This is a genomic window from Leyella stercorea (assembly GCF_021531355.1).
Classification (GTDB): domain Bacteria; phylum Bacteroidota; class Bacteroidia; order Bacteroidales; family Bacteroidaceae; genus Prevotella.
On the sequence record NZ_JADYTS010000019.1, the window covers coordinates 1 to 42,617 of the forward strand.

The following is a 42,617-nucleotide window of genomic DNA, read 5'->3' on the forward strand; positions in this document are numbered from 1 at the left end:
ACAAAGCTGTTTTTCTAATGGCGGTCATTAGAAAAAGCTTCTTGTCATTTTCTAATGACCGATTTGGGTTTATATTACCATTTGCATATTTCATACATATATACAATGCGTAAAGGATGAAAAGCTTGCATGCCTTATCGTAAAATAATGTTAATACATATTGGAATGATTAGCCATTTCTCAATAAGTATCCCGAGAAAAGTGTTTTTTTGCAAAAACATATTTTCAGAAATCATTTTTACAAAATGAAAATCGGCACATACACAAGCCTTTTGCTTGGTATGTGCCGAAACCATTTTTCACAAGAATAATACGGACTATGTCTTAGCAAAAAAAGCCGCGATAGACTTCACAGTCCGTCGCGGCTAAACTTAAACAACCAATAAAAGAAATAGATTGCTGTTAAGTTTTATTTTTATGATTTTTATCGGATGAACAGGAGTTCGCGATACTTAGGCAGAGTCCAGAGCTCGTCGGCAACGATAAGCTCGAGCTTGTCTATCTGATAACGTATCTCCTCCATCTTCGGAGCTACGGTGTCGTGATAGGCAATAGCCTTCTCGTGTTCGTCTTCAATCTTGTTGGCTACCTTGCGGGCATTGACCAGTTCCTCCACACCAGTCTCAATGATCTGTGTGCGTTCAGCCATCTCTTCGATAATCTTCTTGTTGCGTGAGGTCAGCTTGTCTGCCTTCTCGGCAGGGAAGATGTCGTACATGCTCTGTACGTTCTTGGCCAGACGGCTCTGATAGTGAGTGCATACGGGGATGATATGGTTCATAGAGAGGTCGCCGAATACACGTGCCTCAATCTGAATCTTCTTTGTATAAGTCTCCCACTTCACCTCGTTGCGTGCCTCAAGCTCCTTACGGCTCATCACGTTCTGGCCCTCAAACATCTTGATAGTAGCCTCGTCGAGATAGCGCTCGAAGATTTTCGGGCAAGAAGTCTCGCAGTCAAGACCGCGACGCTTAGCCTCCTCAACCCACTCGTCAGAGTAGCCGTTGCCATCGAAATGGATAGGCTTGCAGAACTTAACGTCCTCGCGGATAACGTCGAGTATTGCGCATATCTTGTCCTCGCCCTTCTCGATGAGAGCGTCAACACGCTGCTTGAAATCCTGCAGAGCCTCAGCCACAGCAGTATTCAGTACGATCATAGCCGAAGCACAGTTGGCTTCAGAACCTACAGCACGGAACTCGAAGCGGTTGCCGGTGAATGCGAACGGCGATGTACGGTTGCGGTCGGTATTGTCGACGAGCAGTTCAGGAATCTCAGGGATGTCGAGCTGCAGTCCCTGCTTGCCGGCGATGTCGAAGAGTTCGTCCTTTTCTGAGGTCTCGATGCGCGAGAGAATCTCAGTAAGCTGACGACCCAGGAACGACGAAATGATGGCAGGAGGAGCCTCGTTGGCACCAAGACGATGTGCATTGGTAGCGCTCATGATGCTCGCCTTGAGCAGTCCGTTGTGCTTGTATACCGCCATAAGGGTCTCAACGATGAACACGATGAAGCGGAGGTTGTCCATCGGGGTCTTGCCAGGACCGTGCAGCAGTACGCCGGTATCGGTAGCGAGACTCCAGTTCTCGTGTTTGCCCGAACCGTTGATGCCTGCGAACGGCTTCTCGTGCAACAGTACGCGGAAGCCATGATGACGAGCCACCTTCTTCATGAGCGACATGAGCAGCATGTTGTGGTCGATGGCAATGTTGGTCTCCTCGAAGATAGGAGCCAGCTCAAACTGGTTGGGTGCAACCTCGTTGTGGCGTGTCTTGCAGGGGATGCCCAGTTCGAGAGCCTGAATCTCCAAGTCCTTCATGAAAGCCTGCACGCGCTCGGGGATAGCACCGAAGTAGTGGTCGTCCATCTGCTGGTTCTTTGCAGAGTCGTGACCCATAAGTGTGCGTCCGGTAAGCATGAGGTCGGGACGTGCCGAGTACAGTCCTTCGTCAACGAGGAAGTACTCCTGCTCCCAACCGAGGTTAGAAATGACCTTCTTCACTTCCGGATAGAAGTAGTGGCAAACATCAGTGGCTGCTACATTCACAGCATGCAGCGAGCGCAGAAGCGGAGCCTTGTAGTCAAGAGCCTCGCCTGTATATGAGATGAAGATGGTAGGAATACACAGCGTATCGTCGATGATGAACACCGGCGAAGTTGGATCCCAAGCCGAATAGCCACGTGCCTCGAACGTGTTACGGATACCGCCGTTAGGGAACGAGCTGGCGTCAGGCTCCTGCTGTACGAGCAGTTTGCCCGAGAACTCCTCAATCATGCCGCCCTTACCGTCGTGTTCGATGAAGGCATCGTGCTTCTCGGCTGTGCCTTCGGTAAGCGGCTGGAACCAGTGTGTGTAGTGTGTCACACCGTTCTCGTCAGCCCACTGCTTGATGCCCTTAGCCACTGCATCGGCTATGGAGCGGTCAAGACGAGCACCGTTGTCGATAACATCGATGAGTTTCTCATACACGTCGCGCGGAAGATACTTGTACATCTTGGCGCGGTTGAAAACGTTCTTACCGAAGAACTCCGATGGACGTTCAATCGGTGCAATCACGTCGACGGGTTTCTTGTTGAAAGCGTCGGCTACAACCTCGAATCTCAAATTTGCCATTGTTGTTTCTTTCTTTTATGTTGTTTGTTTTTAGTTTTTACTGAGCCTTACTGGGCCTTCTTAAGGCTTACTGAGCCTTGCTGGGCCTTACTGGCCCTTCTTAGGCCTTTTTAAGCCTTGCTGAGCCAGGCTTAGAGGCTTTGATGGGGTATTCTTATGCTTTGCTGAGCCATTCCTTGATGCGTCGCATTGCTTCGTGGCAGTCGTCGCGGTCGCCGAAGGCTGTTAGTCGGACATATCCCTCGCCGCTCGGTCCGAAGCCTACGCCCGGTGTGCACACCACGCCTACAGCATAGAGCATCTGCTCGAAGAACTTCCACGAGTCGATACCGTCGGGAGTCTTCACCCACAGATACGGAGCATTGCGTCCGCCGAACACCTTGAAGCCCATCTGCGTGAGCTGTTCGTGCATGTAGTGGGCGTTGTTCATATAGTAGTCGATGGTGGCCTTCACCTGCTTCTTGCCCTCGGGCGTGTAGATGGCGGCTGCGGCACGCTGCGAGATGTAGCTTGTACCATTGAACTTGGTCGACTGCCGGCGGTCCCACAGATGGTTTAGCTCGACACGCTGCTTGCCGTCGAGCGTCACGGCTGTAATGTCCTTGGGAATGATGGTATATCCGCAACGTACACCGGTGAATCCGGCTGTCTTCGAATAGCTGCGGAACTCGATGGCACACTTGCGTGCTCCCTTTATCTCGTATATCGAGTGCGGTATGTTGTCGTCCTGGATATACGCCTCGTAAGCGGCATCATAGAATATGATAGTGTCGTTGTCGAGAGCGTACTTCACCCATTTCTTCAGTTCGTCCTTAGGCAATACTGTGCCCGTAGGATTGTTGGGATAGCACAGGTATATCATGTCGACACGATGGTCGGGTATCTGCGGCACGAAATTGTTGTCGGCTGTGCACGGCATATAGTTGACGTTGCTCCAGCGTCCGTTCTCAAGCACTCCGGCACGACCGCACATTACGTTCGAATCGATATATACCGGATAGATAGGGTCAGTCACTCCGATGGAGTTGTCCCAGCGTACTATCTCGCCAATGTTGCCCGTATCGCTCTTGGCTCCGTCGTTGACGAACACTTCGCTTGGGTCGATATGTATGCCTCGCGGTGCATAATCGTTCTTCACAATAGCCTCGCGCAGGAAGTCGTATCCGCGCTCAGGCCCGTATCCGTGAAACGATGCCTTTGTAGCCATCTCGTCGACGGCCTTGTGCATAGCCTCTATTACAGCCGGACAAAGCGGTTGTGTCACGTCTCCTATGCCGAGACTTATCACCCTAACCTGCGGGTGCGACACCTTGAAGGCATTCACCTTCTTGGCAATATCTGCAAACAAGTAGTTGTTTGAGAGCTTCAGGAAATGTTCGTTTACCAGTGCCATACCTGTTGAATTTTGAATTTTGAGTTTTGAATTTTGAATTATTCTCGGCTTACGCCTGCGATTTGGAGTTTTTGAATTTTGAATTGTCCTTATGGAATTTTGAATTTTGAGTTTTGAGTTAGGAATTGGTCGGCTGCGCCGATTTGAAATTGTTCAATGTTGAATTCACAATTCAATAACTCAAAAATGCCGTAGGCATAAATTCAAAACTCAAAATTCAAAATTCAAAATTGCCGAAGGCTTACGGCAGTTTCACTTCTCCTTCAAATGCGAACGCTGCCGGTCCGGTCATATATACATGTCCGTCCTGCTCGTTCCATTCTATGTGCAGTGTGCCGCCATCCATTGCAATGTCGCTTGTACGGCCTTTACGGTCGGTCAGTGCGGCTGCTACGGCTGTGGCGCAAGCGCCAGTGCCGCATGCCATCGTTATCCCGCTGCCACGCTCCCATACACGGGTGCGGATGGTGCCGTCGTCCATGAGCTGAGCAAACTCTATGTTGCAACGCTCGGGGAAGGCTGCGTCACGCTCCATGATGGAGCCGTATCGGGCTATGTCGAGAGTCTGGATGTCGTCGACAAAGCACACGAAATGGGGATTGCCCATCGACACGAAGGTGCCACGGAAGGTGCGGAAGTCGGCAGTGAGAGTATCGCCTGCCTTCTCGTCATACTGCTTCTCGTTGTGAAACACGGGCTGCAGCATGTCTACCGTGACGCTTTCCACCTTATTTATATTATGGTCTTCGTCGGCAAGATGCAGCTTCAGTATCTTCACTCCCGACAGCGTCTGCAGTCGTATGGAGGTTTTACTGGTGAGCCCTTTCTCGTACAGATACTTGCCAATGCATCGCGACGCGTTGCCGCACATCATGGCTTCCGATCCGTCGGCATTGAAAATGCGCATCGAGAAATCGGCTTCTACTCCTTCATCGGGCTTGCCTATCAATACAAGTCCGTCGCTGCCTATGCCAGTATGGTATTTGCTCCATGCTATTGCAGCCTTTGACGGGTCGGGAATGTTATACTTCTGCGTGTCTACATATATATAGTCATTGCCAGCCCCGTGCATCTTTGTGAACTTAACCGACTTTACCATTTTGTCTATCTTTTTACCTTAAAGAATTACTCTTTGTCCTTTACGTTTGCAAAATTACAACAATTTGCGCAATAGACAACAATATAATTACCACATTTTCGGGTTAATTATCTTTAAGTTTCTATTTGTAAGCATTCGATAGCGTTTTTCTTTCAAACTGAAAGTATTTCGTTTGTTTTAGTTTACAATTATGCACCCTAAATAATATTAAACTATTAAAATGCTACTTTTATATTGTTTTTGTTTGCTTTTTGTCGTAATTTTGCAGCGTGACAGTTACATAATGCAACGATAAACATAGAATAACCAATAAAAAGAAAGTTATATGAGTCACCTATATATTATATGTACTGGTAGACAAGACCATCGGAATGCGTGTCTGCCGACGCGTTGAAGAGGAAGGTCTCGACATATACGAGCACGGAGAGAGTGCCTACAACTAAATGTGTGGGGAGTTAGAAAATCAAGTAAATGTGCTGACCTAAAATAATGACTATTCTTTTGATCCTGGATGCCCTCTGCCTCGCGTGGCAGAGGGGCATCTTTGAATTTTAAAACGAATAGACAAGGGTCGTACGACATCAGGAAAATACACCCCCAAACAAACAGCAAAAACCAATAAAAGAAGACAAAAATATGTGTGGAATTGTATCTATTTTCAACCTTCGGGAGCAGACTCCCGAGTTGCGCCAAAAGGCTCTGCGCATGAGCCGTAAGATTCGTCATCGCGGTCCGGACTGGAGCGGTATATACTGCGGAGGTTCTGCCATTCTGGCTCACGAACGCCTGTCGATAGTCGATCCCGAATCGGGCGGACAGCCATTGTTCTCGCCCGACCGCCAGCAAGTGCTTGCCGTCAACGGCGAGATATACAACCATCAGGACATACGCGAGCGCTATAAGGGCAAATATGAGTTTCAGACGGGCAGCGACTGCGAGGTAATCCTCGCCCTGTATCGCGACAAGGGCATCGACTTCCTTGAAGACCTGAGCGGCATATTCGCCTTCGCCCTGTACGACCAGGAGCGCGACGAGTTTCTGATTGCACGCGATCCCATCGGTGTAATTCCCCTATACATAGGCTACGACAGCGACGGCACCGTGTTCGTTGCATCCGAACTGAAAGCCCTTGAGGGCGAGTGCGAAAGCTACGAACCATTCCTGCCGGGCCACTACTACTCAAGTCGCGAGGGCAAGATGACCCGCTACTACAAGCGCGACTGGTTCAACTACGAAGCCGTGAAAGACAACAAGGCGAGCGTCAGCGCCATCCACGATGCACTGGAGGACGCTGTGCGCCGCCAACTTATGAGCGATGTGCCCTACGGAGTACTGCTGTCGGGCGGACTCGACTCGTCTGTCATCTCGGCAATAGCCGAAAAATACTCCGAGCGACGCATCGAATCGGACGGCAAGGAACGTGCCTGGTGGCCACGCCTGCACTCGTTTGCCGTAGGACTGAAGGGTGCGCCCGACTTGGCTAAGGCACGGCTTGTGGCTGACTACATAGGAACGGTCCACCACGAGATAAACTACACCATTCAGGAGGGACTCGACGCCATACGCGACGTGATATACTTCATCGAGACCTACGACGTAACCACCGTGCGAGCCTCAACACCTATGTATCTGCTGGCACGTGTAATAAAGTCGATGGGCATAAAGATGGTGCTCTCTGGCGAGGGTGCCGACGAGATATTCGGAGGCTACCTGTACTTTCATAAAGCTCCCGACGCACGCGCTTTCCACGAAGAGACGGTGCGCAAGCTGTCCAAACTGCATCTGTACGACTGTCTGCGTGCCAACAAGAGTCTGTCGGCATGGGGAGTTGAGGGACGTGTGCCCTTCCTCGACAAGGAATTCCTTGACGTGGCTATGCGCACCAATCCCGAGGCAAAGATGTGCCCGGGCAAGACCATTGAGAAGAAGATTGTACGTGAGGCATTCGCAGACATGCTGCCCGAAGAGGTGGCATGGCGACAGAAGGAGCAGTTCAGCGACGGTGTGGGCTACTCGTGGATTGACACGTTGAAGCAGATAACAGAGCAGCAGGTGTCGGACGAGCAGATGGCTCATGCTGCCGAGCTATTCCCCATCAATCCGCCACGCTGCAAGGAGGAGTACTACTACCGCTCGATCTTCGAAGAACACTTCCCATCGGAGTCGGCTGCTCGCAGCGTGCCCAGCGTCCCGAGCGTAGCATGTTCTACCGCCGAAGCGCTGGCTTGGGACAAAGCGTTCCAAGGCAAGAACGACCCCAGCGGACGTGCAGTAGCAGGTGTACACGAGAATGCGTACTAAATAAATTTCAACATCTCAACACCTCAACACCACACTCGGGGCTTCGTCCCGACACAATATTTGCATTTCTGACCGCTCAAAACTGCGAGTTGAACGCACAAGGAAATCTTTGGCTCGAAATTCGTGAGTTTTGAGCGTATAAGACTATGTTGCTCATACACAACGTGTTAGCCCTAATACAACGTAGAACACGCTATGAGCAAGTGCAAAAAAACGTCCTTTTGATTTCAAATGGACTACATTTACAATGCAATAAGGGCTTCCTTGCACTCCAACTGTAGTCCTTTTGCATTGCAAAAGTAGTCCATTTGGAAAGCAAGGAAGCCCTAAATGAATAGTGAGGTGGTGTTTGACGCTGAAAAAACCGATAAAACCAGCGTCTGAAATCTCTAGAATCGATTTTTAAATTGTAAAAATTTTTTACTAACTGTACGATATTTGCATCAGTAAGCTCAGTTCTAATTACAATTTCCCACTACAACAAATCTATCCACATCTGACCTACTTTAGCAGGACTGTACTCAAGCGACTTCGCCACCACCTGATGGCGGAGTCGCTGCTTTTTGTCCTCATCAAGAGCAGCAAACTCAAGCATCTTATCGGCAAAGGCACGCACATCGCCCTTTGTAACAAGCCAGCCAGCAGAACCATCTGTGCCGACTATACTACGCACTCCTTCGCACATATCCATCGTTATCGGTACAACACCATGCGATTGTGCCTCAATTAGACACAATGGAAATCCCTCGTACTCTGACACAAGACACAATGCGGAAGCACGACGATAGTATTCGTCAGGACTTTTATAGCCCTCAAAACTAACACGAGGCAACCCCATAGCCAACGACTTCAACCGCTTTGCATCAGATCCGTCGCCTAAAATGACAAGATTCCAGTCGGGCAACTTGTCATAAACCATGCGCCAAGCATCAATCAATCGGTCAATACGCTTATCTTGAAACGACAGACGACCTACATAGAGAAATTCCTTACGTTTGTCATAACACAAGTTGACAGCAGGCTGCTGCATATTGGGAATAACATGCATATGCTCTACTTGCTCGGGGGTCAACTTCAAGTCGCGCACAATCTGGTCACGATAGCCGTCGCACAGAACCATATACTCTTCAAAATGATTTATATCCTTTTTATAGCGCTTGATATAACGACGTTCGAGAATATGTGTCATTTCATATCGTACATACTTAGTCAAGTAATACTTAAGAGCCTTACACAAGCTTTTACGACTATTCTCACGGGCAAGTTGACGCTTGCTAACCATCTCCCAATACGGTATGTTATGATTGGCATATATCGTCTTACATCTCATACGTCGCAGCTCATCAATGACATCATACTGACGCTGCATCACAAACACCACCGAACTGATGCCATTGGCACGTACACAATCAAGAATAAAACTCCAATCGCTACCCTTACCATTTGCTTCTGAAACTGGAGATTCTACCATATGAAAACGTTTGTCTGTTGCCAGATTGGCAGGCAATATATCAGGATACAACCTTGTCGCAAATACATATACCTCATACCCCCCACGCTTGAACAACTCATTGGCTATATCACATGTCACACGCTCAGCTCCGCCAACTGGAAACTCACCATGCACAAACGCCACCTTCTTAACTTCTTCCATAATATCTAACTAATTATTTGCAATGTTAGTACTAAAACAAATGCAAATTTAGCCTTAAACATCGGAATTAGCAAAGATATAAAACAGAGAATGCTGTATAAGGACAAATAACCATAAATTCTACCTGCCATTCGTTTGGTTGAGAATACACAAGCTATTGCGTATGACCTTATTAGCTACTATTAAAGGCTGAATAAGGGGGAAGAAATTGTTAAAGTTATTACAAAAACTGTTAACATTGAAAGGGTGTTGCAATATTATGCAATATTTTTAGTAACTTTGCATCGCAATTACAAAAATGCAACATCTGCATTGCAAATTACAAACCGAAGGTCGAACACGATTGTTAGTTCGACGATCACCTTTTGAAGGAATGATATACTCATTCTAATCTTAAATGCATCCTTAAAACAATGAATTTAAAGAAGACAATTAAGACATTAGCAATATCATTGTTCCTGGCTGTGGCTCCAAACCATGCCAGCGCACAAGACCTCATTGCAAGACAGGCTCCCGTTGACCGCAAGATGGCTGCCGTGGACACCATCATGCTGCGCAACATCACAATCAAGGAGGAAGCCGAATCGCCAGCTTCTGAGCTGTACGCCAACTGGGACAACAAATACGCTCACCGCGCCACAGAGCTGCCCGAGCACTTCAACATCGACCTGCGCCACTTCTGCATGCCCACCACAAGCCGCGTCATAACAAGTAATTTTGGCTCGCGATGGGGACGCCAGCATAAAGGTCTTGACATCAAAGTGTATATCGGTGACACAATACGCTCTGCTTTCTCAGGCAAGGTTCGCATTGTACGCTACGAAGGCGGCGGATATGGCAAGTATATCGTGATACGACATAACAACGGATTGGAGACCATCTACGGTCACCTCTCAAAACAACTCGTCGAGGAGAACCAGACAGTAAGAGCTGGTGAGGTTATCGGTCTCGGCGGCAACACCGGACGAAGCACCGGTTCGCACCTCCACTTCGAGACTCGTCTGTGTGGCGTTGCTCTCAACCCGGCATTGATGTTCGACTTCCGCGAACAAGACGTGACGGGCGACTACTACGCATTCAACCGCTCTACATACGACAGCGAATCGGCTACAGCTACTCGTCTGCGTGGTAAGCAGGATGGCTCTACGCTTGCAAGCAAAGACTCTGACAACGACTACGCTACAAACGACCGCACCACATCAGGTCTGGATGACCAGATACAGTATCACAAGGTGGTTAAGGGTGAGACACTGGAGAGCATCTCACGCAAGCGTGGCGTTACTATCGCACAGATTTGCAAGCTCAACCACATAACAAAGAAGATGAAGTTGCGTCCAGGACAGATCCTGCGCTACTCATAATCAAACCGAAATATTACCAAATTTATTATATTAGATTGAGCGCGCCAGAAGAAACAGTGATGTTTCGTTCTGGCGCAGTTTTTTTTATAAACATCTTCAATAAACAAACGGATAACCCTCATACACTATGCTGCTGAAATTTTTCATGACATGCAACAAGATTGGAGCGTTCACCCTCGGTGGCGGATATGCCATGATTCCGATTATGGAACGCGAGTTTGTAGACAAAAACCAATGGATGGACCGCCAGGAGTTTATGGACATTATGGTGGTGGCACAGACCACACCTGGCATCTTCGCCGTTGACATGGCGAGCCATATAGGCTACAAGCTGCGCGGCGTCTTGGGTGGAATCGTGGGTGCCGTAGGCATCGCCCTACCCTCTATCATCGCCATTATGATTATAGCCATGTTCTTCCATAACATCAAGGACAACCCTTGGGTGGAGAAGTTCTTCCGCGGAGTTCGCCCGGCTGTGGTGGCTCTGATTGCTGCACCTTGCTTCAAAATGGCTAAGACGGCTGGCATAACATGGCGCACCGTATGGATTCCGATAGTGTGCTGTCTGCTCATAGCCTTAGCAAATGTCTCACCTATATACCTTATCATCATAGCAGGCGTGGCAGGGTGGCTTCTTGGACGTTGCACGAAGTGGAATTAGGAGTTTTGAATTTTGAATGTTGAATTATTCTCGGCTTACGCCTGCGATTTTGAATTTTAGATTTTTAAATTTTGAGTTACTGTATTCGGCAATTCTAAATTCAAAATTGAATAATTCCTAATCGGCAAAGCCGATAATTCAAAACTCAAAATTCAAAATTCAAAATTGCCGCAGGCAACAATTCAAAACTCAAAATTCAAAATTCAAAACTCAAAACTCACAACATGATTTTTCTGAAACTCTTTATAGTCTTCACCAAGATAGGAACATTCAATTTCGGTGGCGGTTATGCCATGCTGTCGCTTATACACAACGAGGTGGTGGTGAAGAACGCATGGCTTAGCAATGCCGAGTTTACCGACATCGTGGCTATAAGCCAGTCGACACCAGGTCCTATCGGCATCAATGCGGCTACATACGCAGGATATGTGGCAGTACTGAATCAAGGCTATCCGGAATGGTTGGCAGCAGTAGGCTCAGTAATAGCGTCGCTGAGCATAATATGGCTGCCGTTTGTAATAATGATACTTATTTCGCGCTATCTCATCAACCACAAGGACTCGAAGATTGTAAAGGACATCTTCAAAGGCTTGCGCCCTACAATCGTAGGACTGATAGCTGCGGCTGCCGTGCTGCTTATGAACCAGGAGAACTTCGGCTCGCCAACCGACAATGCCGTCAACTTTGCCATAAGCATAGCACTCTTTGCCGCTACATTCTATTTCACCAAGTTCCGCAAGAGCAACCCCATACTCGTAATGCTCGTATGCGGACTCTTGGGACTCGTGATATTCTGATTTACTCCTCAACAGTCTCTGCTCTGAACAGCGAGAAGTTGACGCTGCCATAGGCACGATGTTCAATAAAGCCCGGCACATCGGAGAAGTCGTTCTTCTTGCCATGCTCGAATACAAGCAGTCCACCGGGTTTCAACATTCCCTTTTCAAGAATCAAGCGCGGAATGGTGGGCAGTTCGGGCAAGGCATAAGGTGGGTCGGCAAATATCAGGTCGAACTGCTGCTTGCACGTCTTTATGAATCTGAACACGTCGCCACGTATCAGTATGTTGTCGTTGGTGTCGAGCTTCTTCATACACTCGCGGATGAACGAAGCGTGGTCGCGGTCCATCTCAACACTCACCACGGGAGCACAGCCGCGCGACAGCAGTTCGAGCGAAATGCTACCCGTACCTGCAAAAAGGTCGAGAGCATTGGCTCCTTCCATGTCGACATAACCGTTTATTACATTAAAGATATTCTCCTTTGCGAAATCGGTTGTGGGACGCGCCTTAAACGAACGTGGAATGTCGAAATGGCGTCCCTTGTATATACCAGTTATTATTCTCATAGTCTTGTTTATATTTTAATGAACATGCTTTATGTTCTTGATAAAGCGTCCCAATTCCTTCACCAGCTGTTCAAGTCCGGCTATGTTGCCCGACAGACATAAGATGTCAGTGCGTTTCATTGCGAGCGTCTGCCATACATTAAGTATGTAGTAGGCTGCATCGGGAGCAAGCGTCGCGTCGAACGAATTGCAGAAGCGCACCCTACCCTTACGGAATGCGCAGATGTCAATGCGCTTGTCGTGGAAATAGCAGAACAATTTCTCCTGAAATCCTCCCCACGACTGCTGGCTGAACTGCACAAGTACGGGGGCAAGCAACGGCATGTACTGCACTCCACGGAAAGTTTCGCTCAAAACGAAGCGCAAATCACGGTTGACGGCATACGCTGCCACCACGCCGAGTTGCGCAATGGGATATATCAGCACCTCGTCCTGGCGCATGTTCGAATTGGTGTGGGCATAAAGCATAGCCACTGTGCGCTCGTCGAATTCCTCCTGTGGAATGAGCAGCAGCTGCGTGTCAATCACCACTAACACTTCATCGTAGAGCGACTCTGCCTGAGGCACAGCCGTCTGCACCACGTCGGTGTTGATTTCGCCCGAGAGTGGAGTGAGATGTGTGGGGCGCTTGGCTTGCGGCAGTCGACACTCAGTCAATGCCTGGCGCAGATTGGCAGCCACAGCAATGCCCGCCTTCATGTTGTACTGCTCGTAGTCGGTCTGTCCCTCGATGACTGTATTAGGGGCAGTAAACGTTATCGTAGTACGTGTTATGCGTATTGTCAGTTTCATAAGAGTAATTCTCTGTTATCAGTATTTTATCACCAATGCTTTGCCTTTCCGAATATCTTATGCAGTCTGTTGACCACCGAGCGGCGTATGTGTCCGAAATTGCCGTATCGCAGATTGAGCCACAACTCCTCCAATGAGCGTCCTGCCTTAATCCACGGATGTCCGTAGGCGTAGGTGCGATACACCTTGTTCTTGAACGCCACATCCTCCACCACATAACGCGGATGGCGTATGTTGGCTGTGTCGATGTCGAAACGCTGCATGGTGAACAGTCGGCGCAAGCGGCGTGGCATGGTCTGAAGCGAACCGGTGTAATGGGTCGACCCGTCGGTAGCACCGAGATTGTTTATCATATTGCGCGTTGGCATAATGGCGAGACCTGAATTGAGAAGCATCGACGACCAGAATATGGTCTCGTAATATGCCTTGCCCGACGCACGATGGTCGTAGCAGGCGTGCAACGTGTCGAGACAATAGCGACGCTGGTGCATAACGTCATTAAGCTGGCGCATTGCGTCGGGGTCGTCGAGAAAGGCGTAGGTCTCGTCCCATGTGTCGATGACGCGTCGCCATGATGCCCATCCCCATATAGAGAACACCGAGGTGAACATATAATCATAAGGACTGTCTACCTTCTCCTCAGGATTGAATCCTGCCACCATCCACACACGGTTGTCGTACTCGTAACGGTCGAGCATCTGCTTGCAGAACGGGAAGAACGACTGCGACGGCACGTCATCGTCTTCAAGCACGATGCACTTGTCTACAATCGAGAACGCCCACTTCTGCGATATATATTCCGAAGGGTCGCATCCGTAGTTGCGCTCCTGATATTTGCGAAGAACCTCACACTGCCAGTCGATATTTTCAACCACACGTCGGCATCCTTCAATGCCGGGCATATCGCGCTCGCCACGTGGTCCGTCCTGATAGAGGAACAGTCGTGAGGGTCGCGCCTTGCGCACTTCGTCGAACACCTTCTTGAGATGGTCGGGACGATTGAAGAACAGTATAAGTACGGCGACGTCGGTCTTGTATGGTTGTAGCGTCATAAGCGTAATGTTGATTATGTTAATGATTAAACATGTATTGTCTATGATATGGCTGCCCAGTTGACGTTGGTGTCGCGCAGCTGGCGCAAGCGGTTCCACAGCATTGCATATTGTGATGACGTGCAAGTGGGGTCGGCATCAATGATGCGCTGCGCCTCCTGTCGTGCCAATGCAACGAGCTGACCGTCGCGTGCTATATCGGCTATCTTCAGGTCGAACGCAATGCCACTCTGCTGCGTTCCCTCAAGGTCGCCGGGTCCGCGCAGTTTGAGGTCGGCTTCGGCTATACGGAATCCGTCGTTGGTCTGACACATTATGTCGATGCGCTTGCGCGTAACTTCCGACAGCTTGTATGTAGTGACGAGTATGCAATAACTCTGGTCGGCGCCACGTCCTACACGTCCGCGCAACTGATGCAGCTGCGACAGTCCGAAGCGTTGCGAGTCGAGTATCACCATCACCGAAGCGTTAGGCACATTAACGCCCACCTCAATAACGGTGGTTGCAACGAGTATCTGTGTCTCGCCACTTACAAACTTCTGCATCTCGGCATCCTTCTCCTTCGACTTCATCCTGCCGTGAACCTTGCTTATGCTGAACTCGGGGAAGATGTCGCACAGAGCAGCATATCCCTCTTCCAGATTCTTGAGGTCGCTCTTCTCGCTCTCGGTGATGAGCGGATAAACGATATATACCTGTCGTCCGAGACGTATCTGCTGACGTATGCCGTTGTAGAGCGACGTCATCTGGTTGTCAAACTTGTGTATGGTCTGCACCGGCTTGCGTCCAGGCGGCAACTCGTCGATGATGCTCACGTCGAGGTCGCCGTATATTGTCATGGCGAGAGTGCGCGGAATAGGCGTGGCGGTCATGACAAGGATGTGCGGCGGGTTCTCGCTCTTTGCCCACAAGCGTGCCCGCTGGGCTACTCCGAAGCGGTGTTGTTCGTCGATGACGGCAACGCCAAGACGCTGAAAGCGCACAGGATCTTCGAGTATGGCGTGTGTTCCGACGAGTATGCGCACATCGCCCGATATGAGTCCGTCGAGAACATTGGCGCGCTGCTTGCCCTTCACCATTCCCGTGAGCAGTTCGGTGCGTATGTCCATACCGTCAAGAAACTCGCGTATGGTGGCAAGATGCTGCTCTGCCAATATCTCGGTAGGCGCCATGATGCACGCCTGATAGCCGTTGCCAAGAGCAATGAGCATTGTCATAAGCGCCACAAGTGTCTTGCCAGAACCTACATCGCCTTGCAGCAGACGGTTCATCTGGCGACCCGAACGCATATCGTCGCGTATCTCGTGCATCACACGTTTCTGTGCACCGGTGAGTTCGAACTTGAGATTGTTGGCATAGAAGTCGTTGAACTCCTGCCCTACTTTGTTCAATATGTAGCCACGATACTTGCGACGATGGTCGCTGGCGTAGCGCAGAATGTTGAGCTGAACGTAGAACAGCTCTTCAAACTTGAGTCGTTCGCGCGCCTTCTTCATGTCCATAGCGTTGCGCGGATAGTGAACGCAACGCATGGCCTCATCGCGCGACATAAGATGCAGACGCTCCACGATAAAGGGCGGCAATGTTTCGGGCAATGGCGTGGCTATCTTCTGAAGCATCGTCTTGACCAGACGCTCTATGTTGCGCGACGACATGCCCGTCTTCTTCATCCGCTCGGTGGTGATATAGTAGGGTTGCATGCCCATCTCAGAGAGCTGCAAATCTTTAGCAAGGTCGATGTCGGGATGTGCTATCTGATAGCGTCCGCCGAATACCGACGGTCGTCCGAAGACTATATACTCCACACCCACCTTATAATTCTTGTATACGTATTGCGCACCCGAGAACCATACGAGATCCATCACGCCGTGGTCGTCGGTGAAGTGTGCCACGACACGCTTCTTGCGCGGTCCCATCTCAAACTCCTCAAACGACAGGATGTGTCCCTTTATCTGCACGAAGGGCATGTCGCTCGTCAACTCGCTGATGGCATATATGCGACTGCGGTCGACATATTTGTAAGGATAATACTCCAACAAGCCACCCCAGGTGCTCACCTCGAGTTCCTTCTTCAACAGCTCCTTGCGCTGCGGCCCGACACCGGGCAGATACATTATGTCTTGTGAGAGTATGTCCATCGCTTGTGCGAATTTTGAATTTTGAGTTTTGAATTAGGAATTATTCTCGGCTTCGCCAGTTGAAGAGTTTTGAATTTTGAGTTTGGAGTTAGGAATTATTCTCGGCTTACGCCTGCGATTGTGAATTGATGAATTTTGAGTTGAGCAATTCAAAATTGAACAATTCCTAATCGGCGTAGCCGACCCATTCAAAACTCAAAATTCAAAATTCAAAACTCGACTTATTGTTTGCAGAGGAACTCTGCAAACAATAAGTCGTAAGGCGTTGTGAGCTTTATATTCTCACGATTGCCGTCAACCATTGTTATCTTCATGCCGGCAGCCTCAGCCACCGATGCGTCGTCGGTGAAGTTATCACTGTATTCGGTATCGAATGCGTGCTTTATCTGCTGTATGTCGAACGTCTGCGGGGTCTGCACCGTGCGGTAGTTGTTGCGCTGAACGTTATGTCCGCCTTCATCGTCGACAAAACGCAGAGTGTCGGTGACGGGCAATACGGGCAGCGCTGCTCCATGCATACGTGCCGCCTCAAAGCATCGGGCTATTGTCTCCACCGATACAAAGGGACGCACACCGTCGTGAATACCAACAACACCTTGAGCATCGTCGGGCACGGCAGCAAGTCCGTTCTTTGATGAATGGAAGCGTGTTTCGCCTCCGTCTACTACAGTGTGCTCTACAGCAAATGCGTACTTACTGCACAGCTGTCGCCAATAGTCCTGCTGCAAGTGCGGCAGAACTACGATGATGCCCAACTGCGGGTTGTACTGATTGAAACGTTCTATGGTGCGCATTAGCACCGGTCGGCCATCAACTGGCAGAAACTGCTTTGGCAAATCGCCTCCCATACGCAATCCCTTGCCACCAGCCACTATGATGATGTAATCCAATGTTTAATGTTTAATTATTAATGATCTAACCTTCGTACATCATTCCCTTCTTCAGCGCCTCTGCCACACGCTCGCCCTTGAGCAGCGTCACAAGAGTATAGCCATATTCGAACGATGCACCAGGACCTTTGCCCGTAATGATATTGCCGTCAACTGTACAAAGAGCTGCTGTGTATTCAGCACCTTCGAGCTGGTCTTCAAAGCCCGGATAGCATGTAGCACGGCGGTCACGCAACAGTCCGAGATGACCCAAGACCATAGGTCCGGCACAGATAGCACCTACCAAACGTCCAGCCTCAGCCTGACGCATTACGGCATGGCGCACACCTTCGTGCTCATCGATGTTCTTTGCACCAGGCATTCCACCCGGAATGAGCAGCAGGTCGGCATCGGCAAAGTCGGCATCGGCAAACAGCATGTCGGCCTTCACCGTCACACCGTGAGCCGACTCCACCTCAATAGAGTCGCCAATGCTTACAGTCTTCACTTCCACACCGCTTCGGCGCAGTATGTCTACGGGAGCCAACGCCTCAATATCCTCAAATCCGTTGGCAAGAAATTCGTATGCTTTTGCCATATTATGTATGTTTACTAAAGGTTTTTCAGCCGTCTTTGTTTTTGGGCGCAACACTCCGAACGGGTCGGCTGTCTTCTCGTCTTCCTCGTCGCGCTTCTTCAAAGAATAAAAACGTGCCATATATGTTTACTGTTTAATTAGCTCGGGTAATATAAATACCGAGTGTATCTTCTGTTTCTCCTTGGGCGGTATCTGCATGTAGTCGCGGTAGAGGTCGTGCAGATAGGCATCGGTATTGGCTGGTGCCGAGAATCGTTTGCCCTCAAACTCTATCGTTCCCAACGGGAATATGGAGTCGCGACGGTGCATTATGCCGTAGCCGTTGTTGATGAGTATGTTCGACATGTATGTACCTGTGCGCTTGAAAGCGAAGGCTGCCTTCCACATCAGTTTGCAGAACTGGTAACGTGCGCCGAAGTAGAACAGCTCGGCTACAGCGCGCCACGAATACTGATGCGAATGATGCAGTATAGAATAGCAACGCGACATGTCCTTGCCATACTTGCGGCAGAACGCACGCGACACATTGGGATAGTCGATCATGGGGAAGATGTCGACAAACAGACCCTTGCTGTAGTCGAGCGAGAAGTCTTCATTGCCCTCTACGTAGAACGAGTTGAGGTCGCGCACCTTCATTATAGGCTCACGCGTGTTCTCGGTGTCGGGTGTCTGTAGACGCAATGTTGATGGCAACTCCTTGGGCGCCACTTCAGCAAAGCGACGTGCATCGTCCTGCGGCATAGCAATGTCGATGTCGTCGTCCCACGGAATGAATCCGCCGTGGCGTACAGCACCCAGCAACGAACCTCCGTCGAGCCAGTAGCTTATGTTGTGCTTGCGGCAGATACGGTCGATTTCTTCGAGAATGCCGAGCTGTTTGAGCTGACACGTGCGCAACTGCTGCTGCTTGAATTGTTCGAGATAGTTCATCTATCGTTGTTTTTACCCTTTTACTTTTTTACTCTTTTTACCTTTTTACTCTTTTACTCTTCTCACGTCAATCACCTGTCCGGTGCAGTCAGAAGCGAGAGTCTGCAGAGTAGCCTCAGCTACACGTTCGGGCATGAGCAGCGTATCGTCAGGTTCAATGCCGAAGTTGTGCTGACGCATAGGAGTCTTGGTGCGTTCGGGGTTTATACAGTTAATCTTGATGCCGTCGCCGTCCCACTCCTGCGCCACAGCCTGCACAAAGTTGACAATGGCAGCCTTGGTAGACGAGTAGATGCTGTAGAAGGCACGACCACGTGTGTAAGAGCTTGATGTGAAGAATATCAGCTTGCCCTCGGTCTGCTTCAGATAAGGATAAGCCTCAAGCGCCACATTCACCGTACCCATATAGTTGGTCTGCACGGCGTTCTGTATGGTCTGATAGTCCATAGTGGCAAGCGGCTCCTTGTTGAGCACACCAGCTGTACATATCACATAGTCGATATGGCCAGTCTGCTCGTGGGCATCGGTCATGGCACGCACCACATCCTCGCGCACGCCAATGTCGATATGATTTTCCGAACGCGAGTAAGAGAACACCTTGGCACCGTTCTCGTGCAGCATGTCCACCACACACTTGCCGATGCCGTAGCTTCCACCGAATACTACAGCCACCTTGTCGCGGAACACGTCATTGACATGTGCTATCGAGTCGGGCTCGGTATTCTTCAGTTGGAACAGTTTGTCGAGCATGTATGTATCCTCACGATATGTAAGCTTCATGTTGCTCTCTTCGCCACGCACCACGAATACGGGTTCGTCGGTATAGCGGCGCACAACGCCACAGTCGTCGGTGGTCTTGAACGCAGGGTCTTTCAGCGCACGTTCATAGGCTTCGGCTATGAGCTGACGGTCGAAAGCCTGCGGAGTCTGTCCGCGACGCAGACGTGAGCGGTCGGGGATGGATGTTATGTTGTCGTTGTCGTCAACTTCAATAATGGTGTCGGCAGAGGGTATTGCCACATCAATGGCACGATGGTCGGCAAGAGCGTCAATCACATCGTTGATGATGCGCTGGCTCACGAGCGGACGTACGGCATCGTGGAAGATGAGGTTCACGTCCTCGTTGTCGTAAGCCTGTATAGCCGAGAGTGACGAGTCGTAGCGCTCCTTGCCACCCTTGAGTATCTTCTTCACCTTATGCCACTTGTTGCGTAGCACGATGTTCTCGAAGTCGGCTATGAGCATAGGGTTCGACACGATGGCTATCTCGTCGATGCGGGAGTTGCGTTCAAACACGTCGACGGTGTGTTCAACCACCATCTTGCCCGCCACCTTGAAGAATTGCTTTGGGGTGGAAATGCCGAGGCGCGATCCTACGCCTCCTGCCAGTATGACGGCTATATTTCTTTTCATGCTTTGTGAATTTAGGGTTTCAAATAAATAGCTTATTCTTTCAGAACAAATCGGCGCTATTGTAGCTATCTGCGTGTCATACACAGACAATTATTGCATCTGCAAACTTACATAAATTTTCTGAGAAACGATTAATAATCGCTGCTTTATTGCGCATAAAACAAGTAATAATGGGAAATACACACAAAAAAAATACGGCATCACTCATCAACGAGCAACACCGTAAAGCCTATGTTTAACTAAAAATCCTTTTTTCTAAAGATGAATGAAGATTCTCACGAGTCCTCATTGTTTTCCTGTTAAACAATCGATAAAAATTTACCTTAAACCTAATAACTAAAAACCTAAATCTATTACTACTAACCTAAACAATCTATTAACCTTTTGACAATGCAAAGGTACTAACATTTTGTGACGTGACAAGCATTTACACTATGAATATGAATATTATCATAGTTTTATTGATTTACATCAACGTAACGTGTTCGAACACAGCTATATATTAACATATATCAACATATTTCATCTGAAAATCTGTAAGCAAATACGCCCGTTAAGTTACGATATAAAATCACTTAACGGGCGCAAAAATGCAAATATACGACAAGTACGGGTATCGTTTTAACACTTCTATCACTTCTTGAGCACGGCTCTTACCACAAACCATAAGTGCATACCTATGGTGAGGAGGAGTCCGTAGTGGCGGCGCATCACGTTGAAGCGCTCAATGAGCGAGGCACGATGGTTCTTGTTGGTCATGCCTCCGTCGAGATAGTTGACCACCACCTGCGGCAGACGCAGCAGCGCCAGATGCTCGCGCTCGGCACGCTTCATGATGCGTATGCACCAGTCGACATCAGCCGAGAAGCGGTAGCGCAGGTCGTAATGTTCGGCTTGGGCGAGGTCGGTACGTGCATAGAATGCTTGATGGCATACGAGCATGCCATGACGGAACGAACGCCACGTGAGATTGTCGGGCGGAGCAAGGCGGCGCGGATGCAACAAACGGCCATCATCGTCTACGATATTGGTGTCGCCATAGAGCACAGCTGGCAGTTTGCCGTCCGAACGGTTGTTTACGTCGATGGATATCTGCTCAAGCGTCTTGTCCGAAGGGAATACGTCGCCGGCATTGAGATACACAATATAGTCGCCCGTGGCACGGGCAAGACCCTTGTTCATTGCGTCGTACAGACCACGGTCGGGTTCGGACACGATGACAACTTCGTGCTCGGTCTCCTCTTCTTCGTTCTTGCGGCTATAGTCTTGCGCCATAGCCAGGGTGTTATCCTTTGATGCACCGTCTATGATGATGTGTTCAATCTGCGTCCACGACTGACTGAGAACGCTATCGAGCGTGCGGGCGAGAACAGCCGACGCATTGTAGGTGCATGTTATGACTGAAAATTTTATCATTGTTTTTGTTGGGTTGACTATTTATTAAACGATGTAGCGCTTCAGAGCTATCAGCTCGTTGTACACCTCTATATAGCGCATCGCCACACTCTGTCCGGAGTAGCAACGTGCCACCTTGCTGACGCATGCCGAACTGAGTTGGTCAGTGTCGGCCTCTTGCAGCACCCAGTTCATGCCAACAGCCAAATCGTTGCTATCCTTGAAGTTGGCTACATAGCCCGTACGGCGATGCTCTATCATTTCGGGTATGCCGCCCACACGGAATCCTACGCACGGCACTCCGCACGCCATAGCCTCCATTATGGTGTTTGGCAGATTGTCTTCGAGCGACGGCAGCACGTACATATCGGCAGAACGGTAGATGTCGACTATCTTGTGCTCGTCGCTGACGTAGCCGAGCGGATAAGCCTTCAGCGCCAAGCGGTCGCACACCAGTTGGGCGTTGCCGCCAAGCACAGCTACTGATGTATTGTCCTTAAGCTCTGGATGCTGCTTCACCAGACGGTCGATGGCGTCGATGAAGTATTCCATGCCCTTGCGTTCGTCGGTCACCTTCTGCGACACAAACAGTATGATGCGGCCCTCGGCAGGCAGTCCGACGTTCAGTCGAGCCGCCTTGCTGTCGGCAGGACAGAACACACGGGTGTCGATGGTGTTGGGCACCGACGTTACGCGCTGGCCTACGAACAATGCACTCTGCTTTGCCTGCTCCTCAAGCCATCGGCTGCATGTGACGAAGTGGATGTTGGAATTATGGTACAGGCGCTTCTTGCGCAGCCACACACGGCGCGAAAGGTCGTTGGTAGAACCACCTGCGGGCAGCAACTGACAGTTGTGGCATCCCGTACGGAATGCGCTGCAGGTGCAGGCATAGTGGCATATACCCGTGGCGGGCCAAAGGTCGTGCATGGTCCACACCACCGGTTTGCCACTGCGCAGTATCTTGCGGATGGAGCGTAGCGAGAGCATGCCTTGGTTTATCCAATTAAGGTGTATCACATCAGCTTCCTTAAACTCGGGCATGCTGGTTATGTCGGAGCCTGCATTGGCTATATCTATTTCGAAGAGATGTCGGCGTTGCAGGTGCAGGCGGAAGAATATAGTGAGACGTTCCCACAAAAAATGCAGTCGTATGAGTCTACCGTGTGGCAGTGGCACGACTGTTATCTGGTCAGTCTCCTTCTTGGCTACGAGCATCTTTGCCTTGACACCGTTGTTGTTGAGTGCCTCCATAAGGCGGTTGGCTGCTACTGCTGCGCCACCCGTCTTTTCGCTAGTGTTGACAATTAATACGCGCATATATTATTGGTTATTAATTAAGCAATTGCAAAAATACAAAAAAATGGCCGTAATCGCCACATTAACAATAAATTCATTCAAATTTGTCATATTGCCAATATTTTGCACTACCTTTGTACCCCAATTATGCATCAACATTCATAATGAATAACAATATTCTTATAACCGGTGCCAGCGGTTTCATTGGCAGTTTTATTGTAGAAGAAGCCCTGCGTCGTGGCATGCAGGTATGGGCGGCAGTGCGCAAGACCACATCGCGCCGATACCTCACCGACAGCCGTATTAACTTTATCGAGCTTGACTTTGCATCGAAAGATGCACTCAAGCAACAACTTGACGGCCACACGTTCGACTATATTGTGCATGCTGCCGGCGTGACCAAATGTATTGACAACGCCGACTTCCGACGCATGAACACCGACGGAACACGCAATCTGGTGGACGCTCTCATCGAGCTTCAGATGCCGCTCAAGCGTTTTGTATTTCTCAGTTCGCTCAGCGTGTATGGCGCCATACACGAGCGACAGCCCTATCAGGACATCACCGAGAACGATTGTCCGCGACCCAACACTGCCTACGGACGCAGCAAGCTTGAGGCCGAGCGCTATCTCGACTCTATAGGCAACGATTTCCCCTACATCATTCTGCGACCCACGGGCGTATACGGACCGCGCGAGAAAGACTACTTTCTCATGGCTGAGAGCGTGAAGCGACACATCGACTTCGGTGCCGGATTCCGCCGTCAGGACATCACGTTCGTGTATGTGCTTGATGTTGTGCAGGCAGTGTTCCTGGCTTTAGACCGTGGCATGAGCGGACGCAAATACTTCCTTACCGATGGCGAGGTGTACCAGTCGGCCGACTTCTCACGTCTGCTAAAGAAGGAAATGGGCGTGAAGTGGATGCTGCGCATCGTGGCTCCGATATGGGTGCTGCGTGCCGTGACCTACATAGGCGAGCGCATCAGCCACATCACTCACAAGCCGACGGCGCTCAACAACGACAAGTACAACATTCTGCGTCAGCGCAACTGGCGTTGCGACATCGAACCGACGATGGACGAACTGGGCTATCATCCGCACTACAAGCTGGCGGACGGCGTGCGTCTGGCGGTGGAATGGTATAAGCAGAACGGATGGCTGTAAAAACAAAACAATAACAAAATGAACTTCATAAAACAACTCTTCGCCATTGAGCAGAAGCCCAAACGCGGACTGCATGCTCTCGAATGGCTCGTACTGGGCTACACAGTGTTCACACTGCTGGTGGCTCTGTTTACATATACAAAACTGCAAAACCCCGACTCGATGATATGGGGACGTGTGCGCGTGGTGGCTATGACATTGGCTCTGTGGCTGGTGTACCGCATGATTCCATGCCGACTGACGCAACTGGCGCGTGTAGTGGCGCAGATGTCGCTGCTGGCATGGTGGTATCCCGACACCTACGAGTTGAACCGTATGTTCAACAATCTCGACCATGTATTCTGCAAATGGGAACAGTCGTTGTTCGGATGCCAGCCCTCGCTCTACTTCGCCGAGAAATTCTCGTGGCCCGTCATAAGCGAACTCATGAGCATGGGCTACGCCAGCTACTACCCGATGATAGCACTGGTAGTGCTGTTCTATTTCGCTCGTCGATACAACGAGTTCCAGCGTGCGGCTTTCGTAGTGATGGCGTCGTTCTTCATCTACTACATCATCTTCATATTCGTGCCCGTCGTCGGACCCACATTCTATTATAAAGCAGTGGGCGTAGACAACATCGCATCGGGCATATTCCCGCAGCTCGGCACCTACTTCAACACCCATCAGGAGTGTCTCGCCACTCCTGGCTACACCGACGGATTCTTCTACGGACTCGTGGAGAATGCCAAGGCGGCAGGCGAACGTCCCACAGCGGCATTCCCGTCGTCGCACGTTGGAATATCTACTGTTTGCATGCTGTTGGCGTGCCACACCCGTCAGCGCCGGCTGGTGTTCTGCCTGCTACCCTTCTACGTGCTGCTGTGCATGTCGACGGTGTACATCCAGGCACACTACGTAGTGGACGCACTGGCTGGCCTCATCACGGGTGCCCTGCTGTACGCAGGTCTGATGATGGCTACACGACGAATGTAAAATCCATACAAAATAATATATACCAAAAGAGGCTATGGCAGATGCGCCATAGCCTCTTTTGGTATATATTATTTTGTATTGAAATGCGTTGATTACATATCGTCGCTGAAGAGCGGATCCTCAGGTGTCACCATCAACGGCTTCTGCTCAAACTCCTTGAGCAATGTCTCCGGCACATACTTCTTGTCTACTACAAGACGGAACATGTACTCGTTAAACCAGCGGTTGGTCATGATGATGCAGCCCTGATGGCCGTTGGTTGCGCCCCAACTGTTCTCCACCTTCCACTTGATTGGATTGCCCTCGTTGTCGAGATCGACAGCTGTGAGAGTCATGGCGTGTGTCGAACCAGAATCGAATGTAGCGATACGGTCGGCCTTGTTCATCGGGAATGTGGTGGAGAAGAGCGATGCGTAGTCGTAGTTCTCAGTATCAGAGAATCCACGCTCACGGTCAAACTGCTTGCCTACGTCGTACGACGAATACATCTTCTTGCCGTCCTTGAGCGAAGCGATAGCCAGCTTTGCAATCTCATCCATAGGCAGGTTGAGGTACTTCCAGTTGGTACCGTCGTACACATGGCGGTCGTACTCTACCTCGTATGTCTTGTGGTAAGGACGACGCGGGTCGTTCATCACCATGATGAATGTACCCTTAATCGGGTTGCCCACTACCTCGTCGTAGAACGACTTAGGTGTGAAGCGGCGCGGCTCGCCTACGGCACGACCGTTCTTGTCGCGGAACTGGTATGTGAATTCCTTCACCGGCTCGCCATATGCCATAGAGAGCATACGATATATGGTAGAGAGCATCTCGGTCTTGCGGTCGGCAATGGCCTGTGGCTTCTTGCCGACAGCCACCATGCGATGCAGTTCAAGTCCATACTCGCGAAGCTTAGAAGAGAGCAGCGAACCCATCTTTGCTGTATTCTCAGCAGTGAATGTCTCGGGCTGAGCCGACATAGGAACGAGTCCGTACTTAGGAGCGAGGTCGGCTACACCACAGAATGTACCGCCATCGTTGAGCGGACTCTTGAAGAAGAACTGCATACGTGGGTCGTCGATAGGCTTCTTGGCGTTGTCGATAACACCCTGAAGCATAAGATTGGCCTTCTCGAGCTGGTCGTAGAAGAAGAGATAGTCGTGCGAGAAGTCTACACACAATGAATCTCCATGACGACGGGCGAAATCGGCACGCAGTACGTTGAAACTTGAGAACATCCAGCAGCGACCAGAACTCTTCTGGTTGTGTATCGACTGCTTGGGAGTCTCTACGCTGAAGTGCGAGTCGAATAGTCCCTTATTGGCGAAGTTCTTTGCCAAGTCGTCAATCTTGTTCGCAGCCAAAGCGTTGAATACGGCCTTGTTTACGGGCGCAGCTTCCTGAGCCTTCACAATTTTCTGCAAGGTCTGCGACGAGATGCCACCCTGCTTGTTCAGTGTCTGTGCGCCAGCCATCGGAGCGAGCGCGAGGCATAAGCCTAACAATACTGTTGATTTGTTCATAAATAAATATTTGAGGTAGTTTTTAGCATCTGATACTTATAAGATGTGCATCTTAATCTTCATAATTCTCCTGTCCATCAGTTTTGCCATGCAGGGCCTCCTTGAACGATTCCCAATCCTGAAACCCCACCAACAGCGATATACGGTCAAGAGTTTCGCGCGAAGGCTTCTCCTTACCGGTGATGTACAGACGCAACTTGTCGAGGGCGCGTACCTTCTGCGGAATGCGCTCCAACTCATGCTCGACGGTATCAAACAGTTTCTTCAGTGCGTAATTAATGCTCATAACATCCTAATATGTAATATTTTGACGCAAATGTACTGCTTTTTAGTGGAAAAATCGTAATTTTGCAGACATATTTTTCATTCTTATATTCACTGTATGAAAGAATTAGCACTCAAGTACGGATGCAATCCGAACCAGAAGCCTTCGCGCATATACATGGAAGAAGGCGAACTCCCTATCGAAGTACTCAACGGCCGTCCCGGCTACATCAATTTCCTCGATGCTCTCAACTCATGGCAGCTCGTCAAGGAATTGAAGGCTGCAACAGGTCTCGCAGCAGCAGCATCGTTCAAGCACGTATCGCCCGCAGGTGCAGCAGTTGGTCTGCCTCTGAGCGACACATTGAAGAAGATATACTTCGTCGACGACGTTAAGGTTGAACTCTCGCCCATCGCTTGTGCCTATGCACGTGCACGTGGTGCCGACCGCATGAGTTCGTATGGCGACTTCGTAGCGCTTAGCGACACTTGCGACGCTGCTACAGCTACTCTCATCAAGCGTGAGGTGAGCGACGGCGTTATTGCTCCCGACTTCACTCCCGAGGCTCTCGAGATTCTGAAGGCAAAGCGCAAGGGTACATACAACGTGATTAAGATTGACCACAACTACACTCCGGCCCCCATCGAGCACAAGCAGGTATTCGGCGTGACTTTCGAGCAGGGACGCAACGAGGTGAAGCTCGACGACCCAGCTCTCTTCGAGAACATCCCCACAAAGGCAAAGAACTTCACACCCGAGGCTATCCGCGACCTCATCATCTCGCTCATCACTCTGAAGTACACACAGTCGAACTCTGTATGCTACGTCAAGGACGGTCAGGCCATCGGTATCGGCGCCGGACAGCAGAGCCGTATCCACTGTACACGTCTGGCTGGCAACAAGGCCGACATCTGGTGGTTGCGTCAGCACCCGAAGGTGATGAACCTCCCGTTCGTTGACGGCATCCGTCGCGCCGACCGCGACAACACCATCGACGTATACATCTCTGAAGACCATGACGACGTTCTGCGCGACGGTACATGGCAGATGTTCTTCAAGGAGAAGCCTGAGGTATTGACCATGGAGGAGAAGAAGGCATGGATTGCCCAGAACCGTGGCGTAGCTCTCGGCTCAGACGCTTTCTTCCCGTTCGGCGACAACATCGAGCGCGCTCACAAGAGCGGCGTAGAGTACATCGCTCAGGCTGGTGGTTCAGTACGCGACGACAATGTTATCGATACTTGCGACAAGTACGGCATCACAATGGCATTCACAGGCGTTCGTCTGTTCCATCATTGATACTACGAGTTGACAAGATACAAGTTGACGAGTTGACAAGCTGATTAGCCAACTTGGATATTGTCTCTTGTCAACCCTTTAATCTTTTAAAACAATAAACAAAACGATTATGAGCAAAGGCGACGATATAGACGCAATCATTGCCGGGGGCGGAATCTCCTGGGGTCGTGGCGGCGCATCCAACCGCAACGATGACGACGGCAAGGTGAAGACCAAGGCTAAGAAGAAGAAATACATCACCGGAGCCCATGGTAGCGGGTCGGCACGTCAGAAAGCAAAATACCGCGAACAACGTGCCAACCGACACAAGAAATAATTTTACTTAGTTGAGAGTTGAAAGTTGAGAGTTTAGAGTTATGATATGCTTTGTAGCATTAGACGATAATCAAATGATTATAACATGTAATCATAACTCTAAACTCTCAATTTTCAACTCTCAACTTTTTATTGAATTAGAACAACTCCTAATTCCTAATTCGTAATTCCTACTTCTTACTCTTCTTCCTCACCCAGCAACTCAGCAACCTTGTCACAGTATGACTTGGCATAAGCATTGTTCTTCAATACGGGCGACAAAGCGTTAGAGAAGCTCTGATTGTACGACTTGTCGAGAATGTTGAGGAAGTCGCGTTCCATAATATACGGAGCCACGGGCGAAGTGTTGTGGTCGAGAACGAAGCGCACCTGAGCCTCAAGCTTGGCTATCTTCGACATATCCTTACGCTTGCAGAGGGCCTCATACTCGTCGTATAGCTTCTGGTCGGCAGCCGACGAAGCCTTGAAAGGAGCCATCTTTACAGCCGAAGCAGCCGTTGCAGTCTTAGCATTTGACTTTGCTGGCTTGAAAGGCTTGCTCAGAATGTCCTTCACAGTATTAACAAGTTCCTCGCCACGAAGGTTGAACTTCACTACATTTCCAGCCGGATCGATGAGAACTGTATGAGGAACGCCACGCACATTGTACAGACGTATGATGTCAGACGACCATGCCTTCAGCGTAGACACGTGTATCCAGTTCTTGTCAGACATCTGATTCTTGGCAATACAGTTGGTCCAATCGCTGCGTTTGCTGTCGATTGAGTAGCTCAACACTTTGAAGTTGTCCTTGTTTTTAGCCTCAGCCAGTGCCTTCTTGATGAATGGTATCTCACGACGACAAGGCGCACACCACGATGCCCAGACGTCTAAGAAGACGTACTTTCCCTTCAGTTGCGACAACGACAGCGACTTTCCGTTGACTGTAAGAGCAGTGAAGTCGGGTGCCGGACTGCCTTCCACCATGTCGCTTGAGAGCAACTGGTTCTTCAGTTCCTTATAGATGGGATGGCTGTGCAGGCGCTCGGGCAGTGCAGCCATAAACACATCGTGCAGATACTTCGGCTTGAACATATAGTAGAGGTCGTACTTCAGGATGAAGAGACTTGCCTCGCTGTCGATGTGCTTGAGGTAATAATCCATCACATCAGCCTTGTAATACACGCCGTTGGCATTGAATATGGCTCCGTGATAAGGCATATACTTGCGGTCGTCATTGGTGATGCTGTCAGGCAAAGAGGCGCGAAGCTTCTCGATATTCACCTTAGCATCGTCGGCATTCTTGCTGTGCAGCATGGCATAACCTACAAAGATGTCGTTGTTCTTGGTTCCGTAAGCCTTGGCACCAACGGGGAAATTGCCGTCGAAAGGCTTGAACTTGATGTTGCCGGGTTCAAGAAGCAGCTGTGCCGAACCATTGTCGAAGCCTGTGATAATTGCAGCCTCAACGTCCTTAGGAGCCGTTCCTTCGAAGTGGAAGCAGCGGTTCTTCACCACAGCCGAGTCCATCATAACTTCCTGACCGTTAACGATATGCTTCAAATACACTTTCTTTATCGCCTGCGGAGTATAACGCAGCGAGTCGCGTGTCAGCTCACCGTCGATGGTGAAGCGGCGTGCTGTCTGTGCCATACTTGGCATAATACCCATGCAAGCCAATGCAAATAAAAAGATTCTGGTTTTCATTTTATGTTTTAAATTTGGTTTTTAGAATATACATCATTACTTGAGTCGTTCCTGAAGGAAGTTCGCGAGCGACTCACCACGGATGTTTGTAGTGATGATATGGTTTTCTTCGTCGAGGATATATATGGCTGGCACCGCCTTGACATCGTAAGTACGAGCCACCTCACACTGCCATCCCTTGAGCGAACTGACGTTGATCCAGGGCAGACCATCCTGCTTGACAGCCTTCAGCCAACGCTCCTTGACATTGTCGAGCGACACGCTTACAATCTCCAATCCTTTGTCGTGATACTGCTCATACATACGCTTCAGCGACGGATTGTTCAATCGGCAGGGTCCACACCACGAAGCCCAGAAGTCGACAATCTTCACCTTGGCGTTCACTTTGCTTAGAGTCACCAAGTTGCCATTGAGGTCTGGCAGAGTAAAGTCGGGTGCTTTGCGTCCCTGAGTCACCTTCTCCATACGCTGAATGCGTTCGAGCATGATGCGGCCGCTGGGCGAATTCTTTGCACCTTCGCCCATAGAGTCGTACAATCTACGCGTGTCGGCGAGGTTGAGTTCAGCCATCAGCGCGTTGGCGTTGTAGGTATAGGCAGCTATAACGTCGTCGTGCTGCTTCAGGAAAGCCTGAGTTTCGGCGTTGATGTTGTCGTTTAGCGTGCGCAAGGAGTCGTTTGTGGCGCTGGCGCTGCGGAATTTGTTGGCAGCACGCAATGCGTCGTAACGCGCCTGCATAGCTTTCGACTCGGCATGAAGTTCGGCCGAGCGCTTAGAGAAAGCCATCCACTCGTCCTGAAGTTTTCCACCTTTAATATAAGCGGCATCTCCGTCGCACAGAAAAGCGTCGTACTTGGCGTTGGGTTCGGCAATGAAGTTGAATCCGCCACTATAGCCTCGCACTACAATCTGTGCCATAACAGGCTCCTTTACTTTCGCCTTAAGCTGGAACTTAGGCGCTTTGAAATCGGCTACACCGAGTGTATCCATACGGTTTTCGCCTACTTGTGCCACAAGCAGGAGCTGTCCCTGCTTGACACCCTCAATCTTTCCGCTCACCACAACGTCGCTTTGAGCCTGTGCGGTGAAGGCACTGCCCGCCCAAGCGAGCAGTGCCAATGAAATATTACGTAACATTAATTGCTATCTTTACTATATGTATAAACGTGTGCAAACTGCAAATCAAGGATACGACCGAAAGCATTGCCCTCTGAATCCTTATCACAGAAAAGGCTGAACGATTCGTCGACATCAGCCGCCGGAGTAAGTTTGATTTCAGCAACGGCTCCGTTGGATTCCTTGTTCATACCGATGCTGAGATACAAACCAAGGTCGCCGAGGTTTGAACCCATCGTACTGTTACTCTCAGCATCCTCCGTGCGGAACTTGATTACGCTAACGGTATAGCCCGCAGGAGCTGTATATACCACCTGCTCATCGCCGTTAGAGAGGTTGTGACGTATCACATTGTCGTCCTTGGCGTAGAAGATATAGTTGGTAGAGAACCACGGATTGTACGTGATGCTTGCCAGATTAGAGCCCGGATGGAAATCGGGGAGCTTCTTGCCAGTGATGGTGAATGCGCTCTCCGATGCTCCTGCATCACCGCCACGGCTCTTGCCTCCAGCGTCAACGGGGGTAAGTTCGTAGAGATAGAAGTTGTTGTCGGCATCCTTGAAGATGAACTGCGGCTTGGCATCGGGGAAGAACTCGTTGTGCGAAGCTATAAAACCATACACAGCAGTCTTGCCAACCGGTGATAAAGTTCCTAACGAACTGAAGTCAACCTTGGCGTCCATCACAGGATATACGCTATGCGGCGGATTCTGTGCATATTCATTCAGCTGAAACGGGAACCAATCGCTGTTAGACTGATAGATAAAGCGATTGTTCTTGGCATCCCACAATACGTAATAACTTTCAGTTACTGTAGCGGCAGTAACGCGATAGTCGCCAGACTGCAACGATTCTTCAGCATCCTCACCAGGCACTGTATAGTACGGAGCCCACTTGCCCATGTAGAACTGTCCATCACGTGAGAGCAGACATTTGAAAATATTGCCGGTAGCTATATTGCCCACGGTAATCACACGGCTTGCCACAAACGATGATGAAACCGCAGGTACAAGGGGTACGTCGTAAGTATCCAAAGCCTTGAACACATTGTAGGTGTTGCCACGTCCGTTAGAACGGAACACCATAAGACCATTCACCTCAGGATAAGGACATGACGTATAGCCCAACTTAACGGCATCGGCAAACGGGTTGTCGGTGATGGTTGGCTTGGCAGTCTTGTAAGCATTGCTACGGCTTTCGAACATTGTACCAATCTTCTCTACGTTGCCGAGGAAAGTCTCGCCGCCCTGCTGATGCAGGAAGAAGAGACTGTTCTTGAAGAGCAGACGGGTCTTTACGTTCAGCTTGGCATAATAGTCGAGGTCGGTGGTGCGGTCCTTCACCTCCATTATCACCGAGTAGTTGCGGTCGGTGTTGGCAGGGAAGTTGAGGTCGACATAGCCGTTGGTGCGCAGCGTGTCGCGCACGGTCTCCGTCACCTCACGTCCGGTCATAGGGTCGCGCTTGGTGGCGGTGTAGGCAGTATACCATGTGAAGTCGAGATTGTCGTAGTTGTCGGACAAAGTCTGCGAGAGCTTTGCCTCCACACGCTGCACTTTGTCTTCGGTAAGGGGCAATTGCACCTCAATAACCTTTCCCGACACGCCTTCGTAAGCCTCAGGCTGATAGCTGACATTGCTTATGTCGACCTGATTCATGCTGTCGAAGCGGTAGTCGTAGTTGCCTTTGTCCTCATAGCACGATGTGAGGAGCAGGGCACTCATGGCTACATATATTATATTTTTCATAATCCTTCTGTTTTGTTTTTTGAAGTTATTGCTTTTCTTGGGGTTCATCCGCAGGAGCAGTAACGCCGTCGGGGAAAAGACTCGGGGCTTTCTGCTTGAATATCTTGTAGAATTCGTATATCACCTGCTCACCCATGTACGTCCAGTTGAGGTTAGCATCAGTGTCCCACATCGGCGTATTTGTCATACTGGCATCGTCCCATATCAGCTTGACGGGGAACAACTGGAAGGGTTTGAAGCCATCGACACTGCTGCTGGCAATCTGAAGCATCTTCTTATACTTAGCCTCCGAGTATTCGCCGTAGTACTTCTTAATCATAGGACCGGTCAGACTGTTGGTCCAGAATGCAGGAGCCACAACATCATAGTCCACTCCTTCAACCATCGGAACGCTGAATGCAGAGTTCAATCCCCAATAGCTATAGCCTTGTTCAAACTGATTATTGTAATTCTGAAGCATCAACAGCACAGCGTGCTTGTTGGATTTCTGCAACTCAGCTTCATCAGTCGAGCCGAGCACTTCATACTCGTTCTGAGTGGTTAAGCCCAACTTCAATGCAAATTTACCGAATCTCCAACCGTCATAATTGCCGAAATACTTGTCCTGAAGGTCGCCCCAATAATCGGGTTTGTCGTATTCGCGCCATAACTCAGTGTCGTCGAGGAACGGAATATCATAAGGAATCGCCTCTGTAGGATGAGCATTGTGCCAATCGCGCACAGCGTAAATCAGACGCGGATTGTACTGATTGCTCTGCTTATAGCTGTCGTCGCTATAGAAAGCAGCATTCTTCAGAGTCTTGGCAATGAACTTATACTTCTCGGCAGTCCACTCGCCGTAGTATCTGTCAGTCCAATTGTCGGGACGCTCATATACCTCCTTGGTGTAGATTACGAAGCTGTTGAAGTCCTTCATGCTCTTGTCAGCCTGCTCGAAGGTTATCTTCACGGCATAGGTAGTATTCTCCTGAGTGGGACGAGCCACTTTCACCTCAACCGTCTTGTCGTACTCGCCAGCCTTGACTTCGATTGTAGGCAGAGTCACCTGCGGCATTTCATAGCCCTCAACCGGCTCAGCCTTGAGCTTGATAGAAGTAGTCTGCTCGGGCAGATGGCCCAGCAATCGGATCTTAAGGGGCACATATCCCACCTCCGGATCGGTCACGATAGAGTCGGCAAAGTTGATGGTAGCAGTCATGTCGTCAGCCGAATTGTAGTTGAAGTAGTATCCGTCCGACTCACCACCAAACAATGTAGGGTCTTCCTGACTGCAAGAAGCCATGAGCGCACCTACTGCCATCAGTCCCAATATGTATGTTTTATTGATACGTAATTTCATAATTAATCATTTGAAGTGTTGTTTGATTCTTCATCAGTCCAGCCATATTCCTTCTCACGGTCGGGCAATGGGAACACATAACGCTGCTCGTTCATGGTGACTATAGCGTCGGTATTAGCCTCGTGTGAGTAGTCGAGAGTCCTGATGCCATGATGCTTGAGGAAGTAGAAGTACTGGCCCTCGGCATAGAACTCCTTGCGATACTCCTTGCTCAGAGCCTCGGTGCGAGCCGCATCGTTAGCGAAACTGCTGTAGGCGTTGGAGCGTGAGATGCCGCGATGGCTTCTTACATTATTAATATATTGCGGAGCATCGCTCAGAGGCGACATTTCGCATAGGATGTAATACATCTCCGGCAGACGTACGAGAGGAATGATGCTCTGGTCGTTCTTGAGATACTTGCGTGTGATAACGCGGCTTACGCCGTCGTAAACATACACACCTGCACCACGACGGGCACGGAAGTCGGCGTCGCGCTCGTTGCCTTCAGCCTCAAAAATGCGCTTGTAGTTCTGCAGACTGATCCAATACTGAGTGGTAAAGTCGGGACCTTCGGCGAAGTAAGAAGAGAAACGGTCGCTCATCTTATACTTGTAGATGGCAAAGAGGGCCTCGTCGAACTGTGCAGGGTCGTTGGAATTTGACGTCTGGAGCGTAAGTCCGCAATGGTTTATCACCTCATTGGCGCAGCTTATTGCATTCTCGGCATCGCCGGCATAGCAATATACACGTGCCTGAAGGGCCTTCACGGCGTAATAGTTCAATCTGTAGCGGCGCTCGTTGCCCGAAAGGCTGGTGTTCTTCTCAAAAGCGAGATACTGCTCAGCCTGCTTCAGGTCGTCGATAATCTTGCCCACAATGGTCTCAGCCGCAAGTCGTGGCTGCTTGGTGTTGTCGGCCACCACACGATAAGGTATGCTCAGATTCTGCTTACCAGCCTGATAATCCATCGGACCCCATGCACGCAGCAGGTCGAAGTGGAGGAATGCACGCATGGCATAAGCCTCGCCATAATACATGTTGCGTGTCTGCTCGTTTCTGAGCACGCGCTGTCCGTTCTTGTTGAGCCACTTCATGAAGTTGTTGGTATTGGCTATCACGTTGTACGACTTTTCCCAAATGGCAGCCATGCGCGCCTTGGTGCCGTAGCCTTGCGACTCCTGCGTATACTGATAGATAGCTTCGCGGTCGGTGGTTCCGTCGGGAATGCGGTCGTAAAGTTGTGCCAGCTGGTCGATAAGTCCAAACGACATGTCGTGACCGTAGCAGTCGTCATCGGTCAGGAGTATGTAGATACCGGCAAGAGCACTCTCAAAACCTTCGGGAGTTTCGTAAAGCTGTTCCGCCTTGATATTGGTCTTAGGGCTCACGTCAAACCAGTCTGAGCACGAAGTCAGACACAGTACTGCCAATGCAAGAGCACCCGTATATAATGATTTCAGTTTCATAGTGTACACCTTATATATATTATTTGAAAATGAGTGACAACGACAGAGTGTACGAACGTGCGAACGGATAGTCGAGTCCACGCTCCATCTTGACACGCGAGATACGGAACAGGTCGTTGGTAGTGAAGTTCAGAGCCAGCACGTCGATGTTCAGCTTGCGCAGGAAGTTGAACTTCTCGTAGCGCATACGATAGCCGATGCTCATGGTAGACATCTTCAGTTCGTCGTCGTCCATGATGAATCGTGTGCTCTGTTCGGTCTGGCTTGCTGTGGCATCGAGCGAGAACTTCTTGAAGTAAGTCACGTCGCCCGGCTTCTGCCAGCGGCTCGACATGGCACGGCGGTCGAGGTTGTAGGCTATGTTGCGGTTTTCGATCTTGTCGACGAGTGTAGAGTTGTACACGATGCCGCCGAACTTATAGGTGAAACCTACGTTGAAGCTGAGGTCCTTGTAGTTGAGCGAGCTGCTGATAGTGCCGCTGAGCTTCGGGTTGGTGTCGCCGACGGGCACCTTGTCGTTGCTGTTCCACTCGAATGTCTTCTGTCCGTCGCGTGTGAGGAACACCTCCTTGCCCGTGATGGGGTCGATGCCCAACGAGCGTACGGTAAACAGAGTGGTGGTAGAATATCCCTCCTGCAGCACTGGGAGCGGAGCACCCTTCGAAGCGAGCTGGCGCTCGTTGATCTTCTGCAGATAAGCCGATATCTTGCGTATCTTGTTCTTGTTGTGGTTGGCATTGGCGTTGATGGTCCAGTAGAGCTGCTTGCGTATGTTCTGGTAGGCAATCACGTTCAATGTCACGTCAAATCCCTGGTTCTGCAACTCGCCGGCGTTGATGTTCTGCGAACTGAATCCTGTAGACGGAGCCAGGTCGTACTGTGTCATCATCTGACGTGTGATGTTGTTGTAATAGTTGAATGTGGCGTTGATGCGGTTCTTCCAGAAGCCTATGTCTACGCCCAGACTGAACTGGTCGGTCTTAGCCCATTTGAGGTCGGGATTGTTGAGTCCCTGCAGCACGGCACCCAGTGAAGCGAACGAGTTGTAAGGCTTCATGGTGTTGGTGAAGGTATAGAACTCAAGTGTCTCGTACGGGTTGGAGCTTTGTTCGCCCGTAATACCGTATGTGGCGCGGAACACGAGGTTGGAGATACGGCCCTCGAGCCACTTCTCGCGATAGGCATTCCAGCGTACACCGGTCGACCAGAACGGAGTGAAACTGTTGTTGGCGTAGCGCGACGAGTTCTCCTCGCTCAGGTTGAAGTCGAACGAATAGCGGTTGTCATAGCTGTACGACACCTGTCCGATGAAGCTCATTGAGCGCGAGAGCGACTCCGATCCGCTCGGATTGGTCGACATCTTGTTGCCGAAGATGAAGTCGTCCATGTGGCGGTCGGGATAGCCTGTGGCTGAGAGGTTGACGTAGTTGTTGCGGTCTTCGCTAACGGTCCAGTTGGCAAGCATACTGATGAGGTGCTTGTTGATTGGGAGGTTGTAGTTCAGTCCCAAGTTGCTCGACCACGAGGTAGACTCACCCGTGTTCTTGCTGTAGCTACCCTTCAGCGTCTTGTCTGTCTCGTTGGCAAAGCTGGTGTGGTTGGCAGGCAGGAACTTCTCAGTACGTGCGGTGCCGCGTGTGTACTGCAACGACTCGGTGAGGCGCAGGTTGTCGAGAATCATATACTCGAAGTTAAGGCTGCTGGCAATGCTCAGGCTGCGCTGCAGGTCCTTGATGCCGATGTTTGAGTTGTACAGCGGGTTGGTCACGGTAGTACTGCCGGCTGCCGTGAAGTTGTCGAGTATCTGGTCGTAAGTGCCGTCGTCGTTGGTCATACGATAGTAGGGGTTGGCCTGGCTGAATGCCGAGAAGTCGCCATAGGGCGAGTTGTTGCCCGATGTCTCGGTCAGGTTGATGTTGGCACCCACCGTCACGCGCTCCTTGCGATAGCTCATGGTGAAGTCTACGCCCTTTGTATTGTTCGACGAGCCCTTCATTACACCGGGCTGGAAGCCTGCGTTGACGCCCAGGCTGTAGCGGAATATATCGGTACCGCCGGCTGCTGTGAGCGAGTGGCGCGACTGAACTGCTGTGCGCAAGGGCTGCGAGAGCCAGTAGGAATCGACACCTGCCAGCACGTTGCGGCGCAATGAGTTGTAGCGGTTCATGCTTGGCACGCTGTTCTTGTCGTATACGCCTGCCATCCATTCTGCCTGCAATTTCTCGGCAGCGTTCATCATATTGTAGTCGGTAAGGTCGGGCGACTGAAGAGTCATCGTACCGTTGTAGTTGACCGAGAGCGCTCCGTCGGGAGCCACCTTGGTAGAGATTACGACGACGCCGTTGCTCGCCTTAGAGCCGTAGATGGCTGTAGCGGCGGCATCCTTGAGGATTGTCACCTCGTCGATGCGCTCCGGATCGAGCGAGAGGATGCGCGTCATAGGCACGATGAAGCCGTCGAGCACGAAGAGCGGAGTGTTGGGTCGGCTCGACACGTTGTCGAGGAGCAGGTCCATAGAGTTCATGCTCGATGTAGAACCCAGCGACTGGTCGCCGCGCATCTGGAATTCGGGCTGCGCGTTAGGGTCGGAACCGTTTGAATTGTTTTCTCTCACCTTGAAGCTGGGGTCGTAGAACTGGAGGCTCTGCAAGATGTTGTTAGGGTTGATTTTGCGCAACTCGTCGCCCTTTACCGATACATAATTACCTGTAAAGCTCTTCTTGTTGCGGCGACTGATACCCGTAACCACCACCTCATCCATATTGGTTGCGTTGGGTGCGAGGCTTATGTTCATGTTACGGTTGGGTCGAAGTATCTGGATAGATTTGGTTTCGTAGCCGAGGTATGAAATGCTGATTGACGACTTGCGGTTGACGCGCAAGCTGAACTTACCGTTCTCGTCGGTGATACATCCCGTGCGTCCCTTCTCTTTGGTGCCGTTGGTCACCGATACGGTGGCTCCGATGAGGGGCTGCTGGTTGTCGCCGCCCACTACAACGCCGCCTATTACGAACGACTGGGCGTTGTCTTCCTGCTTCTCGTAGGGCGAGATGATGATGGCGCGATGGCCGCCTTGATATAGGATGCGTACGTTCTGGTCGCCTATAAGCTCGCCAATCACCTTGTCGAGCGGCTTGTCCTTAACGTTGAGTGTTGTCAACTCGTTGATGCCTACAAGCGTGACACCCTGGAAAACCAGGTCGGCTCCCACCGATTTTGCCACCTTGCTGAGCACATTTCCCAACGTCTCATTACTGATGCGCAATGTCACTGGGTCGTTTTTCCATCCGTCTTCCGTCGGGCGCACATTCTGCGCCGTGGCGGTAGAGGTCGGAAGAATCTGCATGGGTAGTCCCCCGCTTAAAAGCATGGCGCACAGTCCACACTTCAATAAAGACTCTCTCTTGTTCATGGATACTTTTTATATAATCTATTAAATTATTCTTTGAGGCATTACTGCATTATAGCATCTATGATTTCAGCATGGCGCTTGTCTACGCAATACTTCTCCTTAAACTGCTTGATGAGGGGTTCTATACGTTCTATGTCCTTGCCTCCCTGTATGTAATTGGTGATAATGGAATACAAAACTGCGTCGCGGCACGCTCCGTCGTAGAACGCTGCCAGCTGCTCGAACATGTCCTCAATCTTGTCGGGACGCTGATAGGTCTCGCCCTTTTCGTGTGCCTGCTTGCTCTTGGTGTAAGCCATGTTGAGCAGAAGGAACGAGCAGTAGTCGGGACAGCTCAACGATGCCATGTCGCCGCGAAGCTTGGTGCCGTCCATAAGCTTCCAGTAGTCGCCTACACCCTGCTGGGCGATGGGCAGCTTGCGGGTTTCTTCGTACATCAGGGGATATTCTACGAACGATATGTAAGCCAGTCCTTCGCTCTCGGCTGATACGTAATTCACCACGTCGGCTGCCACCTTGCCCTTCGACTGGGCTACGAGCTGGCGTGTCTGGTCAAGGAGTTTCTTCGAATCATTGATACGGTCGGCAGGCTTGACGTCTACTACGGCGCACGCCAGAAGCTGCAACTTGTAGCGTATAGAGCGTCTGTAGGCGGCAACAGCAGCGTAAAGCTCGTTGTCGGCAACTGCCTGCTTAGAGCCGCTGAACTTCAGTTCATTCACCTGCTTGCCCTGATACTGTATGTCGACATGCAGACTGTCGCCCGGCATGAGCAGCACGGTAGTGCGTCCGTTGACAATCATCGCTACAAGGCGGTCGGTGTCAAACGCATAGACATGCTCCTCGCCTGGGTTGGCGTGAAACTCCTGACGGATGAACGGACTCTGTACACAGTCGAAATAAACCATGTCACGCTTGTAGCCATCAATAGTGGCACTCAATACGGTGCGCTTGTTCTGCGCAAAGGATACAACGCTGGACAAACATAGAAGTCCCAACGCCATGATAATTTTTTTTGTCATTATGAAATATTGATTATTAGTTATTGCTTTAGTAATAAAACCTTTATCGGAAAAATACACCAATTAAACTCTGCAAATGTACACTTTTTTGGTTGTTTACACAAGAAATATGTATTTTTATTTAATTTTGGTTCAATATTTATATAAATAGGTGGGAAGAAGGTGACTTAATACAGATTTACTTTACACGGTTTTAACAATTCAAAAACAGTGTAAAGTAAATCTGTATTAAGTCACCGCGCCTCAAAGGATTTAAGATTATGGCGCGCAACGGTGGCAACGTTGTAATCGACGTTACTGCATTCTTCGGCACCAACGAGTCGTCTATATCACCGCTTAAGGAAGTGTCGCCAGCCTCACGTCTGCTCGGCAACACATCAATGCCGCTGAAGGGCGCCTTCGCCGCCGACGCTTCGAGCATCGACGAGGTGAAGGCTTTCCCCAAGAACATCGAGATTGAGAGCACTCTGTCGTTCAATACGCAGGGTCTCGTTAAGAAACCGTACTCTGTAAAGGTTCACCGCTCGCTGTTCGTGTTGCCCGACGACCCGATGCCTATGCGCTATCAGGACAACCGTGTGGGTTTCTTCAACCGCGACAAGAAGATTTTCAGCTCCAACGCCGACCGTATCAACAAGAAGACATACATATGCCGCTGGCGCCTGATGCCTAAAGCTGAGGATATGGAGAAGTATTTTGCCGGACAGCTCGTTGAGCCGGAGAAGCCAATCGTGTTCTACGTAGACTCGGCTTTCCCCGAAAAGTGGCGCCAGACCATCAAGACAGGTATCGAAGACTGGAACAAGGCATTTGAAGGTGCAGGCTTCAAGAACGCCATTATCGCAAAGGACTATCCCAAGAACGACCCTTCGTTCAATCCCGACGACATGCGCTACAACTGCTTCAAGTATGCAGCTACCGCCACAGCCAACGCTATGGGACCGAGCCATAAGGACCCTCGCACCGGCGAGATACTCACAGCCGACGTCATCTGGTATCACAACATCGTGTCGCTGCTGCACAACTGGCGATTCGTTCAGACTGCCGCTGTCGACAAGCGTGTACGCAAGACCACATTCGACGACGACGTTATGTGCGAGGCTATACGCTACGCTGCCGCCCACGAGATAGGTCACACACTCGGATTGATGCACAACATGGGCGCAAGCTATGCCTTCGACGTTGAGCAGCTGCGCAATCCGGAGTTCACACAGAAGTATGGCACCACTCCTTCTATCATGGACTATGCACGCAACAACTACGTGGCTCAGCCCGGCGACTTCGAGAAGGGCGTGCGCCTCACACCTCCTATCATCGGCGTTTACGACATGTATGCCATCAACTGGGGCTACCGCCTCATCAAGGATGCCAACACTCCCGATGCCGAACTGCCTACTCTGAACAAGTGGATAGCCGAAAAGGCTGGCGACAAGATGTACCAATTCGGCGCACAGCAGGTGATGGGCACTGTCGATCCGACCGACCTGACCGAGGATCTCGGCAACGACCACATCAAAGCCAGCACCTATGGCATCAGCAACATGAAGATTCTCATGGCCAATCTTGAGGACTGGGCAAAGGAGAATGGTGAGCGTTACGACAACATGGCTGACGTCTATAGCGAGATAACAAAGCAGTACGCCCGCTACATCGGACACGTGCTGACATACATAGGTGGCAAGGAATTCACCGAAATACGCCAGGGCGACGGCCAGAAAGCAAGCATGACATACGTGGACAAGGCTCGCCAGAAGCAGACTCTCGAATGGTTGCTCAACGAAATGCGCACCTACGACAGCTGGCTCACACCGCATGCCCTACTCAACAAGATGGAGGTGAACCTCGACGTGAACGAGAAGATACGCAAGAAAATAGTCGCTTCGCTGTTCAGTCCTACTGCTCTGTATCGCATCAAGGAGGGTGGCATCGTCAATTCTACAGCCAACTACACCATCGACGGCTACATGAACGACCTCGTCAACATGCTCTTCAAGGCTCCTACAGCTGGCAAACTGAGCGCTGCCGAAATGGATATGCAGTCGGCAGCAATCAGCACTATGATGACCAACAGTGGTCTTAAGCCTGAAACTGGTAAGTCTTCTAAGGGTCTTGCCGACTACGATGAGTGGCTCAACGAACTGCAGCAGGAGCAGATGATTTGCAATGACAACTGCATGCACGACAGCTTTGTACGCATCAACTATGGCGCAAGCCGTCTCAGCGACGTCGAAATGGGTGCCATGATGCTTGGTCAGATGCACCGCGTACTTACCAAGTATCGTGCCTACCGTGCCAGCGCTACTGGCAGCACACGCGACTTCTACACCTATCAGATACTGAAGATAGAGAAGTTGCTGGCTAATAAGTAAAGGAAAACAACAAACACAAAGCCCCACCCCCAGCCC

General features: G+C 50.4%; 30 protein-coding genes and 3 pseudogenes. 10 read left to right on the plus strand and 23 right to left on the minus strand.

Features of this window, described 5'->3' with window-relative positions; all coding sequences use genetic code 11:
• Positions 1-424 precede the first annotated feature (424 nt).
• The 3 genes from I6E38_RS06050 to dapF all read right to left on the minus strand — a co-directional run bounded on the left by I6E38_RS06050 (position 425) and on the right by dapF (position 5,106).
• Entirely contained in the window at positions 425-2,614 is a 2,190-nt protein-coding gene (locus tag I6E38_RS06050; protein WP_235393103.1) for a glutamine synthetase III family protein, read from the minus strand.
• A 154-nt stretch (positions 2,615-2,768) separates the two neighbouring features.
• Entirely contained in the window at positions 2,769-4,007 is a 1,239-nt protein-coding gene (locus tag I6E38_RS06055; RefSeq protein ID WP_235393104.1) for an LL-diaminopimelate aminotransferase, read from the minus strand.
• Positions 4,008-4,248: 241 nt separating this feature from the next.
• Complete coding sequence (gene dapF / locus I6E38_RS06060; protein WP_235393105.1) at positions 4,249-5,106, minus strand: diaminopimelate epimerase; 858 nt, start codon at positions 5,104-5,106, stop codon at positions 4,249-4,251.
• Positions 5,107-5,435: 329 nt separating this feature from the next.
• Between dapF and I6E38_RS06065 the strand changes: the two are divergent.
• Positions 5,436-5,549, plus strand: a pseudogene (locus I6E38_RS06065) (hypothetical protein); the annotation flags it as partial.
• Between the two features lie 193 nt (positions 5,550-5,742).
• Positions 5,743-7,407: an asparagine synthase B gene (asnB, locus tag I6E38_RS06070; RefSeq protein ID WP_235393106.1), complete on the plus strand. Its 1,665-nt coding sequence runs from the start codon at positions 5,743-5,745 to the stop codon at positions 7,405-7,407.
• 475 nt (positions 7,408-7,882) lie between these two features.
• Here the strand turns inward: asnB and I6E38_RS06075 are convergent, their stop codons facing one another.
• On the minus strand, positions 7,883-9,061 hold the full coding sequence (locus tag I6E38_RS06075) for a glycosyltransferase (protein WP_235393107.1): 1,179 nt from the start codon (positions 9,059-9,061) through the stop codon (positions 7,883-7,885).
• A gap of 413 nt (positions 9,062-9,474) precedes the next feature.
• Between I6E38_RS06075 and I6E38_RS06080 the strand changes: the two genes are divergently transcribed.
• From I6E38_RS06080 to I6E38_RS06090, 3 genes are all read left to right on the plus strand, one after another.
• Entirely contained in the window at positions 9,475-10,422 is a 948-nt protein-coding gene (locus I6E38_RS06080) for a M23 family metallopeptidase (protein ID WP_235393108.1), read from the plus strand.
• 127 nt (positions 10,423-10,549) lie between these two features.
• Entirely contained in the window at positions 10,550-11,083 is a 534-nt protein-coding gene (locus tag I6E38_RS06085; protein ID WP_235393109.1) for a chromate transporter, read from the plus strand.
• Positions 11,084-11,307: 224 nt separating this feature from the next.
• Positions 11,308-11,880 (plus strand): chromate transporter, encoded by a 573-nt coding sequence (locus I6E38_RS06090; RefSeq protein ID WP_235393110.1) that lies wholly within the window; start codon positions 11,308-11,310, stop codon positions 11,878-11,880.
• Position 11,881: 1 nt separating this feature from the next.
• On the opposite strand, the gene rsmD is transcribed toward I6E38_RS06090, so the two are convergent.
• The 10 genes and pseudogenes from rsmD to I6E38_RS06140 form a co-directional block, all read right to left on the minus strand.
• Positions 11,882-12,430, minus strand: a complete 549-nt coding sequence (gene rsmD, locus I6E38_RS06095; RefSeq protein ID WP_235393111.1) for a 16S rRNA (guanine(966)-N(2))-methyltransferase RsmD — start codon at positions 12,428-12,430, stop codon at positions 11,882-11,884.
• A 15-nt stretch (positions 12,431-12,445) separates the two neighbouring features.
• Positions 12,446-13,222, minus strand: a complete 777-nt coding sequence (locus tag I6E38_RS06100) for a DUF3822 family protein (RefSeq protein ID WP_235393112.1) — start codon at positions 13,220-13,222, stop codon at positions 12,446-12,448.
• 29 nt (positions 13,223-13,251) lie between these two features.
• Entirely contained in the window at positions 13,252-14,274 is a 1,023-nt protein-coding gene (locus I6E38_RS06105) for a glycosyltransferase family protein (RefSeq protein ID WP_235393113.1), read from the minus strand.
• A gap of 41 nt (positions 14,275-14,315) precedes the next feature.
• Positions 14,316-16,415: pseudogene (recG, locus tag I6E38_RS06110) on the minus strand (ATP-dependent DNA helicase RecG); the annotation flags it as partial.
• A gap of 218 nt (positions 16,416-16,633) precedes the next feature.
• Positions 16,634-17,302, minus strand: a complete 669-nt coding sequence (locus tag I6E38_RS06115; RefSeq protein WP_235393115.1) for a 2-C-methyl-D-erythritol 4-phosphate cytidylyltransferase — start codon at positions 17,300-17,302, stop codon at positions 16,634-16,636.
• Positions 17,303-17,327: 25 nt separating this feature from the next.
• Positions 17,328-17,879 (minus strand): DJ-1 family glyoxalase III, encoded by a 552-nt coding sequence (locus I6E38_RS06120; protein ID WP_235393134.1) that lies wholly within the window; start codon positions 17,877-17,879, stop codon positions 17,328-17,330.
• A gap of 126 nt (positions 17,880-18,005) precedes the next feature.
• On the minus strand, positions 18,006-18,809 hold the full coding sequence (locus tag I6E38_RS06125; protein ID WP_235393116.1) for a LicD family protein: 804 nt from the start codon (positions 18,807-18,809) through the stop codon (positions 18,006-18,008).
• Between the two features lie 45 nt (positions 18,810-18,854).
• Positions 18,855-20,222, minus strand: coding sequence for a bifunctional cytidylyltransferase/SDR family oxidoreductase (locus I6E38_RS06130; protein WP_235393117.1), 1,368 nt, complete (start codon positions 20,220-20,222; stop codon positions 18,855-18,857).
• A gap of 633 nt (positions 20,223-20,855) precedes the next feature.
• Positions 20,856-21,638, minus strand: a complete 783-nt coding sequence (locus tag I6E38_RS06135) for a glycosyltransferase family 2 protein (protein WP_235393118.1) — start codon at positions 21,636-21,638, stop codon at positions 20,856-20,858.
• A gap of 24 nt (positions 21,639-21,662) precedes the next feature.
• Positions 21,663-22,937: a glycosyltransferase family 4 protein gene (locus I6E38_RS06140; RefSeq protein ID WP_235393119.1), complete on the minus strand. Its 1,275-nt coding sequence runs from the start codon at positions 22,935-22,937 to the stop codon at positions 21,663-21,665.
• A 143-nt stretch (positions 22,938-23,080) separates the two neighbouring features.
• Between I6E38_RS06140 and I6E38_RS06145 the strand changes: the two genes are divergently transcribed.
• Together I6E38_RS06145 and I6E38_RS06150 are read left to right on the plus strand one after the other, a co-directional pair.
• Positions 23,081-24,082 carry an NAD-dependent epimerase/dehydratase family protein gene (locus I6E38_RS06145; protein WP_235393120.1) on the plus strand — a complete coding sequence of 334 codons (1,002 nt, stop codon included), beginning with the start codon at positions 23,081-23,083 and terminating at the stop codon, positions 24,080-24,082.
• An 18-nt stretch (positions 24,083-24,100) separates the two neighbouring features.
• Entirely contained in the window at positions 24,101-25,057 is a 957-nt protein-coding gene (locus I6E38_RS06150) for a phosphatase PAP2 family protein (protein ID WP_235393121.1), read from the plus strand.
• Positions 25,058-25,149: 92 nt separating this feature from the next.
• On the opposite strand, the gene I6E38_RS06155 is transcribed toward I6E38_RS06150, so the two are convergent.
• Positions 25,150-26,562 carry a C1 family peptidase gene (locus tag I6E38_RS06155; RefSeq protein ID WP_235393122.1) on the minus strand — a complete coding sequence of 471 codons (1,413 nt, stop codon included), beginning with the start codon at positions 26,560-26,562 and terminating at the stop codon, positions 25,150-25,152.
• Between the two features lie 52 nt (positions 26,563-26,614).
• Complete coding sequence (locus I6E38_RS06160) at positions 26,615-26,848, minus strand: hypothetical protein (protein WP_235393123.1); 234 nt, start codon at positions 26,846-26,848, stop codon at positions 26,615-26,617.
• A 96-nt stretch (positions 26,849-26,944) separates the two neighbouring features.
• Between I6E38_RS06160 and I6E38_RS06165 the strand changes: the two genes are divergently transcribed.
• Both I6E38_RS06165 and I6E38_RS06170 read left to right on the plus strand, forming a co-directional pair.
• Positions 26,945-28,126 carry a phosphoribosylaminoimidazolecarboxamide formyltransferase gene (locus I6E38_RS06165; RefSeq protein ID WP_235393124.1) on the plus strand — a complete coding sequence of 394 codons (1,182 nt, stop codon included), beginning with the start codon at positions 26,945-26,947 and terminating at the stop codon, positions 28,124-28,126.
• 109 nt (positions 28,127-28,235) lie between these two features.
• Positions 28,236-28,442 (plus strand): hypothetical protein, encoded by a 207-nt coding sequence (locus tag I6E38_RS06170; protein WP_235393125.1) that lies wholly within the window; start codon positions 28,236-28,238, stop codon positions 28,440-28,442.
• 176 nt (positions 28,443-28,618) lie between these two features.
• Here I6E38_RS06170 and I6E38_RS06175 read toward each other — a convergent pair whose 3' ends face one another.
• The 7 genes from I6E38_RS06175 to I6E38_RS06205 are packed head-to-tail and all read right to left on the minus strand — an operon-like array spanning position 28,619 to position 40,212.
• Positions 28,619-30,127: a TlpA disulfide reductase family protein gene (locus I6E38_RS06175; protein ID WP_235393126.1), complete on the minus strand. Its 1,509-nt coding sequence runs from the start codon at positions 30,125-30,127 to the stop codon at positions 28,619-28,621.
• A gap of 36 nt (positions 30,128-30,163) precedes the next feature.
• Positions 30,164-31,264 (minus strand): TlpA disulfide reductase family protein, encoded by a 1,101-nt coding sequence (locus I6E38_RS06180; protein ID WP_235393127.1) that lies wholly within the window; start codon positions 31,262-31,264, stop codon positions 30,164-30,166.
• The gene (locus I6E38_RS06185) at positions 31,264-32,991 is read right to left on the minus strand and encodes a PKD-like family lipoprotein (RefSeq protein ID WP_235393128.1); all 1,728 of its coding nucleotides are present in this window, start codon (positions 32,989-32,991) and stop codon (positions 31,264-31,266) included. Before I6E38_RS06185 ends, I6E38_RS06180 begins: the two co-directional genes overlap by 1 nt.
• Positions 32,992-33,016: 25 nt before the next feature.
• A complete protein-coding gene (locus I6E38_RS06190; RefSeq protein ID WP_235393129.1) occupies positions 33,017-34,330 on the minus strand; it encodes a hypothetical protein in 1,314 nt (437 codons plus the stop codon).
• 2 nt (positions 34,331-34,332) lie between these two features.
• Positions 34,333-35,778, minus strand: a complete 1,446-nt coding sequence (locus tag I6E38_RS06195; protein ID WP_235393130.1) for a RagB/SusD family nutrient uptake outer membrane protein — start codon at positions 35,776-35,778, stop codon at positions 34,333-34,335.
• A 19-nt stretch (positions 35,779-35,797) separates the two neighbouring features.
• A complete protein-coding gene (locus I6E38_RS06200) occupies positions 35,798-39,190 on the minus strand; it encodes a SusC/RagA family TonB-linked outer membrane protein (protein ID WP_235393131.1) in 3,393 nt (1,130 codons plus the stop codon).
• Positions 39,191-39,231: 41 nt separating this feature from the next.
• Positions 39,232-40,212, minus strand: coding sequence for a hypothetical protein (locus I6E38_RS06205; RefSeq protein ID WP_235393132.1), 981 nt, complete (start codon positions 40,210-40,212; stop codon positions 39,232-39,234).
• A gap of 236 nt (positions 40,213-40,448) precedes the next feature.
• On the opposite strand from I6E38_RS06205, the pseudogene I6E38_RS06210 reads away from it, so the two are divergent.
• Positions 40,449-42,581, plus strand: a pseudogene (locus tag I6E38_RS06210) (zinc-dependent metalloprotease); the annotation flags it as partial.
• Positions 42,582-42,617: the final 36 nt, after the last annotated feature.

Bases quoted from the DNA above. Each gene is read 5' to 3' on its own strand.
- I6E38_RS06050 (WP_235393103.1), bottom strand. From the start codon at position 2,614: ATGGCAAATTTGAGATTCGAGGTTGTAGCCGACGCTTTCAACAAGAAA.
- I6E38_RS06055 (WP_235393104.1), bottom strand. From the start codon at position 4,007: ATGGCACTGGTAAACGAACATTTCCTGAAGCTCTCAAACAACTACTTG.
- dapF (WP_235393105.1), bottom strand. From the start codon at position 5,106: ATGGTAAAGTCGGTTAAGTTCACAAAGATGCACGGGGCTGGCAATGAC.
- asnB (WP_235393106.1), top strand. From the start codon at position 5,743: ATGTGTGGAATTGTATCTATTTTCAACCTTCGGGAGCAGACTCCCGAG.
- I6E38_RS06075 (WP_235393107.1), bottom strand. From the start codon at position 9,061: ATGGAAGAAGTTAAGAAGGTGGCGTTTGTGCATGGTGAGTTTCCAGTT.
- I6E38_RS06080 (WP_235393108.1), top strand. From the start codon at position 9,475: ATGAATTTAAAGAAGACAATTAAGACATTAGCAATATCATTGTTCCTG.
- I6E38_RS06085 (WP_235393109.1), top strand. From the start codon at position 10,550: ATGCTGCTGAAATTTTTCATGACATGCAACAAGATTGGAGCGTTCACC.
- I6E38_RS06090 (WP_235393110.1), top strand. From the start codon at position 11,308: ATGATTTTTCTGAAACTCTTTATAGTCTTCACCAAGATAGGAACATTC.
- rsmD (WP_235393111.1), bottom strand. From the start codon at position 12,430: ATGAGAATAATAACTGGTATATACAAGGGACGCCATTTCGACATTCCA.
- I6E38_RS06100 (WP_235393112.1), bottom strand. From the start codon at position 13,222: ATGAAACTGACAATACGCATAACACGTACTACGATAACGTTTACTGCC.
- I6E38_RS06105 (WP_235393113.1), bottom strand. From the start codon at position 14,274: ATGACGCTACAACCATACAAGACCGACGTCGCCGTACTTATACTGTTC.
- I6E38_RS06120 (WP_235393134.1), bottom strand. From the start codon at position 17,879: ATGGCAAAAGCATACGAATTTCTTGCCAACGGATTTGAGGATATTGAG.
- I6E38_RS06125 (WP_235393116.1), bottom strand. From the start codon at position 18,809: ATGAACTATCTCGAACAATTCAAGCAGCAGCAGTTGCGCACGTGTCAG.
- I6E38_RS06130 (WP_235393117.1), bottom strand. From the start codon at position 20,222: ATGAAAAGAAATATAGCCGTCATACTGGCAGGAGGCGTAGGATCGCGC.
- I6E38_RS06135 (WP_235393118.1), bottom strand. From the start codon at position 21,638: ATGATAAAATTTTCAGTCATAACATGCACCTACAATGCGTCGGCTGTT.
- I6E38_RS06140 (WP_235393119.1), bottom strand. From the start codon at position 22,937: ATGCGCGTATTAATTGTCAACACTAGCGAAAAGACGGGTGGCGCAGCA.
- I6E38_RS06145 (WP_235393120.1), top strand. From the start codon at position 23,081: ATGAATAACAATATTCTTATAACCGGTGCCAGCGGTTTCATTGGCAGT.
- I6E38_RS06150 (WP_235393121.1), top strand. From the start codon at position 24,101: ATGAACTTCATAAAACAACTCTTCGCCATTGAGCAGAAGCCCAAACGC.
- I6E38_RS06155 (WP_235393122.1), bottom strand. From the start codon at position 26,562: ATGAACAAATCAACAGTATTGTTAGGCTTATGCCTCGCGCTCGCTCCG.
- I6E38_RS06160 (WP_235393123.1), bottom strand. From the start codon at position 26,848: ATGAGCATTAATTACGCACTGAAGAAACTGTTTGATACCGTCGAGCAT.
- I6E38_RS06165 (WP_235393124.1), top strand. From the start codon at position 26,945: ATGAAAGAATTAGCACTCAAGTACGGATGCAATCCGAACCAGAAGCCT.
- I6E38_RS06170 (WP_235393125.1), top strand. From the start codon at position 28,236: ATGAGCAAAGGCGACGATATAGACGCAATCATTGCCGGGGGCGGAATC.
- I6E38_RS06175 (WP_235393126.1), bottom strand. From the start codon at position 30,127: ATGAAAACCAGAATCTTTTTATTTGCATTGGCTTGCATGGGTATTATG.
- I6E38_RS06180 (WP_235393127.1), bottom strand. From the start codon at position 31,264: ATGTTACGTAATATTTCATTGGCACTGCTCGCTTGGGCGGGCAGTGCC.
- I6E38_RS06185 (WP_235393128.1), bottom strand. From the start codon at position 32,991: ATGAAAAATATAATATATGTAGCCATGAGTGCCCTGCTCCTCACATCG.
- I6E38_RS06190 (WP_235393129.1), bottom strand. From the start codon at position 34,330: ATGAAATTACGTATCAATAAAACATACATATTGGGACTGATGGCAGTA.
- I6E38_RS06195 (WP_235393130.1), bottom strand. From the start codon at position 35,778: ATGAAACTGAAATCATTATATACGGGTGCTCTTGCATTGGCAGTACTG.
- I6E38_RS06200 (WP_235393131.1), bottom strand. From the start codon at position 39,190: ATGAACAAGAGAGAGTCTTTATTGAAGTGTGGACTGTGCGCCATGCTT.
- I6E38_RS06205 (WP_235393132.1), bottom strand. From the start codon at position 40,212: ATGACAAAAAAAATTATCATGGCGTTGGGACTTCTATGTTTGTCCAGC.